General features: G+C 72.3%; 40 protein-coding genes (1 of these 40 only partly in view). 15 read left to right on the top strand and 25 right to left on the bottom strand.

From position 1 onward, the window contains the following. Window positions 1-207: 207 nt before the first annotated feature. A complete protein-coding gene (locus ACFP2V_RS10435; RefSeq protein ID WP_381208908.1) occupies window positions 208-582 on the bottom strand; it encodes a chorismate mutase in 375 nt (124 codons plus the stop codon). A gap of 87 nt (window positions 583-669) precedes the next feature. On the opposite strand from ACFP2V_RS10435, the gene ACFP2V_RS10430 reads away from it, so the two are divergent. Continuing rightward, window positions 670-1,584, top strand: coding sequence for a hypothetical protein (locus tag ACFP2V_RS10430; RefSeq protein WP_381208905.1), 915 nt, complete (start codon window positions 670-672; stop codon window positions 1,582-1,584). A 227-nt stretch (window positions 1,585-1,811) separates the two neighbouring features. Here ACFP2V_RS10430 and ACFP2V_RS10425 read toward each other — a convergent pair whose 3' ends face one another. Then, the gene (locus ACFP2V_RS10425; RefSeq protein ID WP_381208903.1) at window positions 1,812-2,534 is read right to left on the bottom strand and encodes a VWA domain-containing protein; all 723 of its coding nucleotides are present in this window, start codon (window positions 2,532-2,534) and stop codon (window positions 1,812-1,814) included. 257 nt (window positions 2,535-2,791) lie between these two features. Between ACFP2V_RS10425 and ACFP2V_RS10420 the strand changes: the two genes are divergently transcribed. Then, the gene (locus tag ACFP2V_RS10420) at window positions 2,792-3,721 is read left to right on the top strand and encodes a rhomboid family intramembrane serine protease (RefSeq protein WP_381208900.1); all 930 of its coding nucleotides are present in this window, start codon (window positions 2,792-2,794) and stop codon (window positions 3,719-3,721) included. Then, window positions 3,718-4,623: a chitosanase gene (locus ACFP2V_RS10415; RefSeq protein ID WP_381208897.1), complete on the top strand. Its 906-nt coding sequence runs from the start codon at window positions 3,718-3,720 to the stop codon at window positions 4,621-4,623. Before ACFP2V_RS10420 ends, ACFP2V_RS10415 begins: the two co-directional genes overlap by 4 nt. 176 nt (window positions 4,624-4,799) lie before the next feature. Here ACFP2V_RS10415 and ACFP2V_RS10410 read toward each other — a convergent pair whose 3' ends face one another. The 3 genes from ACFP2V_RS10410 to ACFP2V_RS10400 all read right to left on the bottom strand — a co-directional run bounded on the left by ACFP2V_RS10410 (window position 4,800) and on the right by ACFP2V_RS10400 (window position 12,169). Then, the gene (locus tag ACFP2V_RS10410; RefSeq protein ID WP_381208894.1) at window positions 4,800-6,263 is read right to left on the bottom strand and encodes a glutamate synthase subunit beta; all 1,464 of its coding nucleotides are present in this window, start codon (window positions 6,261-6,263) and stop codon (window positions 4,800-4,802) included. Next, the gene (gene gltB, locus ACFP2V_RS10405; protein ID WP_381208891.1) at window positions 6,256-10,929 is read right to left on the bottom strand and encodes a glutamate synthase large subunit; all 4,674 of its coding nucleotides are present in this window, start codon (window positions 10,927-10,929) and stop codon (window positions 6,256-6,258) included. The genes ACFP2V_RS10410 and gltB overlap by 8 nt, the downstream gene beginning before the upstream one ends. Before the next feature lie 508 nt (window positions 10,930-11,437). Further along, window positions 11,438-12,169 carry a VIT1/CCC1 transporter family protein gene (locus tag ACFP2V_RS10400; protein WP_381208888.1) on the bottom strand — a complete coding sequence of 244 codons (732 nt, stop codon included), beginning with the start codon at window positions 12,167-12,169 and terminating at the stop codon, window positions 11,438-11,440. Between the two features lie 309 nt (window positions 12,170-12,478). On the opposite strand from ACFP2V_RS10400, the gene ACFP2V_RS10395 reads away from it, so the two are divergent. Genes ACFP2V_RS10395 through ACFP2V_RS10370 form a run of 6 tightly spaced genes read left to right on the top strand, consistent with a single transcriptional unit; the run spans window position 12,479 to window position 19,609 of the window. Beyond that, window positions 12,479-13,504, top strand: a complete 1,026-nt coding sequence (locus ACFP2V_RS10395) for an ADP-ribosylglycohydrolase family protein (RefSeq protein WP_381208885.1) — start codon at window positions 12,479-12,481, stop codon at window positions 13,502-13,504. Beyond that, on the top strand, window positions 13,501-14,910 hold the full coding sequence (locus tag ACFP2V_RS10390) for an ADP-ribosylglycohydrolase family protein (protein WP_381208882.1): 1,410 nt from the start codon (window positions 13,501-13,503) through the stop codon (window positions 14,908-14,910). The genes ACFP2V_RS10395 and ACFP2V_RS10390 overlap by 4 nt, the downstream gene beginning before the upstream one ends. 7 nt (window positions 14,911-14,917) lie before the next feature. Continuing rightward, window positions 14,918-16,099 (top strand): ADP-ribosylglycohydrolase family protein, encoded by a 1,182-nt coding sequence (locus ACFP2V_RS10385; RefSeq protein ID WP_381208879.1) that lies wholly within the window; start codon window positions 14,918-14,920, stop codon window positions 16,097-16,099. After that, a complete protein-coding gene (locus tag ACFP2V_RS10380) occupies window positions 16,087-17,532 on the top strand; it encodes an ADP-ribosylglycohydrolase family protein (protein WP_381208876.1) in 1,446 nt (481 codons plus the stop codon). Before ACFP2V_RS10385 ends, ACFP2V_RS10380 begins: the two co-directional genes overlap by 13 nt. Beyond that, window positions 17,529-18,770 carry a CaiB/BaiF CoA transferase family protein gene (locus ACFP2V_RS10375; protein WP_381208873.1) on the top strand — a complete coding sequence of 414 codons (1,242 nt, stop codon included), beginning with the start codon at window positions 17,529-17,531 and terminating at the stop codon, window positions 18,768-18,770. Before ACFP2V_RS10380 ends, ACFP2V_RS10375 begins: the two co-directional genes overlap by 4 nt. Next, window positions 18,767-19,609, top strand: a complete 843-nt coding sequence (locus ACFP2V_RS10370) for an HpcH/HpaI aldolase/citrate lyase family protein (RefSeq protein WP_381208870.1) — start codon at window positions 18,767-18,769, stop codon at window positions 19,607-19,609. The genes ACFP2V_RS10375 and ACFP2V_RS10370 overlap by 4 nt, the downstream gene beginning before the upstream one ends. 350 nt (window positions 19,610-19,959) lie before the next feature. Here the strand turns inward: ACFP2V_RS10370 and lgt are convergent, their stop codons facing one another. The 11 genes from lgt to hisI form a co-directional block, all read right to left on the bottom strand. After that, a complete protein-coding gene (gene lgt / locus ACFP2V_RS10365) occupies window positions 19,960-21,135 on the bottom strand; it encodes a prolipoprotein diacylglyceryl transferase (RefSeq protein ID WP_381208867.1) in 1,176 nt (391 codons plus the stop codon). 81 nt (window positions 21,136-21,216) lie between these two features. Further along, complete coding sequence (locus ACFP2V_RS10360; RefSeq protein ID WP_381208864.1) at window positions 21,217-21,993, bottom strand: thioredoxin domain-containing protein; 777 nt, start codon at window positions 21,991-21,993, stop codon at window positions 21,217-21,219. A gap of 177 nt (window positions 21,994-22,170) precedes the next feature. Next, window positions 22,171-22,989, bottom strand: a complete 819-nt coding sequence (trpA, locus tag ACFP2V_RS10355; protein WP_381208861.1) for a tryptophan synthase subunit alpha — start codon at window positions 22,987-22,989, stop codon at window positions 22,171-22,173. Next, window positions 22,986-24,281, bottom strand: a complete 1,296-nt coding sequence (gene trpB / locus ACFP2V_RS10350; protein WP_381208858.1) for a tryptophan synthase subunit beta — start codon at window positions 24,279-24,281, stop codon at window positions 22,986-22,988. Before trpB ends, trpA begins: the two co-directional genes overlap by 4 nt. Window positions 24,282-24,385: 104 nt before the next feature. Further along, entirely contained in the window at window positions 24,386-24,556 is a 171-nt protein-coding gene (trpM, locus tag ACFP2V_RS10345; RefSeq protein WP_381208855.1) for a tryptophan biosynthesis modulator TrpM, read from the bottom strand. 21 nt (window positions 24,557-24,577) lie between these two features. Next, window positions 24,578-25,387 (bottom strand): indole-3-glycerol phosphate synthase TrpC, encoded by an 810-nt coding sequence (gene trpC / locus ACFP2V_RS10340; RefSeq protein WP_381208852.1) that lies wholly within the window; start codon window positions 25,385-25,387, stop codon window positions 24,578-24,580. Between the two features lie 182 nt (window positions 25,388-25,569). Next, a complete protein-coding gene (locus ACFP2V_RS10335; RefSeq protein ID WP_381208849.1) occupies window positions 25,570-25,995 on the bottom strand; it encodes a DUF2752 domain-containing protein in 426 nt (141 codons plus the stop codon). 85 nt (window positions 25,996-26,080) lie between these two features. Beyond that, window positions 26,081-26,332, bottom strand: a complete 252-nt coding sequence (locus ACFP2V_RS10330; protein ID WP_381208846.1) for an HGxxPAAW family protein — start codon at window positions 26,330-26,332, stop codon at window positions 26,081-26,083. 165 nt (window positions 26,333-26,497) lie between these two features. Then, a complete protein-coding gene (locus ACFP2V_RS10325; protein ID WP_381208843.1) occupies window positions 26,498-27,139 on the bottom strand; it encodes a TIGR02234 family membrane protein in 642 nt (213 codons plus the stop codon). Between the two features lie 94 nt (window positions 27,140-27,233). Then, window positions 27,234-28,757, bottom strand: coding sequence for an anthranilate synthase component I (locus tag ACFP2V_RS10320; RefSeq protein WP_381208840.1), 1,524 nt, complete (start codon window positions 28,755-28,757; stop codon window positions 27,234-27,236). 11 nt (window positions 28,758-28,768) lie between these two features. Continuing rightward, entirely contained in the window at window positions 28,769-29,176 is a 408-nt protein-coding gene (gene hisI / locus ACFP2V_RS10315; protein ID WP_381208837.1) for a phosphoribosyl-AMP cyclohydrolase, read from the bottom strand. Between the two features lie 211 nt (window positions 29,177-29,387). Here hisI and ACFP2V_RS10310 point away from each other — a divergent pair, with 211 nt between their 5' ends. Both ACFP2V_RS10310 and ACFP2V_RS10305 read left to right on the top strand, forming a co-directional pair. Further along, a complete protein-coding gene (locus ACFP2V_RS10310; RefSeq protein WP_381208834.1) occupies window positions 29,388-30,023 on the top strand; it encodes a TIGR03085 family metal-binding protein in 636 nt (211 codons plus the stop codon). Between the two features lie 108 nt (window positions 30,024-30,131). Beyond that, entirely contained in the window at window positions 30,132-30,530 is a 399-nt protein-coding gene (locus ACFP2V_RS10305) for a VOC family protein (RefSeq protein WP_381208831.1), read from the top strand. Window positions 30,531-30,579: 49 nt separating this feature from the next. On the opposite strand, the gene hisF is transcribed toward ACFP2V_RS10305, so the two are convergent. The 8 genes from hisF to hisD are packed head-to-tail and all read right to left on the bottom strand — an operon-like array spanning window position 30,580 to window position 36,511. Then, window positions 30,580-31,338, bottom strand: a complete 759-nt coding sequence (gene hisF, locus ACFP2V_RS10300; protein WP_381208828.1) for an imidazole glycerol phosphate synthase subunit HisF — start codon at window positions 31,336-31,338, stop codon at window positions 30,580-30,582. 24 nt (window positions 31,339-31,362) lie between these two features. Next, window positions 31,363-31,812, bottom strand: a complete 450-nt coding sequence (locus ACFP2V_RS10295) for a Rid family hydrolase (protein ID WP_381208825.1) — start codon at window positions 31,810-31,812, stop codon at window positions 31,363-31,365. A 16-nt stretch (window positions 31,813-31,828) separates the two neighbouring features. After that, entirely contained in the window at window positions 31,829-32,551 is a 723-nt protein-coding gene (gene priA, locus ACFP2V_RS10290; RefSeq protein WP_381208822.1) for a bifunctional 1-(5-phosphoribosyl)-5-((5-phosphoribosylamino)methylideneamino)imidazole-4-carboxamide isomerase/phosphoribosylanthranilate isomerase PriA, read from the bottom strand. A 4-nt stretch (window positions 32,552-32,555) separates the two neighbouring features. Further along, window positions 32,556-33,197 (bottom strand): imidazole glycerol phosphate synthase subunit HisH, encoded by a 642-nt coding sequence (hisH, locus tag ACFP2V_RS10285; protein ID WP_381208819.1) that lies wholly within the window; start codon window positions 33,195-33,197, stop codon window positions 32,556-32,558. A 2-nt stretch (window positions 33,198-33,199) separates the two neighbouring features. Next, window positions 33,200-33,358: a hypothetical protein gene (locus tag ACFP2V_RS10280; protein WP_381208816.1), complete on the bottom strand. Its 159-nt coding sequence runs from the start codon at window positions 33,356-33,358 to the stop codon at window positions 33,200-33,202. Window positions 33,359-33,360: 2 nt separating this feature from the next. Beyond that, window positions 33,361-33,954 carry an imidazoleglycerol-phosphate dehydratase HisB gene (gene hisB / locus ACFP2V_RS10275; protein ID WP_055571490.1) on the bottom strand — a complete coding sequence of 198 codons (594 nt, stop codon included), beginning with the start codon at window positions 33,952-33,954 and terminating at the stop codon, window positions 33,361-33,363. Continuing rightward, on the bottom strand, window positions 33,951-35,090 hold the full coding sequence (locus tag ACFP2V_RS10270) for a histidinol-phosphate transaminase (protein ID WP_381208932.1): 1,140 nt from the start codon (window positions 35,088-35,090) through the stop codon (window positions 33,951-33,953). The genes hisB and ACFP2V_RS10270 overlap by 4 nt, the downstream gene beginning before the upstream one ends. Before the next feature lie 23 nt (window positions 35,091-35,113). Beyond that, the gene (gene hisD / locus ACFP2V_RS10265; RefSeq protein ID WP_381208813.1) at window positions 35,114-36,511 is read right to left on the bottom strand and encodes a histidinol dehydrogenase; all 1,398 of its coding nucleotides are present in this window, start codon (window positions 36,509-36,511) and stop codon (window positions 35,114-35,116) included. A gap of 227 nt (window positions 36,512-36,738) precedes the next feature. On the opposite strand from hisD, the gene ACFP2V_RS10260 reads away from it, so the two are divergent. The 4 genes from ACFP2V_RS10260 (at window position 36,739) to ybaK (ending at window position 40,885) form a co-directional block, all read left to right on the top strand. Beyond that, a complete protein-coding gene (locus ACFP2V_RS10260) occupies window positions 36,739-38,316 on the top strand; it encodes an oxidoreductase (protein WP_381208810.1) in 1,578 nt (525 codons plus the stop codon). Window positions 38,317-38,476: 160 nt separating this feature from the next. Continuing rightward, the gene (locus tag ACFP2V_RS10255) at window positions 38,477-39,538 is read left to right on the top strand and encodes a hypothetical protein (RefSeq protein ID WP_381208808.1); all 1,062 of its coding nucleotides are present in this window, start codon (window positions 38,477-38,479) and stop codon (window positions 39,536-39,538) included. Between the two features lie 11 nt (window positions 39,539-39,549). Beyond that, window positions 39,550-40,290 carry an LON peptidase substrate-binding domain-containing protein gene (locus ACFP2V_RS10250; RefSeq protein WP_381208805.1) on the top strand — a complete coding sequence of 247 codons (741 nt, stop codon included), beginning with the start codon at window positions 39,550-39,552 and terminating at the stop codon, window positions 40,288-40,290. 88 nt (window positions 40,291-40,378) lie between these two features. Next, window positions 40,379-40,885 carry a Cys-tRNA(Pro) deacylase gene (gene ybaK / locus ACFP2V_RS10245; RefSeq protein ID WP_381208802.1) on the top strand — a complete coding sequence of 169 codons (507 nt, stop codon included), beginning with the start codon at window positions 40,379-40,381 and terminating at the stop codon, window positions 40,883-40,885. Between the two features lie 150 nt (window positions 40,886-41,035). Here ybaK and ACFP2V_RS10240 read toward each other — a convergent pair whose 3' ends face one another. Next, window positions 41,036-41,340, bottom strand: partial view of an AAA family ATPase gene (locus ACFP2V_RS10240; RefSeq protein ID WP_381208799.1) — the end only. The gene runs 448 nt beyond the window's last position; only the last 305 of its 753 coding nucleotides appear in the window; its start codon lies beyond the right edge, outside the window; its stop codon occupies window positions 41,036-41,038.

The following is a 41,340-nucleotide window of genomic DNA, read 5'->3' as shown; positions in this document are numbered from 1 at the left end:
GGGGTACGCGCGTGTGGGGGTACGCGCGTGTGGGGGTACGCGCGTGTGGGGGTACGCGCGTGTGGGGGTACGCGCGTGTGGGGGTACGCGCGTGTGGGGGTGGGTGGTGCGGCGGCGCAGGCGGGGCCCGGCTCGGCCCGGCAGGTCGTGGTCGTGGTCGGTCGTGGGTGTTCGTGTCCCCCCTCTGCCTGGAGTGGGGGCGGGGGGTCAGTCCGTGGTGGGTGCGGGGGTGCCGGTGGGGTTGCTGACGGAGCTCTTGGTGGTGTCGTCGGCGATGCGTTCGTGGTGGCGGATCACTTCGGCGATGATGAAGTTCAGGAATTTTTCGGCGAAGGCCGGGTCGAGTTTGGCGTTCTCGGCGAGGGTGCGCAGTCGGGTGATCTGGCGGGCTTCGCGGGCCGGGTCGGCGGGTGGCAGTCGGTGTTCGGCTTTGAGGCGGCCGACCTGCTGGGTGCATTTGAAGCGTTCGGCGAGCATGTGGACGACGGCCGCGTCGATGTTGTCGATGCTGTCGCGCAGCCTGTCGAGTTCCTCGCGGACTGCGGGGTCGACGTCTTTGGTACCGGTGCTGCTGGTGGTCATGGGAAGTCAGCCTACGGGGCGGAGGGGGCGGTGGCCGGGGCGTGCCCGTACAGTGGAATCGGGTTCAGGGCGTCCGGGGGGTGTGACGTGGCGAACGGCGGACCGGTCGAGCACGGGTACCCGCATCTGGAGACGGTGCGGGTGGCCGTCACGGCGGTGTACAGGCGTTTGTCGTACGACACGATCCGTATGTTCTCGACCAGCGTGGCGCCGGTCGACGTGGCGTTCTGTGACGCGGACGATCTTCATCTGGGGGCGCAGCGGGTGGCCCGCGAGCTGGTGCGGCACTACCGGCTGCCGGATGCGCGGCTGGTCGTCGGGTTCCGGGAGATGGAGCACGCGGCGAACGTCGAGCTGGAGGCCGGGCCGGAGTATTTCGTCGAGCTGAACGACCGGTTCCGTACCCATCGGCGGGACGTCGGGGCGGCGCTGGCGCATGAGGTGGCGCATGTGTACCTGCATCGTCTGGGGCTGTCGTTCCCCGGTACGCGGGACAACGAGATCCTGACGGACACGGCGGCGACGTATCTGGGGGCGGGATGGCTGCTGCTGGACGCGTTCCGCCAGGACGGGGTGTCGTCGCAGAAGCTGGGGTATCTCACGCCGGAGGAGTTCGGGTACGTGCTGGCGAAGCGGTCGTTGGTGTTCGGGGAGGATCCGTCGGTGTGGTTCACCAGCGAGCAGGCTTACAGCGCGTATGTGAGCGGGATGGAGTTGGCCCGGCTCGACGGGCGGCAGCCGCCGCTGGCGGCTGCCGGCTGGTCGGGGCGTCGGCGGTATGCGCGGGAGCGTCGGCGTGCTCAGGGGGAGCGCGGGGTTCTCTCTTTCCCGTCGGCCCGCCCGGATGTGCCGTACAGCTTCTCGCAGGGGGGTGGTCGGGGGGAGCCGCTGCGGGTGTCGTTCCCGTGTCCTACGTGCCATCAGCGGATCAGGGTGCCGGTGCGGGGGCGGGTCCGAGCGCGGTGCGCGTTGTGCCGGACGGTGCTGGAGTGCGATACGTAGGGGGTTGGGGCCGGGGGGTGGGTGGTGGGTGATCCCCTCGGGATCATGGTGCGCGTCCTGTGCACCGCCCGGGCGGTTCGTACGAGTGCCGGCCGGGCCGCGGTTCTGGGGTTCCTCCGACGTTCCCGGAGCCGGGGATCCACCGCGGCGGCGTCCGGGGGCCGGACCAGGGACCGCCGAGGCTGCACGGTGCCTCCGCGTCCTTGGCGTGATCCGCCGGGCAGGCCCTAAGGCTGCACGATCCCCTGTGCCCGGGCGTCCACCAGCCATTTGGGGAACTCGTCCAGCAGTCGGTCGTACAGCTCGGTGTCCGGCATCGTGCGGGGATCGGTACCCGCGTGGAAGAACCCTGCGTTGTCGACGGTCCGCTGGTCCGGAACGGCCAGGTCGTCCAGCTTGCGCAGGTAGTCGAACTGCCGGCTGCCCGGGTCGCCGAAGCCGATGAACTGCCAGAACAGCGGCAGCTTCGCCGCCTTGCACAAGTAGCGTTCCGCGGCGAGCCGGTTGACGGGGCCGCCGTCGGTCTGGAAGACGACGAGGGCCGGCTCGGTCGATCCGCTGTCGAGGTGGTGGTCGATGACGGCGTCCATGGCCAGGTGGTAGCTGGTCCTGCCCATGTGTCCGAGTCCGGCCGCGATCCGCTCGACGCTTCCTTCGTGGTCGGCGAGGGCGATGTCGGTGACGGCGTCGATGTCCGTGGAGGAGAAGACCACCGGCACGATGCCGTCGTCGTCGAGGTGGGCGGACAGGCCCAGCACCCGGTCGGCGAGCGCCTGCACGCTGCCGTCCTTGTAGTACGGCTTCATCGAGCCCGAGTGGTCGACCACGAGGTGGACCGCGGCGCGCAGGCCGTCCAGCCCGTGCCCGGACACCGCGTGCCCTGCGGTCTTGTACAGGTTGACCAGCTTGGGCGCGGTCTCCTCGATCTTGGTCAGGCTGATCGCGGCCATGCGTACTCCCCCCTTCGGTCACCGGGACCGGCCGCTCGGTCGCCGGCACCGGTTGCCGGCCGCTCGGTCGCCGGGACCGGCCGCTCCGTCATCGGGACCGGTTGCCCTTCAGCAGGACCGGTTGTTCGGTCATCGGATCCGGCCCCGAGGGTACGGCACCCCCACCCCGCCTCCGCGGCTCTCCCCCACTGTTCGATATTTTGTTCGCTGCCGTCCTCACCGGCTCGTCCGTCCCGTCCCTCACAAGGAGCCGGCTCGTGGATTCCGAGTCCACCGTCACCACCTGCTACCGCCATACCAAGGTGGAGTGCCATGTCCGCTGCGTGCGCTGCGACCGGTACATCTGCCCGGACTGCATGCGGGAGGCGGCCGTGGGTCACCAGTGCCCCGACTGCGTGAAGGAGGGCATGCGGTCGGTGCGGCAGGCCCGCACCATGGTCGGCGGCCGCGTCTCGGCGGTGCCGGTGGTGACGTACGTACTGATCGCCGTCAGCGTTCTGGCGTATCTGGCGGAGCTGGCGCTGCCGGAGATCGTGGACCGGTTCGCGATGGTGGGCGCGGGGCTGGTCGGGCCGGACGGTGGTCACTATCTGTGGGTCGAGGGCCCGTACTTCGGGGACTTCCGTCCGGAAGGTGTGGTGAACGGGGAGTGGTACCGGCTGCTGACCGGTGCCTTCCTGCATCTGCCGCCCACCGAGGGCACGTTCGGGATTCTGCACATCGTGATGAACATGGTGGCGCTGTGGAACCTGGGCCGGGCCGTCGAGCCGATGCTGGGCCGTGTCCACTATCTCGCCCTGTACCTGCTGTCGGCGCTGGGCGGCTCGGTGCTGGTGCTGCTGCTGGCGCCGCAGGACGCCGTGGTCGGCGCGTCCGGGGCGATCTTCGGGCTGGGTGCCGCGTACTACGTGCTGGCCCGTCGGATCGGTGCCGACATGCGGGCGGTCAACCGGTTCATGGCCGGGCTGCTGCTGTGGCTGGTGATCTCCGCTGTGGTGACGTCCTGGGAGGGGCATCTGGGCGGGCTGCTGGCGGGCGGTGCGGTGGCGGTGGCGTTCGCGTACGTGCCCAGGGGCAAGCGCCGGGCGTTGCTGCAGGCGGGGGCTTGCCTGGCGCTGCTCGCGCTGCTCGTCGTCCTGGCGGCGGCCAAGGTGTCGGAACTGACCGGTGGAGGAGTCTCCCAGTGAAACGTCCAGCCCTGCTGCTCGCGGCCGTGCCCGTGGTGGCGACGGCCGTGTACATGCTGGTGCCCACAGGGCCCGACGGCGCGGTCGCCGGCAACGGGCCGTCCGTGTCCGCCCCACCGAACGCGCGCGAGCAGACCAAGGAGCGCGCCGAGTCGGAGTCGGCCGAGGACGACGCGCTGGTGGCGAGCCGGCCGCCGGGCCTGGCCGACCCGGCGAAGAAGGAGCTCGCCCAGCAGATCCTGGCGAGCGCCGAGAACGTGACGCTGCGCTGGCGCGAGACCTACGGCTCCATCGAGGACGCCGGGGACGGCGACGGCTACACGGCCGGCATCGTCGGCTTCACCACTGGCACCCACGACCTGCTCACCCTCGTCGAACGCTATACGCGCAAGTACCCGGACAACGGCCTGGCGGGGTATCTGCCGGCGCTGCGCGAGGTCGACGGCACGGACTCGCACGAGGGCCTGGACCCGGACTTCACGGCCGCCTGGCAGGCCGAGGCGAGGACACCGGAGTTCCGTGCGGCACAGGAGGCCGAACGCGACCGGGTCTACTTCGACCCGGCGGTGCGCGTGGCCAAGCTCGACGGCCTCGGCACGCTCGGCCAGTTCGTGTACTACGACGCGATGGTCCGGCGTGGTCCCGACACCGGCCCCGACGGCTTCTACGGTATGCGGGAGCAGGCCATGCGCGAGGCGAGGACGCCGGGGCAGGGCGGCAGCGAGAAGGCGTTCCTGGAGGCGTTCCTCGATGTGCGTCGCGCGGGCATGCTGGCGAAGGAGCCGGGTGCCGACACGTCCCGGGTCGACACCACCCAGCGCCGGTTCCTGCGGGAGGGGAACCTGGAGCTGGCCACGCCGCTGGCGTGGCAGGTGCACGGGGAGACCTTCCGCATTCCCTGAGCGGGTGAGCACGGGCGGCAGCGCCTGCCCGGGTCCGGTCGGGGACTGGAGGGCAGGCGCCACCCGTTGTTCCGTACGCCGTTGTACGGGACCTCTGAGGGGGACCGGTCAGGTCCCGTCGTGCGCGGTTCGGACGGGCGGGGTCCGGACCGCGTGGTGCTTTTCGGGGCGGCCGGTCACACCGTCAGTGAGCGGTCGGTCGGGCGGATCGGTGCGGGCAGGTCGCTCGTCCCGGTGAGGTGGCGGTCGCAGCCGCGCGCCGCGGAGCGGCCTTCGGCGATCGCCCACACGATGAGCGACTGGCCGCGTCCGGCGTCGCCGGCGACGAAGACGCCCGGCACGCTGGTGTGGAAGTCGGCGTCGCGGGCGATGTTGCCGCGTGCGTCGAGTTCGAGGCCGAACTGCTCGACCAGGCCGTTGTCCCGGTCGGTGCTGGTGAAGCCCATGGCGAGAGTGACGAGCTGGGCCGGGATCCTGCGCCCGGTGCCGGGCTTCTGGGTGAGCCTGCCGTCGACGAACTCGATCTCGGCCAGGTGCAGCCACCGTACGTTGCCGTCCTCGTCGCCCTCGAAGTGGGTGGTGGAGACGGAGTAGACCCGCTCGCCGCCCTCCTCGTGCGCGGAGGTGACCTTGTAGAGCATGGGGAAGGTCGGCCACGGCTGGGTGGCCGCGTCCCGCTCCTCGCCCGGCCGGGGCATGATCTCGAGCTGGGTGACGGAGGCGGCGCCCTGGCGGTGGGCGGTGCCGACGCAGTCGGCGCCGGTGTCGCCGCCGCCGATCACGACGACGTGCTTGCCCTCGGCCGAGATCGGCGGGGCGACGTAGTCGCCCTCCTGCACCTTGTTGGCCAGCGGCAGGTACTCCATGGCCTGGTGGATGCCGCCCAGTTCGCGGCCCGGTACCGGCAGGTCGCGTGCGGTCGTCGCGCCGACGGCGAGGACGACGGCGTCGTACCGCTTGCGCAGCGCGGTGGCCGGCAGGTCCTGGCCGATCTCGATGCCGGTGCGGAACTTGGTGCCTTCCGCGCGCATCTGCTCGATACGGCGGTTGATGTGCCGCTTCTCCATCTTGAACTCGGGGATGCCGTACCGCAGGAGGCCGCCGATGCGGTCCGCCCGCTCGTAGACGGCGACGGTGTGGCCGGCGCGGGTGAGCTGCTGTGCGGCGGCGAGGCCGGCCGGTCCTGAGCCGACGACCGCGACGGTCTTGCCGGACAGGCGCTCGGGGATCTGCGGGGCGACGTCGCCGGTCGCCCACGCCTTGTCGATGATGGAGACCTCGACGTTCTTGATGGTGACCGGCGGCTGGTTGATGCCGAGGACGCACGCCGACTCGCAGGGAGCGGGGCACAGGCGGCCCGTGAACTCCGGGAAGTTGTTGGTGGCGTGCAGGCGCTCGCTCGCCGCCGGCCAGTTCTCGCGGTAGGCGTAGTCGTTCCACTCGGGGATGAGGTTTCCCAGCGGGCAGCCGTTGTGGCAGAACGGGATGCCGCAGTCCATGCACCGGCCGGCCTGCTTGCTGATGATCGGCAGCAGCGAGCCGGGGACGTGGACCTCGTTCCAGTCCTTGACGCGTTCGGTGACCGGGCGGGAGGTGGCGACCTCGCGGCCGTGGTTCAGAAAGCCCTTCGGATCAGCCATGGGTCGCCGCCTCCATCATCTTCCGGTGGGTGTCGGACTCGGAGAGTCCGGCTCGCTCGGCGGCGTCCTTGGCGGCGAGCACTGCCTGGTACGTGCTGGGGATGATCTTGCTGAAGCGGGCGGCGCCTCCGTCGGGGCTGTCCCACTCGGCCAGCAGCTTGGCGGCGACGGTCGATCCCGTCTCCTCCTGGTGCCGGCGCACCGCGTCGTGCAGCCAGGCGCGGTCGGCGTCGTCGAGTTCGTGGACGGCGTCCAGGTGGCCGGGGTTGACGTTGTCCCGGTCGAGGTCGATGACGTAGGCGGTGCCGCCGGACATGCCGGCCGCGAAGTTGCGGCCGGTTTCGCCGAGGACGACCGCGTGGCCGCCGGTCATGTACTCGCAGCCGTGGTCGCCGACGCCCTCGGAGACGACCAGCGCGCCGGAGTTGCGGACGCAGAACCGTTCGCCGACCTTGCCGCGCAGGAACATCTCGCCGCCGGTGGCGCCGTAGGCGAGGGTGTTGCCGGCGATGACGCTGTACTCGGCGAGGTGGTCGGCGCCCCGGTCGGGGCGGACGACGATCCGGCCGCCGGAGAGGCCCTTGCCGACGTAGTCGTTGGCGTCGCCCTCCAGGCGCAGCGTGACGCCGCGCGGGACGAAGGCGCCGAAGGACTGTCCGGCGGAGCCGGTGAAGGTGATGTCGATGGTGTCGTCGGGCAGGCCCGCGCCGCCGAACTTCTTCGTCACCTCGTGGCCGAGCATGGTGCCGACCGTGCGGTTGATGTTGCGGATGGCGACCTGGGCGCGTACGGGCTGGGCCTCGGTCGCGCCGTCGGCGGCGAGTGCGTCGGCGGCGAGCTTGATCAGCTCGTTGTCGAGGGCCTTCGTCAGGCCGTGGTCCTGGGTGACGGTCTGGTGGCGGGCGGCGCCCTCGGGCAGTTCGGGCACGTGGAAGAGGGGGGCCAGTTCGAGGCCCTGTGCCTTCCAGTGGTCCACCGCGCGGGTGACGTCGAGGACCTCGGCGTGGCCGACGGCCTCCTCGATGGAGCGGAAGCCGAGTTCGGCGAGGAGTTCGCGGACCTCTTCGGCGATGAACCGGAAGAAGTTCACGACGTGCTCGGCCTTGCCCGTGAACCGGTCGCGCAGGACCGGGTTCTGCGTGGCGATGCCGACGGGGCAGGTGTCGAGGTGGCAGACGCGCATCATGACGCAGCCGGAGACGACCAGCGGGGCGGTGGCGAAGCCGAACTCCTCGGCGCCGAGGAGGGCGGCGATGACGACGTCGCGGCCGGTCTTGAGCTGGCCGTCGGTCTGGACGACGATCCGGTCGCGCAGGCCGTTGAGGAGCAGGGTCTGCTGGGTCTCGGCGAGGCCGAGTTCCCAGGGGCCGCCGGCGTGCTTGAGCGAGGTCAGCGGGGAGGCGCCGGTGCCGCCGTCGTGGCCGGAGATGAGCACGACGTCGGCGTGGGCCTTGGAGACGCCCGCGGCGACGGTCCCGACGCCGACCTCGGAGACCAGCTTGACGTGGATGCGCGCCTGGGGGTTGGCGTTCTTCAGGTCGTGGATGAGCTGGGCGAGGTCCTCGATGGAGTAGATGTCGTGGTGCGGCGGCGGGGAGATGAGGCCCACGCCGGGCGTCGAGTGCCGCGTCTTGGCGATCCACGGGTAGACCTTGGGGCCGGGCAGCTGGCCGCCTTCGCCGGGCTTGGCGCCCTGGGCCATCTTGATCTGGATGTCGTCCGCGTTGACCAGGTATTCGGAGGTCACGCCGAAGCGGCCGGAGGCGACCTGCTTGATGGAGGAGCGGCGGGCCGGGTCGTACAGGCGTTCCGGGTCCTCGCCGCCCTCGCCGGTGTTCGACTTGCCGCCGAGTTGGTTCATGGCGATGGCGAGGGTCTCGTGCGCCTCCTGGGAGATGGAGCCGTACGACATGGCACCGGTGGAGAAGCGCTTGACGATCGCGGAGACCGGCTCGACCTCGTCGACCGGGACGGGCCCCCGGTCGGAGGTGAAGCCGAAGAGCCCGCGCAGCGTCATCAGGCGCTCGGACTGCTCGTTGACGCGGTCGGTGTACTGCTTGAAGACGTCGTAGCGGCCGGAGCGCGTGGAGTGCTGGAGGCGGAAGACCGTCTCGGGGTCGAACAGGTGCGGTTCGCCCTCGCGGCGCCACTGGTACTCGCCGCCGATGTCGAGTGCGCGGTGCGCGGGGGCGATGCCGGTGGCGGGGTACGCCTTGGCGTGGCGGGCGGCGACCTCCTGCGCGATGACGTCGAGGCCGACGCCGCCGATCTTGGTGGCGGTGCCGTGGAAGTACTTCTCGACGAAGGCCGCGTCGAGGCCGACGGCTTCGAAGACCTGGGCGCCGCGGTAGGAGGCGACGGTGGAGATGCCCATCTTGGACATGACCTTCAGGACGCCCTTGCCGAGGGCGTGGATCAGGTTGCGGATGGCCTTCTCGGACTCGATGCCGGGCAGGAAGGTGCCCGCGCGGACGAGGTCCTCGACGGACTCCATCGCCAGGTAGGGGTTGACTGCGGCGGCACCGAATCCGATGAGGAGGGCCACGTGGTGGACCTCGCGGACGTCTCCGGCCTCGACGAGGAGGCCCACCCGGGTGCGCTGCTTGGTGCGGATGAGGTGGTGGTGGACGGCCGCGGTGAGCAGCAGCGACGGGATCGGCGCGTGCTCGGCGTCGGAGTGCCGGTCGGAGAGGACGATCAGGCGGGCGCCGTTACCGATGGCGGCGTCGGCCTCGGCGCAGATCTCCTCGATGCGGGCGGCGAGGCTGTCGCCGCCGCCGGAGACGCGGTAGAGGCCGGAGAGGGTGGCGGCCTTGAAGCCGGGCAGGTCGCCGTCGGCGTTGACGTGGATGAGCTTGGCCAGCTCGTCGTTGTCGATGACGGGGAAGGGCAGGACGACGGTGCGACAGGACGCGGCGCTCGGTTCGAGCAGGTTGCCCTGGGGGCCGAGCGTGCTGCGCAGGGAGGTGACGAGTTCTTCGCGGATCGCGTCCAGGGGCGGGTTGGTGACCTGTGCGAACAGCTGGGTGAAGTAGTCGAAGAGGAGCCGGGGGCGTTCCGACAGGGCGGCGATCGGCGAGTCGGTGCCCATGGAGCCGAGCGGCTCGGCGCCGGACCCCGCCATCGGGGCGAGCAGGACGCGCAGTTCCTCCTCGGTGTAGCCGAAGGTCTGCTGGCGGCGGGTGACCGAGGCGTGGGTGTGCACGATGTGCTCGCGCTCGGGGAGGTCGGACAGCTCGATCTCGCCGGCTTCCAGCCACTGGGCGTAGGCCTGCTCGGCGGCGAGCTGGGCCTTGATCTCGTCGTCCTCGATGATGCGGTGCTCTGCGGTGTCGACGAGGAACATGCGGCCGGGCTGCAGCCGGCCCTTGCGGACGATCTTCGCGGGGTCGATGTCGAGGACGCCGACCTCGGAGCCGAGGACGACGAGGCCGTCGTCGGTGACCCAGTAGCGGCCGGGGCGCAGGCCGTTGCGGTCGAGTACGGCGCCGACCTGGGTGCCGTCGGTGAAGGTGACGCAGGCGGGGCCGTCCCAGGGCTCCATCATCGTGGAGTGGTACTGGTAGAAGGCGCGGCGGTCGGGGTCCATCGAGCCGTGGTTCTCCCACGCCTCGGGGATCATCATGAGCACCGAGTGCGGCAGGGAGCGCCCGCCGAGGTGCAGCAGTTCGAGGACCTCGTCGAAGGACGCCGAGTCGGAGGCGTCGGGGGTGCAGACGGGGAAGATCCGCTCGAGGCCGGAGGTACCGCTGTGTCCACGGTCGGCGGAGCCACTGTGCCCACGGTCGGCGGAGCCACTGTGCCCACGGTCGGCGGAGCCGAACAGATCGGAGGCCAGCTGGGACTCGCGGGCGCGCATCCAGTTGCGGTTGCCCTTGACGGTGTTGATCTCGCCGTTGTGGGCGACGAAGCGGTAGGGGTGCGCGAGGGGCCACGACGGGAAGGTGTTCGTGGAGAACCGGGAGTGCACCAGCGCGATCGCGGAGCCGAAGCGGCGGTCGGACAGGTCCGGGAAGAAGGGCTCGAGCTGACCGGTGGTGAGCATGCCCTTGTAGACGAGGGTCCGCGCGGACAGCGAGGGGAAGTAGACGCCCGCCTCGCGCTCGGCGCGCTTGCGCAGCACGAAGGCCGTGCGGTCGAGGTCGATGCCCTGGGAGGCGTGGTCCGTGACGAAGATCTGGCGGAAGGCCGGCATCGTGGAGCGGGCGGCGGCGCCGAGCAGTTCGGGCGCGACGGGCACCTCGCGCCAGCCGAGGACGGTCAGGCCCTCGTCGGCGGCGATCTCCTCGATGCGGGCGACGGCCTCGTCGGCGGCGTCCACGGGGAGGAAGGCGATGCCGACGGCGTAGGCGCCGGCCTCGGGCAGTTCGAGTCCGGACACCTCGCGGAAGAAGGCGTCCGGGACCTGGGAGAGGATGCCCGCGCCGTCACCGGAGTCCGGCTCGGAGCCGGTGGCACCGCGGTGTTCCAGGTTGCGCAGGACGGTGAGTGCCTGCTCGACCAGAGTGTGGGACGCCTCGCCGGTGAGGGTGGCGACAAAGCCGACGCCGCAGGCGTCGTGCTCGTCGTGGGGGTCGTACATGCCCTGCGGGTCAGGGCGAGCATCCATGAAGGACCAGTTCTGGCCATGCGCGGAATGCTGGGACGGCTGGCGCGGCGTACGCATCGGCTCTCCCGTCGTCGTCATGTGGCATGTGCGAAGTGCCGAGGGACGACGTCGGCCCTCTGCGTGACTGCAAAATTTCGTGCAGATTACACGATGGAACGGATCCCGGTAAGCGGGAAATTTTGTTCCGCCATGTGGACACCATGCAGGTCACGGCAGGGGTTCCGCGCCTGGCAGGGGAAGCTGCGGGGACCGTGGCGGGCAGATCGGTGTCCGCCGGTCCGAGGGCGGGGGCGGGCGTCTTGGCCCACTCCCGCGACTGCGTCGCGGGCATCGTCGCCCACAGCGCTTTCGGCTCATGCCCCGTCGTCACGCGGTCGAAACCAACGAGTAACGGCTACTTGCGCGGTCCCTCACACGGGAGCCGGCCGGGGCATCGGTGCCGCTCGTCCGGGCGGGGCACCGATCCGGTCGCCCCGGTCCGGCAGCCGTACGGGGTCGCACAGGCGGTCCGTACGGGGTCATGCGGGGTCATGCGGGGTCATGCGGGCGATCCGTCCGAGCCGGGTCATCCCACGGCCGTTCCGAACAACATGCCCAGCGCGTACGTCACACCGGCCGCCGCGCCGCCGAGGGCGAGCTGCCGCAGACCGCTGTACCACCAGGTCCGCGCGGTCACCTTGGCCACCAGGGCGCCGCACAGGAAGAGTCCCAGGAGCGCCAGCAGCACGGCGGGCCACAGACTGCTCGCGCCGAGCAGGTACGGCAGGACGGGCAGCAGCGCGCCCAGGGCGAAGGCGCCGAAGCTGGAGACCGCGGCCACGGTGGGTGAGGGCAGGTCGCCGGGGTCGATGCCCAGTTCCTCGCGGGCGTGGATCTCCAGTGCCTGCTCGGGGTCCTTCGACAGCTGCCGGGCCACCTCGGCGGCGAGCTCCGGCTCGACGCCGCGGGCCTCGTAGAGGGCGGCGAGTTCGGCCTCCTCGTCCTTGGGGTGCTGGCGCAGTTCGCGTCGCTCGACGTCCAGCTCGGCCTCGACGAGCTCGCGCTGGGAGGCGACGGAGGTGTACTCGCCGGCGGCCATGGAGAAGGCGCCGGCCGCCAGGCCCGCGAGGCCGGTGATGACGATGGTCTGCTGTCCGACCGAGCCGCCGGCGACGCCGGTCATCAGCGCGAGGTTGGAAACCAGGCCGTCCATCGCGCCGAAGACGGCGGGGCGCAGCCAGCCGCCGTTGACATCGCGGTGTGTGTGGTTGTCGCGGTGCGCCTCGTGCAGCGTCGCCTCGGTCTCGATGATCGCCATGCCGTCCCCCAGGGAGTTCGCGGAAGCGCCTGCGAAGCCGACGCCGCCGACGGCTGACGCAGACCTCGTTTTAGACGCATTCTATTTTTGAACGGCACCCAATGTACGCCTCCCCCTTCCCTCCTGCCAGCAAGGAAAGGCTGGGCTAACCTGCGGTTTTGTCGATTCCGCCGCTCACCTTCGGGAGGGTCCGCACCGATGTCGACCGGGTGACACCGTGGCCTGTGAGGCTGTGCCGGACCTCACATCGGGGACAGTTCCGCAAAGGGCTTCGCGCCTCTCGGGGCGCCCCTGAGAGGAGAGCCGCGTATGGCATCGATCGCCTGCATCCCCTCGGCCCCGGCGCCCGGGGACTCCCTCGGGCTCCGCGAACGGGCACGCGGCGCGCTGCTCGGCCTGGCCGTCGGCGACGCGCTGGGCGCCCCGGCCGAGAACTTGAAACCCTCCGAGATCCGCGCCCGGTGGGGCCGCATCACGGGATACGTGGCGGATCACCCCGCCGGCACGGACGACACCGAGTACGCGATCCTGTCCGGTCTGCTGCTGGCCCGGCACGGGTCGGCGCTCACCCCGGCGCAGGTCGGGGCGGCCTGGCACGAATGGATCGCGGACCGTGCCGAGGGGCGGTTCCGCGGTGCCGGCTTCAGCGAGCGCGGCACCCTGGAGAACCTCCGCCGGGGACTGGCCGCCCCCGTCTCCGCCCAGCACCGCCACGCCTGGAGCGACGGGCTGGCGATGCGGGCGGCACCGCACGGCGTCTTCGCGGCCGGCCGTCCCGCCGAGGCGGCCCGGCTGGCGGCGGTCGACGGCTCGGTCAGCCACGACGGCGAGGGCATCTACGGAGGCCAAGCGGTCGCGGCGGGCGTGGCGGCGGCGATGGCCGGGGCACCGGTGGTCACCGTCGTGGCCACCGCGCTGGCCCTGGTGCCGGAGGACTCCTGGACCGCCCGTTCCCTGCGCCGCGCCGTCACCGCGGCCCACCGGGGCGAACGCGCGGTCCGCTCCGCGGTCGTGATCGGCGGCTACCCCTGGACCGACCTGGCCCCCGAGGCCGTCGCCCTCGCCTTCGGCGCGTACGCGGCGGCGGACGGGGACTTCGAACAGACGGTGCTGACGGCCGTCAACATGGGCCGCGACGCGGACACCACGGCGGCGGTGGCGGGCGCCCTCGCGGGCGCGACGCGGGGCGCCGCCGCGATCCCGGAGGCCTGGGCGGCCGCCATCGGCCCGGCACGCGGCAGCTGCCTCCCGGCGATGGCGGGCCACCACGTCCTGGACATCGCGGACCTGCTCACCCCGACACCGTCCGCCAACACAACGGAGACCCCGTCATGACCCTCCCCCCGCCGGCAACGACACCCACATCCACACCACCGGAACCACCATCCGCACCCCCCACCGAAAACCCCCCGCCGAGGCCACCCCCGCCCGATCACGAAACCCGCACCTCCGATACCCGCCACCCCGAGGACGGCCCCGAGGCCGCCGATGGCACGACCGTCCCACCGGGGCCACCCGCATCCGCGTCCCGCACGAGTGGTGCGAACGGGAAACACCAGGCCGAAGGCGAAGCCGAGGCCTCCAAAGACCACCGGACCAGGACAGCACCCCCCGCCCCGCCGCCGCAGGCCCCCCGTATCGAGGGCCTCCTCCTCGGCCTCGCCGCCGGAGACGCCGCCGGCTGGCCCGCGGCCCGGCACCGCGCCGCCCGGATGCCCGAGTGGACCCGGCGCCTCACCCGGGAGCTGGACACCTTCGCCGAACAGAACGCGACCACCACCCTTCCCGTCCCCATCGCCCTCAACCAGCCCTCGGAACCCCTGCGCCTCGGCCCCTCCGACGACGCCGAGTGGGCGGTGTTCGCCGCCGAGGCAGTCCTGCGGGCCGGCGACGACGGCGCGCTCGGCGACCTGAGCCGCGAACGCCGCACCCGGGCCGCCATCGACCTCACCTGGAACGCCGTGGCCGGCGAGGTCGCCGCGGCAGCGGAACGCGCGCCCGAGATCGAGTCGGCCGTCCTGCCCCTGCGCGCCCGCATCTCCGTACGGGCCGGGCTCGGCAACCTCGCCACCGGTCTGCGCCCGCCCGCCACCGGCCACGACAACCCGCACTACTTCGACGACGCGGCCTGCGTACGGGCCTGCGTCCTGGCCGTGGCCCACCCCGGCGACCCCGAAGGCGCCGCCGCGCTCGCCGAGTTCGACGCCCGCTACACCCAGGACGGCGACGGGGTGCACGGCGCCCGCGCGATGGCCGCCGCCGTCGCCCTCGCGCTGGCCGGCGCGGACGTCGAGGCATGCGTGGCGGCCGCGGTGGCCGAGTTGCCCGAGGAGACGGAGATCGGCCGCAACGCCCGGCACGCGCTGCGGCTCGCCGCGGACGCCGACGGCGCCTTCGCCCTCGTACCGCCCCTGGAGCACCAGATCGTCGACCACGTCTACAGCTACGGCATCGCCGCTGCCGAGACCGTCCCCGTGGCCCTCGCGCTGGCCACCGCCTCGCACGGCCGGATCGCGGAGGCGGTACCCGCGGCGGCCTGTCTGTCCCGGGTCGCGGACTCGGCCCCCGCCCTCGTCGGCGCGCTGACCGGCGCGCTCGGCGGGGGCACGGCGATCCCGGAGTCCTGGCGGGAGAGCTGCCGCACCCTCTCCGGCTGCACGCTCCCCCGGCTCACCGGCACCGACCTGGTGGAACTCGCCGGACTCCTGGAAGCCGCACAACCACCTCCCCCGGGGGGATGATTCGGGCATGACGCTCAAAGAGCATGAAAAGCGGGTTCAGGGTGCCTCCCTCGACGAGCGGATCACCGGCGCGCTGGTGGGAGCCGCCGTCGGCGACGCGCTCGGCGGCCCCGTCGAGGGGTACTCCCCCGAGCAGATCGTCGAGCGCCACGGCGGCCGTGTCCACGGCGTCGTCGGCCCCTGGAACGGCGAGGCCTGGCGCACCGCCCGTCCGATCGCCCCGTACCACAAGGGCGACGGCCACGTCACCGACGACACCCTCATGACGCACGCCCTGGTCCGGGTGTACGCGCGGGTCCGGGACCATCTGGACGCCTACGCCGTCGCCGACCACCTGGTCCCGGACCTGATGACGCATCCGCGTTGGATCCCGGAACTGGAGGCAAAGGCGCTCCCGTTGCAGCGGGTCTTCCTCGCGGAGAAGTGGCTGGTGGCCCGCATCCACTACGGCCACGTCGACCCGCGCGAGGCGGGCGTCGGCAACATCGTCAACTGCGGTGCCGCGATGTACATGGCCCCGGTCGGCCTGGTCAACGCGGCCCACCCGGCGGGCGCCTATGCCGAGGCGCTGGACGTCGCGGGGGCCCACCAGTCGTCGTACGGCCGGGAGGCGGCCGGCATTCTCGCCGCGGCCGTGGCGGCGGCGTGCACACCGGGGGCGACACCGGACTCGGTCGTCACCGCCTGCCTGTCCCTGGCGAAGGACGGCACGCGGACGGCGATCGAGCGGGTCTGCGAAGTGGCGTCCCGCCATACGGACTTCGAGTCCGCGCTGCGCCCGCTGCGGGAGGCGGTGACCCCGTACGACACCGTGGGCCCCGACTACCGCGCTCCTTCGCTGGGTGCCCGCCGTCCGTCGCGGCTGCACGCGATCGAGGAACTCCCGGTCGCGCTGGGCATGGTGGTGGTGGCCGGCGGCGACTTCCGGCACGCGGTGCTGGGCGCGGTGAACTACGGCCGGGACTGCGACTCCATCGCCACGATGGCCGGCGCCGTGACGGGTGCCCTCGGTTCGCCGGTCCCCCGGAACTGGGCGAAGACCGTGGCGGAGGCCAGCCGCATCGACCTCCTGGAACCCGCGGCCGCGCTGACGGAGGTGGCCCGCGAGGTCTTCGCGCGCGACGTGTCCCGGCGCCGCGCGCACGAAAGGGCGTTCGCCGAACTGGGAGGCCCGGAATGCTCCGACTGACCTGGGTCCAGCCGGAGGACCTGATCGGGCACGAGCTGCGCCAGGCCGCCCAGGACGGCCGGGCGGCCACGGCCGTCGCCGCCGTCGCGGCCCGGTGGCACGCGGCGGGCGGCCCCGAGGCCCCGCCCCGCGCGGGCGCCTCCCCACGACCGGTGTCCCGCTACCTCCGGCTGCTGGCCGGGGACCTCCTGGACGAACTCGCCGACCTGCCCAGCGGCCTGGCGGACGAGGAACCGACAGACCTCGACGCCATCAAGTCCCTCTGTCCCAACTGGCCTTCACCCGTCGACGCCGCTCCCCCGGCCCCTGACCACCTCGCATCCGACCACCTCGAAGCCGACCGGCGCCGAACCGACCGCATCGAAGCCGCCTGGCTCGGCCGTGCCGTCGGCTGTCTGCTCGGCAAGCCGGTGGAGAAGCTCCCCCTCGACGGCATCCGCCAACTCGCCCGGGCCACCGGAAACTGGCCTCTGAACGGCTACTTCACCGCCCTCGGAGTCCCCGGGGAGCTGGCCGCGCGGTACCCCTGGAACCGTCGCTCGGCGGCCACCTCGCTCGCCGAGAACATCGACGGGATGCCCGAGGACGACGACCTCGACTACCCGCTTCTCAACCTGCTGCTGCTCCAGCGGTACGGCAGGGCCTTCACCACCACGGACGTGGCCCGGCTCTGGCTGGACGAACTCCCGGCGGGCCGTGCCTTCACCGCCGAACGCGTCGCCTACCGCAACCTCCTCGACGGCCTGGAGCCCCCGCGCACCGCCCGCCACCGCAACCCGTTCCGCGAGTGGATCGGTGCCCTGATCCGCGCCGACGTGCACGGCTGGACCAACCCCGGAGATCCGGCGGGCGCCGCCGAACAGGCCCACCGCGACGCCACCCTCACGCACACCGCGGGCGGGGTGCACGCCGCGATGTTCAGCGCGGCCGTCATCGCCACCGCCGCAGGCGCAGGCGTAGGCGCAGGCGTAGGCGCAGGCGGCGACCGCCCGGACGTCCACGCCTGCCTGCGCGCCGGCCTCACCGTCGTACCGCCCCGCTCCCGGCTCGCCCGCGCCGTGCGCGAGGCCGTCCAACTGGCGCACGAACACCACGACTTCACCACCGTCGTCGACCGGCTCCATACCCTGCACGCGGGAACCCACTGGGTGCACGCCGTCCCCAACACCGCCCTGATGGCCGCCGCCCTCACGCACGCGGACGGCGACTTCACCGGCGCCGTCTGCCGTGCCGTGTCCGGCGGCTGGGACACGGATTCGAACGGCGCGACGGTCGGCGGTATCACCGCTTTGCTCGCCGGTTCCCCCGCCGCGCTTCCCGAGCGCTGGACGGCCCCGCTGAAGAACCGGCTGGCCACCTCCGTCGGCGACTTCGACGGCGTCGGCTTCGACACCCTGGCCCGTCTGACCCGTCTGGAGGCCTCCCGCCCATGACCCGGCCCACCACGCCCACCTCCCCCTCCGCGCCCCCGCCCCCGCCCCCGCCCCCGCCCCCGCCCTCCGGCCTGCGTGTCCTGGACCTCGCCACCCTCTTCGCCGGCCCCCTCGCCGCGACCCTGCTCGGCGACTTCGGCGCGGAGGTCGTCAAGATCGAGCATCCGAAAAAGCCCGATCCCTCCCGCGGCCACGGCCCGTCGAAGAACGGCGTGGGGCTGTGGTGGAAGATGCTCGGCCGCAACAAGCGGACCATCACCCTCGACCTGTCCACCCGCGGCGGCCGGGCGACCCTGCTGCGCCTCGCCGGGACCGCCGACGTGATCATCGAGAACTTCCGGCCCGGCACCCTGGAGAAGTGGGACCTGGGCTGGTCCGAACTGTCCGCCGCCAACCCCCGTCTCGTCCTGGTCCGGGTCACCGGCTTCGGCCAGTTCGGCCCGTACGCGCACCGGCCCGGCTTCGGCACGCTCGCCGAGGCGATGAGCGGTTTCGCCGCCATCACCGGTGAGCCGGACTCGCCCCCGACGCTGCCGCCGTTCGGCCTGGCCGACTCCATCGCGGGCCTGACCACGGCGTACGCGGTGCTGACCGCCCTCGCCGGGCGGGACCGCACCGGCGAGGGCCAGGTCGTCGACATGGCCCTCATCGAACCGATCCTCACCGCGCTCGGACCCCAGCCGACCTGGTACGACCAGCTCGGCCACGTCCAGCCGCGCACCGGCAACCGCTCCCAGAACAACGCCCCGCGCGGCACCTACCTCACCGCCGACGGCACCTGGGTCGCCGTCTCCACCTCGGCCCAGTCGGTCGCCGAGCGGGTGATGCGGCTGGTGGGGCGGCCCGAGCTGATCGACGAACCGTGGTTCGCCACCGGCGCCGGCCGCGCCCGGCACGCGGACGTCCTGGACGAGGCGGTGGGCGGCTGGATCGCCTGCCGCACCCGTACCGACGTGCTCGCCGCCTTCGAGAAGGCCGAGGCCGCGGTGGCGCCCGTCCAGGACGTACGGGACGTGATGACCGACCCGCAGTACCAGGCCCTGAACACCATCACCACGGTCGACGATCCCGAGCTGGGCCCGCTGCGCATGCAGAACGTCCTCTTCCGGCTCTCCCACACTCCCGGCGCGATCCGCTGGGCGGGCCGCCCGCACGGCGCCGACACCGACGAGGTCCTGACCGAACTGGGCCTCACCCCCGCCGAGCTGACGGCCCTGCGCGCGGAAGGCGCGCTGTGACGGCGGCACCCCCGCTGACCTGGCTGTACGCGCCGGGCGACCGGCCGCGTGTGGTGGCGAAGGCACTCGTCTCCGGGGCCGACGTGGTGGTGATCGACCTGGAGGACGCCGTCGCTCCCGACCACAAGGCGTACGCCCGTGCCGCCTCCGTCGAGCTGCTGTGCGACCCGCAGCCGGTCCCGGTCCACGTCCGTGTCAATGCCCTGACCGGTCCCTGGGGTGAGGCCGACCTCGCCGCCGTCGCCCCGGCCGGGGGCCTGGCGGGCCTGGCCGGTCTGCGACTGCCCAAGGTGTCCTCGCCCGCCGACGTCGTCCGGGTCGCGCGGCGGGTGGTGTCCGCCCACGGCGGCGCGCTCGGTCTGTACGCGCTGCTGGAGACGGCCGTCGGCATCGAGCGGGCGCACGACGTGGCCACCGCCCACCCGTTCCTGCGCGGTATCTCGATCGGTGAGGAGGACCTGCGGACCGATCTGGGCGTACGCGACGACGCGGGCCTCGACTGGTCCCGCTCCCGCGTGGTCGTCGCCGCGCGGGCGGCGGGTCTGGCCCCGCCCACCCAGTCCGTCCATCCGGACCTCCGCGACCTGGACGGTCTCCTCGTCTCCTGCGTCCGTGGCCGCGCCCTGGGTTTCCTGGGCCGCGCCGCCATCCACCCGCGTCAGCTGCCGGTCATCGAGCGCGCCTATCTGCCCACGGAGGAGGAGATCGAGCAGGCGGAGACGGTCATCAAGGCGGCGGCCGGCGAGCAGGGCGCCCAAGCGCTTCCCGACGGCCGCTTCATCGACGCGGCGGTGGTGACAGCCGCCCAGCGGGTCCTGTCCCTGGCCCGCCGCACCTAGCCCCTCGTGTGGATCGGGCCGGGCTCGCGGGGTCCGGTGCCGCGCCTCGCCGCGTTGCCGTCGGTCCCCGGGGCTCCTTTCCCGAGTTCTCGGCTTCTTCCCCCGCTCTCGGCTCCGCTCGAGCGGGGGGACTCCGACCGGCTCCCTCCTCCGCCCTGCGAGGCTCCCCCCACTGCCCGAAGGGCGTGAGCGGTGCCCCCGGCACCGGACCCCGCTCCCTGATCCGGCCCGACCCGAACGAAGGACCCCGGGCCCCGCGCGCACGCCCGTGGGGCGCCCGGAGATCCCGGGCGCCCCACGGCGTCGTTCACGTACAACGGGCCGCCGGTCAGCGGCGGACCGGCGGACCGTCAGCTCTTCTTCGCCGACCCGGCCGCTTCCTCGGGGGCCGCAGTCCCGGAACCCGCGTCCTCGGAATCCGCCCGGGCCGTCTCCGCCTTGACGTCCTCGGCCCGTGCGTCACCCGGCTCGGCGACGTCCTTGTCCGCCACGCCGCCGTTCGCCTTCGGGCTCGCGTCAGCCTTCGACCCGGCGTCCGGCTTCTTCGGCTCGGTTTCTTCCTTCGCCTCCGGCGAGTCCGCCTTGCCGTCCTTGCCGGCAGTCTCCGGCTCGGCCGCCTCGGACCCGGAACCGCTCCCGGCCTCGCCCGGGGCCTCGTCGCCCCCGGCGGAACCGTCTGTCGCACCACCGGCCGCACCACCGGCGGCAGCCGCACCCGGTTCCACCACGATCTCGCGTCCCGGACGCAGCTTCGCCGACACCACGAAGTACACGACCGCGAGCACGAACACGAACATCGCGGTCCAGTTGTTCAGCCGCAGGCCCAGGATCTCGCGGGCCTCGTCGACGCGCATGTACTCGATCCAGAACCGGCCCGCGCAGTACGCGGCGACGTACAGCGCGAACGCCCGCCCGTGCCCGAGCTTGAAGCGGCGGTCCGCCCAGATGACCAGCAGGGCGACGCCCACGCACCACAGCGACTCGTACAGGAACGTCGGGTGGTAGTACCCCGGTACCCGGCCGCCCGCCGTGGACGTGATGTGCAGGGCCCACGGAAGGTCCGTCTCCCGCCCGTACAGTTCCTGGTTGAACCAGTTGCCCCAGCGTCCGATCGCCTGCGCCAGCGCCAGACCGGGGGCCAGGGCATCGGCATACGGCGGAAGGGCGATGCCCCGGCGCCGGCAGCCGATCCAGGCACCCACCGCGCCCAGTGCGACGGCGCCCCAGATACCGAGGCCGCCCTCCCAGATCTTGAAGGCGTCGACCCAGTTCCGGCCCTCGCCGAAGTAGAGCTGGTAATCGGTGATCACGTGGTAGAGGCGGCCACCGATCAGGCCGAACGGAACGGCCCAGAACGCGATGTCCCAGGCGGTTCCCTTCTGGCCGCCGCGCGCCACCCACCGGCGGTCGACGATCCAGAGGGCGACGAAGAGGCCGGCGAGGATGCTGAAGGCATAGCCGCGGAGCGGAATGGGGCCGAGGTACAGCACCCCGCTCGACGGGCTGGGAATGTAGGCAAGTTCCATAGCAGGGTCGACGCTACCGCGCCGGACCGGTCCCACGGTGGGCGGCCCGGCTACGGGTCCATAACGGGAGGGCTCGCACCCCTACTGCTGATTGGCCTCCTCCACCATCTTCCTGAGCTTCGCCGGGGTCATCGTCCGGTCCTGGTAGATGTTCTTGTCGCCGAGCAGGACGGTCGGCGTGCCGGAGAAGCGGCCCTTCTGGAAGGCCTCGTTGGACTTCGCGACCCAGTTGTTGTGCGTGCCGTCCTTCACGCAGCCGCGGAAGGCGGGGGTGTCGAGGCCCTCGACCTTGCCGGCCAGCTCGATGAGCTTGGCGTTGTCGGCGAAGGCGTCGTCCCTCTCCGGGGGCTGGTTGCCGAACAGCACGTCGTGGTACTCGGCGAACTTGCCGACGTCCTGGGCGCAGGCCGCCGCGTTGGCGGAGTTGCGGGAGCCGGTGCCGCCCATGTTCCCGTCGATCAGCGTGACGAGGTGGTACTCGGTCTTCAACTGGCCGGACTTGGTCAGCTCATGGAGGGTGGGCCGGTACGCCAGCTCGAAGGACTTGCAGGCGGGGCAGCGGAAGTCCTCCCACACGGTGAGGGTGGACTTGGCACTCTCCTTGCCGACCGGGATGGCGAGGCCGTCCTTGCCGAGCGCCCCCGAGGGCGCCACCACCGGGCCCGCCTTTTTGCTCCCGTCGTCCTTGCCCGCATTGGCGGCGACGATGCCGATCACCGCCGCGAGCGCCAGGACACAGACCACGCTCGCACCCACGATCAGGGTGCGGCGCCTTCTGTCCGCCGCTTTCTGCTTCTCACGCTCGTCCGCCAGCCGCTCACGGGCGGCGCGCTTTCCCTCATGGTTCTTCTCGCTCACAACCCGCAGAACGAACCGGGGAGGCGCAACGCGCCTCCCCGGCCCCAGGTCCACCCGTACGAGGGACCCGTATGACTAACTGCGGAGCGCCTGCCGAGGGAGGGGCACCAGCGCTGCCGTCCTGGATCCGGCGCGGCCGGGCTCGGCCGCACACGCCGTCACCGGCCCCGCACGCCGTCAGGACCGGCCGCGTACGCCCTTGGCCAGCTCGCCCGCGAGCGCCCGCACGGCCTGGAGGCCCGCGGCCGGGTCGGGGGCCTCCAGCAGCCGCTTGACGAAGGCCGATCCGACGATCACGCCGTCGGCGAAGCGGGCGACCTCGGCGGCCTGGGCGGCGTCGGAGACGCCGATCCCGACGCACACCGGCAGATCGGCACGGCTCGCCCGGGCGCGTGTCACGAGGTTCTCGGCCTGCGCGCCGACCGACTCGCGGGTACCGGTGACGCCCATGAGGGAGGCGGCGTAGACGAAGCCGCTGCCCGCCGCGGTGATCTCGGCGAGCCGCTCGTCCTTACTGCTGGGCGCGACGACGAAGACGGTGGCGAGACCGTGTTTGCCGGCGTGCTCCCGCCACAGCGCCGACTCCTGGACGGGCAGGTCGGGCAGGATGCAGCCGGCGCCGCCCGCCTCGGCGAGTTCGGCGGTGAACCGCTCGACGCCGTAGCGGTCGATGGGGTTCCAGTACGTCATGACGAGGATCGGCTTCCCCGTGGCCCGGTGGGCCTCCCGGACCGTGCGCAGCACGTCGGCGATCCGCACGCCGCCGCGCAGGGCGATGTCGTCGGCGGTCTGGATGACGGGCCCGTCGAGGACGGGGTCGCTGTGCGGCAGACCCACCTCCACGACGTCGGCGCCGCCGTCGATGACGGCCTTCACGGCGTCGATGCCTCCGTCGACGGTCGGGAACCCGGCCGGGAGGTAGGCGATCAGCGCGGCGCGACCCTCGGACTTCGCCGTGGCGAGGGTGTCGCTCAGCAGCTTCACGTTCCCGCTCACTTGGCGTCCCCCTCGATCTCGGCGGTGTCGGTGTCCGCGTCGGCGGCGACGGTCCTGTCGGTGATATCGGTGTCGTACAGATCGAAGTAGCGGGCGGCGGTGTCCATGTCCTTGTCGCCCCGGCCGGACAGGTTGACGACGATCAGCCCGTCCTTGCCCAGTTCCCGGCCGACCTCCAGGGCGCCGGCCAGCGCGTGGGCGCTCTCGATGGCCGGGATGATGCCCTCGGTGCGTGACAGCAGCCGCAGGGCCTGCATGGCGGCGTCGTCGGTGACCGCGCGGTACTCGCCGCGGCCGGAGTCCTTGAGGTAGGCGTGCTCGGGTCCGATGCCCGGGTAGTCGAGCCCCGCCGAGATGGAGTACGGCTCGGTGATCTGGCCCTCGTCGTCCTGGAGGACGTAGGAACGCGAGCCGTGCAGGATGCCGGGCTCGCCCGCGGTGAGGGTGGCCGCGTGCTCGCCGCTCTCGATGCCGTGTCCGGCGGGTTCGCAGCCGATGAGCCGGACCGAGGTGTCCGGGATGAAGGCGTGGAAGAGGCCGATGGCGTTGGAGCCGCCGCCGACGCAGGCGATCGCGGCGTCGGGCAGCCGTCCGGCCCGCTCCAGCAGCTGGCGGCGGGTCTCGACGCCGATGACGCGGTGGAAGTCGCGGACCATGCCGGGGAAGGGGTGGGGTCCGGCGACGGTGCCGAAGAGGTAGTGCGTGCGGTCGACGTTGGCGACCCAGTCGCGGAACGCCTCGTTGATGGCGTCCTTGAGGGTGCGGCTGCCGGACTTCACGGCGATGACCTCGGCGCCGAGCATGCGCATCCTGGCCACGTTGAGGGCCTGGCGCTCGGTGTCGATCTCGCCCATGTAGATGGTGCAGTCGAGGCCGAACAGGGCGCAGGCGGTGGCGGTGGCGACGCCGTGTTGGCCGGCGCCGGTCTCGGCGATGACACGGGTCTTGCCCATGCGCCGGGTGAGCAGGGCCTGGCCGAGCACGTTGTTGATCTTGTGGGAGCCGGTGTGGTTGAGGTCCTCGCGCTTGAGGAAGACCCGGGCGCCGCCGGCGTGTTCGGCGAACCGGGGCACCTCGGTGAGGGCGCTCGGGCGGCCGGTGTAGTTGACCATCAGATCGTCGAGTTCGCGGGCGAACTCGGGGTCGGTCTTGGCCTTGTCGTACTCGACGGCGACCTCGTCCACGGCGGCGACGAGCGCCTCCGGGATGAACTTGCCGCCGAACGCGCCGAAGTAACCCTCGGCGCTGGGCGCCTGGCCCTCGGGATCGGGAATGAAGAACTGGCTGGGCATGCGGAAACCTCACGGTGAGTGTGTGGACACGTTTCGCCGTGGGAGGCAGGGCTGGTCGAGCCGACACGGCCGGGCGGCGTGTCGGTACAGCCCCGCGCCCCTTGTCAGGGGCGGTGCCATCGCAGTCCGTTGACCTGACCCGGCTCGTCACCGATGTGGTAGCGCACCCGGCGGCCGAGCACACGGCGAGCGGGGGCCCGGCAGCCTCGCGGGCGGCAGCCGCGGGCGAGGCGCGCGTACGGGTCCCTGGTCGTCAGGGTGATCGGGAGGGTCATCGGTGCCAGCCTAGCGGGCGGTCAGCCGCGCCCGTGGCGCAGGGCGGGGTGCTCGCCGGCCGCCACCAGGTCGGCGACCGCGGTCTTCGGGTCGCGGCCGGTGACCAGGGACTCGCCGACCAGGACGGCGTCGGCGCCGGCGTTGGCGTAGGCGATGAGGTCGTGCGGGCCGCGGACGCCGGACTCGGCGACCTTGACGAGGTGGTTCGGGATCTCGGGGGCGACCCGCTCGAAGGTGCCGCGGTCGACCTCGAGGGACTTGAGGTTGCGCGCGTTGACCCCGATGACCTTGGCGCCGGCGTCGACCGCGCGCTCGACCTCGTCCTCGTCGTGCACCTCGACGAGCGGAGTGAGCCCGATGGACTCGGCGCGCTCGATCAGCGATTCCAGGGCCGGCTGGTCGAGGGCGGCGACGATGAGCAGCGCGAGGTCGGCGCCGTGCGCCCGGGCCTCCCAGAGCTGGTACGAGGTGACGATGAAGTCCTTGCGCAGGACGGGGATGTCCACCCGCGCGCGGACCGCCTCCAGGTCGGCGAGCGAGCCGCCGAAGCGGCGTTGCTCGGTGAGGACGGAGATGACGGCCGCGCCGCCCGCCTCGTAGTCGGCGGCGAGTCCGGCCGGGTCGGCGATCGCGGCGAGCGCGCCCTTGGACGGGCTGGAGCGCTTGACCTCGCAGATCACCTTGACGCCTTCGCCGCGCAGGGCGGCCGCGCCGTCCTTGGCCGCGGGAGCCTTCGCCACGCGCTCCTTGAGCTCGTCGAGGCTGACCCGTGCCTGGCGCTCCGTGAGGTCGGCACGGACTCCGTCGATGATCTCGTCGAGCACACTCACGCGAGGGGCCCCCTTCCAGACGGTCCGTCTTCAGTGCGTTCGATTCCGTCCCTGGGGCGTCCCCCGTCCTCATGGGCGGGTCGCCGGGCGAAACCGGTGGTCACTGCGATGGTATCCGCAGCAGGGGGTACGTCTCACATCCGGTTGACGCCGGTCCCACTACCTGGGCTTTCGCTCTTTGATCAAGGATGTAGCCAGCCACCGAACGGCAGGTTCCGGACAACCGTGAAAACCAGTACGAGCGCCCCCAGGGACCACAGGAGCACCGGTCCGGGGTCGATGCGCAGGGGTTTTCCGCGCGCCGCGCGGGTCACCCATACGGTCCAGAGGACGGCGAAGGCCGCGTAACCGAGGACGGCGGGCGCGTTGGCCTGGAGGGCGGCCGGGAGGTCGCCGTGGGCGACGGCGTGCGCGCTGCGCAGTCCGCCGCAGCCGGGGCAGTACAGGCCGGTGAGGCGCAGCAGCGGGCAGGCGGGGTAGTGGCCGGGCTCGTTGGGGTCCACCGCCCCGACGTAGGCGAAGGCTCCGGCGACGGCGGCGAGCGCTCCGGCGGGGAGTGCCAGTCGGGCGGCGAGGCCGCGGGGCACGCTGCGGCTGACGGCGTTCACAGGGTGATTGTGCCCCGCGCTCGCGCGTCAGGGGCGGTTCCGGCACCCGTGTGCCGGCCGCCCCCGTCCGGAGCGCTCCCGGTGATCAGCTCTCGGCGCGGGCCGGCGTACGGTCCGCGGCCGGCGGGTTGAGGGGGTGGAAGTGCGGCTTCTGGCCCATGCCCATCTTGCTCATGATTCCGCCGACGACACCGCCGAGCAGCACGACGCCCATGCCGGCCCAGAAGCCCACCGGTGAGTTCGCCACCATGAACATGCTCGCGACGCAGAAACCGATGAACGAGATGATGACACCGGTCCAGGCGGCCGGAGTGTGACCGTGGCTGCTGCCCGCCATTGCTTGCTCCTCAGTGCTGTGTACGTGTCTGAGCAGGACGCTCGGATCAATTGTCCCGCACGCGCACGCGTGCCGTGATCGGGGGTGCTCCTCCGCGCGCCGAACGCCCGTCGCCGACTGCTCGACGGAGGGGAGCGCGGTCCGGCGGTCCGGCGGTCCGGCGGTTCAGGCTCCGGTCGGGTCCTCGCCGCGGTCGAGGGCCTTCCACAGCTCTTCCGGCCGGTCGGGATCGCCGGCGGCGGCCGAACGGCGTGGCCGCGGGGCGCCGCCGCGCTCGTAGCGGCCGGACATCGCGGGCCACAGCCTGCCGTAGCACAGGGCGAGCACACCGGCCAGCAGGAGCAGCAGGCCGCCCACGGCCGCGACGTAGGGCCAGGCCGTGTGGCTGAGTGCTTCCACGGTGGCCGACGTGTCGCCGGAGACCTCGGCGGCCTTGTCGTCGAGCGCGGAGCTGTCAAGGGCACCGAGCAGGGCGGCTGCGACGGTGCCCGCCCCGGACAGGGCGAGCAGCGCGGCGACGGCGAACCGGCCGGCCCGGCGGACGGCGAAGACGGCGACGAGCGCGGCCAGGCCCACCACGGCGAGGGCGGCGGGGACGCCGGTGACGTCGCTGCCGTTCGCGGTCAGGGGGAAGGAGCCGCCGGCCACGGTCGCGGTGCCCTGGGACCACTGCTGCCGGGTGGCGAGCAGGGCCACGGCCGCGCCCAGGGCACCGCACAGCAGGGCGACGGCGAGGCTGAGGCGGCCGGTCCGGGCGGAGCCGGCGGCCTCGGAAGGGGGGTGAGGTACGGCAGTCACGTACTCCACTATCGCGTGAACCGCGCGCGAACGGTCACCCGGGGCATGTGCCGGTCGTATCTCACACGGCTCCGGGCGCGACCCGCCCGGCCCCGGGCGGGCGTCACACCGCGCCCAGCCGGTTCGCCGTGTGGACGGCGCGCAGCACGGCGGCCGCCTTGTTGCGGCACTCGGTGTCCTCTGCGACCGGGTCGGAGTCGGCCACGATCCCGGCGCCCGCCTGGACGTACGCGGTGCCGTCGCGCAGCAGCGCGGTGCGGATGGCGATGGCGGTGTCGGAGTCACCGGCGAAGTCCAGGTAGCCGACGCAGCCGCCGTACAGTCCGCGCCGGGACGGCTCGAGTTCGTCGATGATCTGCATGGCACGGGGCTTGGGCGCGCCGGAGAGGGTGCCGGCCGGGAAGCAGGCGGTGAGCACGTCGAAGGCGGAGCGGCCGGGCGAGACCCGGCCGGTGACCGTCGAGACGATGTGCATGACGTGCGAGTACCGCTCGACGGACATGAAGTCGACGACCTCGACGGAGCCGGGCTCGCAGACCCGCCCGAGGTCGTTGCGGCCCAGGTCGACGAGCATGAGGTGCTCGGCGCGCTCCTTGGGGTCGGCGAGCAGTTCCTCGGCGAGGGCCTGGTCCTGCTGCGGGGTGGCGCCGCGCGGCCGGGTGCCGGCGATGGGATGGACCATCGCCTGCCCGTCGTCGATCTTCACGAGTGCTTCGGGGGACGATCCGACAACGTCGAAGCCGTCGAAGCGGAGCAGGTACATGTAGGGCGACGGGTTGGTGGCCCGCAGCACCCGGTAGACGTCCAGGGCACTCGCCGTGACCGGGGTCTCGAACCGCTGGGAGGGGACGACCTGGAAGGCCTCTCCCGCGCGGATGCGTTCCTTGATGTCCTCGACGGCGGCCCGGAAGTCGGGGCCGCCCCACAGGACCGTGTGGTCGGGGAGTTCGGAGGGCGGGAGGACGGCCGGGGGCTGGGCCACCACGCGGGAGAGGTCGGCCTCCATGGCGTCCAGGCGGGCCACGGCGTCGGCGTGGGCCTCGTCGACGCCGGTCTCCAGGTCGTTGTGGTTGATCGCGTTGGCGATCAGCCAGACGGAGCCCTCCCAGTGGTCCATCACGGCGAGGTCGCTGGTGAGCAGCATGGTCAGCTCGGGCAGGCGCAGATCGTCCCGCTCGCCGGGGCCGATCTTCTCGAGCCGGCGCACGATGTCGTAGCCGAGGTAGCCGACCATGCCGCCGGTGAAGGGCGGCAGGCCGAGGTCGTGGGCCAGGTCGCGTGGGGTGTGCAGTGCTTCGAGGGTGGCGCGCAGCGCGGCGAGCGGGTCGCCGTGGGCCGGTACGCCGGCGGGCGGGGCGCCCTGCCAGTGCGCCTGTCCGCCCTGCTCGGTGAGGGTGGCGGCGCTGCGGACGCCGACGAAGGAGTAGCGGGACCAGGAACGCCCTCCCCCACTGCTGAACGCGTGGGAGGTGCCCCCATCGGCGGACTCGAGGAGGAAGGTGCCGGGGCGGTCCGCGGCGAGCTTGCGGTAGAGCGCGACCGGGGTGTCGCCGTCGGCGAGCAGTTTGCGGGTGACCGGGATGACCCGGCGGTCGGTGGCGAGCTTGCGGAACGTCTCGAGGTCCATGGCGGCAGACCTTACTGACCGGGGGCGTGCGCGCCGCAGTCGGCGCGGTCCGCGGGGGCGTCCATGAGCAGCACGTCGGCGTCGAAGCAGGTGCGGGCGCCCGTGTGGCAGGCGGCGCCGATCTGGTCGACCTTGACGAGGAGGGTGTCGGCGTCGCAGTCCAGGGCGACGGACTTCACGTGCTGGACGTGCCCGGAGGTGTCCCCCTTGACCCAGTACTCCTGGCGGCTGCGCGACCAGTAGGTGCAGCGGCCGGTGGTCAGGGTGCGATGCAGCGCCTCGTCGTCCATCCAGCCCAGCATCAGCACCTCATGGGTGTCGTACTGCTGGGCGATGGCGGGCAGGAGGCCGTCGGGGCTGCGCTTGAGCCGCGCGGCGATCTCCGGGTCAAGGCGGCTGGGCCGGGACGTGCTGGTCATGGAAACCATTGTGCCGTGCGGGTGGGCGGCTCCTTGGTCGCGTCCACGGGTTGGAAGGGAGGAATAATGACCGGAACGAGCCAGGGGCGGCGCGAACACACCCCGTCGAGGGATGACAGCCGGGTGGCGGAACGAACCAGGAGCGGCGCGAACACGCCTCGTTGAGGGGCTGCGGGTGGGCGGACCGGGCGGGTCACCGTAGGCTGGCTGCATGTCGACCCATGCCAAGCGTGAACGACTTCTCCTGGCCGACCTGCTGGAGACCGCGGGCCCTGAGGCTCCCACTCTGTGCGAGGGCTGGCGCACCCGCGACCTCGCCGCCCATGTGGTGGTGCGCGAGCGCCGCCCGGACGCCGCCGGTGGGATCGTGGTCAAGCAGCTCGCACAGCGTCTGGAGCGGGTGATGGCGGAGTTCACCGCCAAGCCGTACGAGGAGCTGATCCAGCTGATCCGTACCGGCCCGCCGCGCTTCTCGCCCTTCAACCTCAAGCAGATCGACGAGTTGTCGAACATCGTCGAGTTCTACGTCCACGCGGAGGACGTGCGCCGCGCGCAGCCCGACTGGACGCCGCGTGAGCTCGACCCGGTGTTCCAGGACACCTTGTGGTCGCGGCTCGAGCACACCGCCCGGATGGTGGGCCGCGGTGCCGCCACGGGCCTGGTGCTGCGCCGCCCGGACGGCCAGACGGCAGTGGCCCACCGCGGCACGCCGGTGGTCACGGTGACCGGCGAGGCGTCGGAGCTGGTGCTGTTCGTCTACGGGCGGCGCGAGGTGGCCAAGGTCGAGCTGGAGGGCGACGCGGACGCGATCGAGAAGCTGAACGCGTCCAAGCAGCTCGGTATCTGAAATCCGCACGATCTCGGGGACCCTCAAGTGCGGTACGGGTACCGGGGCCGGTGGCCGGTGCCCGTGACCGGCCACCGGAAAGACTGCAAGATCGGAAGAAGAATTCCCATGATCAAGGTCGCCATGACCAGCGTGTACGTCGACGACGTGGCGAAGGCGCACGCTTTCTACACCGGCGTCCTCGGCTTCGAGACCCGCACCCGGGTGGACCTGGGCGACGGCACCCTGTTCGTCACGGTCGGGGCGGGCGGGGGTGCGCAGCGGGATCTGGAGCTGCTGCTGGAACCGGGGCAGGGTCCCATCGCGGAGCCGTACCGCAGGGCGGTGCGCGAGGCGGGGCTGCCCGCCATCGTGTTCTCGGTGACGGACCTCCGCGCGGAGTACGAGCGGCTGCGCGGCGAGGGCGTGAACTTCGTCCAGGAGCCGCAGGAGCAGGGCCCGGTGCTCACCGCCGTCCTGGACGACACGGTCGGCAATCTGGTCCAGCTCGCCCAGCCGAAGGACTGAGCGAGCCGGCTGGGCGCCGGCACGACGGCCGGGCGGCGCGCGGCGGGCCTCACCGCACCGGGTGGCCCGCTTCCCGCAGGGTCTGCTTGACCTGGCCGATGCGCAGGTCGCCGAAGTGGAAGACCGAGGCGGCGAGGACCGCGTCGGCGCCCGCGGCGACCGCGGGCGGGAAGTCGGCGAGCCGGCCCGCACCGCCCGAGGCGATCACCGGGACGGTGACGTGCTTGCGGACGGCGGTGATCATGTCGAGGTCGTAGCCGTCCTTGGTGCCGTCGGCGTCCATGGAGTTGAGCAGGATCTCGCCCGCGCCCAGCTCTGCGGCCCGGTGGGCCCACTCGACGGCGTCGATGCCGGTGCCCCGGCGGCCGCCGTGTGTGGTGACCTCGAAGGAGTCGCCGGACTCGGTGCGGCGGGCGTCGACCGACAGGACGAGGACCTGGCGGCCGAAGCGCTCGGCGATCTCCCGGATGAGGTCCGGGCGGGCGATCGCGGCGGTGTTGACGCCGACCTTGTCGGCGCCCGCCCGCAGCAGCTTGTCCACGTCCCCGGTGGTGCGGACGCCGCCTCCCACGGTCAGCGGGATGAACACCTGTTCGGCGGTGCGGCGCACCACGTCGTAGGTCGTCTCGCGGTTGCCCGACGAGGCGGTGATGTCCAGGAACGTCAGCTCGTCGGCGCCCTCGGTGTCGTACACCTTGGCCATCTCGACGGGGTCGCCCGCGTCACGCAGGTTCTGGAAGTTGACGCCCTTGACGACCCGGCCGTTGTCCACGTCCAGGCAGGGGATGACTCGGACCGCCAGGGTCATGAATCGTGCTCCTCTAGTGTCTGCTCAGTGTCCGCTGATTGGTCTCGGTGTCCGCTGACCGGCCTCAGGGCCGGCCGGTCCGGTGGCGCCGAATGCTTCGACTTCCACCGCCACCAGTACGCGCGAGTCCATGAAGCCCTCCACCACCAGGAGAGTCGTGACCGGGCGCACCCGCTCGAACAGCTCTTTGTGGGCGCGACCCGCCGCGTCGATGTCCCGCGAGTGCGCGAGGTACACGCGCGTGCGGATCACGGAGTCGACGCCGAGCCCGAACGCGGCGATCGCCTCCAGGGCGCTGCCGAAGGCGGCCTTGGCCTGTTCGTACGGGTCGCCCTCTCCATGCAGGACGTCGCCCTTGAACGCGGTCGTGCCGGCCACCAGGACGCGGTCGCCCGCCGCCACCGCGCGTGCGGACCCGAAGGACTCTTCCCAGGGGCTGTCGCCCCGCACGCGCCGTACGGCTTCGGCTGTCATCGCACTGTGTCCTTTTTCAAGAGGTAGCCTCCAGGGCCTCTTCCAGGGTGAACGCCTTCGCGTACAGGGCCTTCCCGACGATGGAGCCCTCGACGCCGAGCGGGACGAGCTCGGCGATGGCCCGCAGGTCGTCGAGCGACGACACGCCGCCGGAGGCGACCACGGGGCGGTCGGTGGCGGCGCAGACGTTCTTCAGCAGTTCCAGGTTGGGGCCCTGGAGGGTGCCGTCCTTGGCGATGTCGGTGACGACGTACCGCGCGCAGCCCTCCTGGTCGAGGCGCGCGAGCGTCTCGTAGAGGTCACCGCCGTCGCGGGTCCAGCCGCGGCCGCGGAGGGTGGTACCGCGTACGTCGAGTCCGACGGCGATCTTGTCGCCGTGCTCGGCGATGATCCTGGCGACCCATTCGGGGGTCTCCAGGGCGGCCGTGCCGAGGTTCACGCGCGTGCAGCCGGTGGCCAGGGCGGCGGCCAGGGAGGCGTCGTCGCGGATGCCGCCGGACAGCTCCACCTTGATGTCCATCGCCCCTGCGACCTCGGCGATCAGCGCGCGGTTGTCGCCGGTGCCGAACGCGGCGTCCAGGTCGACCAGGTGCAGCCACTCGGCGCCCGAGCGCTGCCAGGCGAGCGCGGCCTCCAGGGGGGAGCCGTAGGAGGTCTCGGTGCCGGACTCGCCGTGCACGAGGCGGACGGCCTGGCCGTCGCGGACGTCGACGGCGGGGAGGAGTTCGAGCTTGGCCATGTCGCTACAGGGTTCCGATCCAGTTGGTGAGGAGCTGGGCTCCGGCGTCGCCGGACTTCTCGGGGTGGAACTGCGTCGCCCACAGGGCGCCGTTCTCCACGGCGGCGACGAACGGTTTGCCGTGGGCGGACCAGGTGACCTTGGGGGCCCGCATCACCGGGTTGTCCACCTGGAGGGACCAGTCGTGGACGGCGTAGGAGTGCACGAAGTAGAAGCGGGCGTCCGCGTCCAGGCCGGCGAAGAGTTCGGAGCCGGCCGCCGCGTCCACGGTGTTCCAGCCCATGTGGGGCACGATGTCGGCCTGGAGCGGTTCGACCGAGCCGGGCCATTCGTCCATGCCCTCGGTCTCGACGCCGTGTTCGATGCCGCGGGCGAACAGGATCTGCATGCCGACGCAGATGCCCATGACGGGCCGGCCGCCGGACAGCCTGCGATCGATGATCCAGTCGCCGCGCGCCTCCTTGAGGCCCTTCATGCAGGCCGCGAAGGCGCCGACGCCGGGGACCAGCAGCCCGTCGGCGTTCATGGCGGTGTCGAAGTCGCGAGTTATCTCCACCTCGGCGCCCGCGCGCGCGAGGGCGCGCTCGGCGGAGCGGACGTTGCCGAAGCCGTAGTCGAAGACCACGACGCGCTTGGTGGCGCTCACGGTCACACCTCCAGCCGGAGAATGCCCGCGGTGAGACACATCACGGCACCGATGGCGAGGACCACGACGACACCCTTGGGAAGCTTCTGCTTCGTGAACGAGACGACCCCGCCGACGAAGAACAGCCCGACGACGATCAGTACGGTGGACAGCCCGTTCATGCTTACAGGGCACCCTTCGTGGAGGGCAGGATGCCCGCCGCGCGGGGGTCGCGCTCGGACGCGTACCGCAGGGCCCGGGCCAGCGCCTTGAACTGGCACTCCACGATGTGGTGCGCGTTGCGCCCGTACGGCACGTGCACGTGCAGCGCGACCTGGGCCTGGGCGACGAAGGACTCCAGGATGTGCCGGGTCATCGTGGTGTCGTACTCGCCGATCATCGGCGCCATCTTCTCGGGCTCGGTGTGCACGAGGTAGGGGCGGCCGGACAGGTCGACGGTGACCTGGGCGAGGGACTCGTCCAGCGGGACCGTGCAGTTGCCGAAGCGGTAGATGCCCACCTTGTCGCCGAGGGCCTGCTTGAAGGCGGCGCCAAGGGCGAGGGCGGTGTCCTCGATGGTGTGGTGGGAGTCGATGTGCAGGTCGCCCTCGGTCTTCACCGTCAGGTCGAACAGACCGTGCCGGCCGATCTGGTCGAGCATGTGGTCGTAGAAGCCGACCCCGGTGGAGATCTCCGTCTTTCCGGTGCCGTCGAGGTCGATCTCGACGAGGACCGACGTCTCCTTCGTCGTCCGCTGGACGCGGCCTACGCGGCTCATGCGCTCTGCTCCTTCGGGGGTGTGGGGGTGGCCCCCACATAGCTGACAAGTTCACGGACCGCGTCGAGGAACGCGTCGTTCTCGGCCGGGGTGCCCGCGGTGACCCGCAGCCATCCCGGTACGCCGTTGTCCCGCACCAGGACGCCCCGGTCGAGGATCTTCTGCCAGACCACGTGGGAGTCCGCGAACGTGCCGAACTGGACGAAGTTCGCGTCGGACTCGGTCACGTCGTAGCCGAGGGCGCGCAGTTCGGCGACCAGCCGGTCCCGCTCCCGCTTCAGCTGCTCGACGTACTTCAGCAGCGTGTCCGTGTGTTCCAGGGCGGCCAGCGCGGTCGCCTGGGTGACGGCGGACAGGTGGTAGGGCAGGCGGACGAGCTGCACGGCGTCCACGACGGCCGGGTGTGCGGCGAGGTAGCCGAGGCGCAGTCCTGCCGCGCCGAACGCCTTCGACATGGTGCGGGAGACGACGAGGTTCGGGCGGCCCTCGATCAGCGGCAGCAGGGATTCGCCGTGGCTGAACTCTATGTACGCCTCGTCCACGACCACCATCGACGGCCTGGCCGCCTGCGCGGCCTCGTACAGGGCGAGAACGGTCTCGGCGGGGACCGCGGTGCCGGTGGGGTTGTTGGGGGTGGTGACGAAGACGACGTCCGGGCGGTGCTCGGCGATCGCCTTCTCGGCGGCGGGCAGGTCGATGGTGAAGTCGCCCCCGCGGGGGCCGGAGATCCAGCCGGTGCCGGTGCCGCGCGCGATGAGTCCGTGCATCGAGTACGAGGGCTCGAAGCCGATCGCGGTGCGGCCGGGGCCGCCGAAGGTCTGCAGCAGTTGCTGGATGACCTCGTTGGAGCCGTTGGCGGCCCAGACGTTCTCGACTCCGACGGGGTGTCCGCCGGTCTTCGTCAGGTATGCGGCCAGCCCGGTGCGCAGCTCGACAGCGTCCCGGTCGGGGTAGCGGTTGAGGTGGCGGGCGGTCTCCCGGACCCGCTCGGCGATCCGCTCGACCAGCGGTTCGGGCAGCGGGTAGGGGTTCTCGTTGGTGTTCAGCCGTACGGGGACGTCGAGTTGGGGCGCGCCGTAGGGGGACTTGCCGCGCAGCTCGTCGCGTACGGGGAGGTCGTCGATGGTGACGTTCATGGGGTCGGTGGCGTCGATGGCGTTCACTTGCTCTCGGGTACCTTCCAGCCACTGTGCTCGTCCTGTTCGCCTCCGGCGCGGTACTCGCCTCCGGCGCTGTATTCGCCTCGTTCGCCTCCGGCGAAACGGACCTTGATCGCCGCGCCGTGCGCGGGCAGGTCCTCCGCCTCGGCGAGCGTGACCACGTGGTGCGCGACGTCGGCCAGCGCGTCCTTGGTGTACTCGACGATGTGGATGCCGCGCAGGAAGGACTGGACGGACAGGCCCGAGGAGTGGCAGGCGCAGCCCCCGGTGGGCAGGACATGGTTGGAGCCGGCCGCGTAGTCGCCCAGGGAGACCGGGGACCAGGGGCCGACGAAGATCGCGCCGGCGTTGCGTACCCGGTCGGCGAGCGCTGCGGCGTCGGCGGTCTGGATCTCCAGGTGCTCGGCACCATAGGCGTTGACCACGCGCAGGCCCTCTTCGAGGCCGTCGACCAGGACGATCGCGGACTGCCGGCCGGCGAGCGCGGGGGCGATCCGGTCCTCGACGTGCCGGGAGGCGGCGACCTGGGGGGCCAGCTCCTTCTCCACGGCGTCCGCGAGGGTGGCGGAGTCGGTGACGAGGACGGCGGCGGCCAGCGGGTCGTGCTCGGCCTGGCTGATCAGGTCGGAGGCGACGTGCACCGGGTCGGCCGTGTCGTCGGCGAGGATCGCGATCTCGGTCGGCCCCGCCTCGGCGTCGATGCCGATGCGGCCGGTGAAGTAGCGCTTGGCGGCGGCGACCCAGATGTTGCCGGGGCCGGTGACCATGGTGGCGGGCGGGCAGGACTCGGTGCCGTACGCGAACATGGCGACGGCGGTGGCGCCGCCCGCGGCGTACACCTCGTCGACGCCGAGCAGGGCGCACGCGGCGAGGATCGTCGGGTGCGGCAGTCCGCCGAACTCCTTCTGCGGCGGGGAGGCGAGGGCGATCGACTCGACGCCGGCCTCCTGGGCCGGGACCGCGTTCATGATCACGGAGGACGGGTACACGGACCGGCCACCGGGCGCGTACAGGCCCACGCGGTCGACGGGCACCCACTTCTCGGTGACGGTGCCACCGGGGACGACCTGGGTGACGTGGGTCTCGCGGCGCTGCGCGCGGTGCACGAGCCGGGCGCGGCGGACGGACTCCTCTAGGGCCGCGCGCACGGCCGGGTCCAACCGCTCCAGCGCGTCGGTGAGCGCTCGCGCCGGGACGCGGACGGATTCCAGACGCACGCCGTCGAACCGCTCGGCGAAGTCGATCAGCGCCGCGTCACCCCGATGGTGCACGTCCTCGCAGATGGGCCGCACCTTCTCCAGGGCGGCCGCGACGTCGAAGTCGGCTCGGGGCAGCAGGTCGCGCAGGGCGGGGCCCTCGGGGAGGGCGTCGCCGCGCAGATCGATTCGGGAGATCACGTGCCCAATTCTCTCAGACCCGCGCAGGGAGCCGTGCGGGCGTTCCAATGGCTGATACGCGACCCTTTCGGTAACCCATTGTGCACACCGGAAAGACCTTTCTTACTTTCTGTGTTCGACAGGTTACTCGGTGGGCATGAACCGTTGTACGCGTACGAGTTGTGCGAAGCGACGAACCCACGAGTACCTGGGGAAGGCACGAAGACCTGGTGAAGGAGGGGAAGGCCGTGGCCGAGGGGGAGGGACGACACGCCGGGGAACCACCGGGCGATCTGACGGCGGCGGAGGCCGGCATGTGGCAGGCCTTCCGCAATGGCAGCGTGTACGACCTGAGCAGCGGGGACGCCGTCGTCGACGATCCGCACGGAGGGCATCCGTGGGGACCCGGGCGGACGGTCCGGGCCCGCATCGTGTGCTGGCTCCTGCTGGACGGCCCGCCGGCCCTGGCCGGCCGGGTCTCCTCGCTGAAGCTGGTCGGGGTGCTGATCAGCGGTGTGCTGGACCTCGCGGGCGGCACAGTGGTGCCGTACGTGGAAATGCGCGGCTGCCGCTTCGGAGGGGACATGCTGCTGCCGGAGGCCCGCTTCACGACGGTGCGGCTGGTGGACTGCTCGGTGCCGCGGCTGGAGGCGGCCCGGGTGCAGACCGAGGGCGATCTGCATCTGCCGCGCTGCCGGTTCCTGGGGGGCATACGGCTGACCGACGCCCGGATCGGTACGGATCTGCTGCTCAACCAGGCGGTCGTGCACCGCGACCGCGGGGGCCGGTCGATAGCCGCGGACGGCATGACGGTCGGCCAGGACCTCCAGGCCGAGCTGCTGGAGTCGCACGGCGAGCTGAGCCTGCGCAGCGCGACGATAGGCGTCTCGGTGAATCTGCGCGGGGCCCGGCTGGTCAACCCGTCCGCCCGGCTTGCGTTGAACGCGCCGCAGCTGACCGTCGAGCGGTCGCTGTATCTGACGCCCGCGGGGGTCGGTGCCCAGGCGCGGAGCGGGATGACACCGGCGCGTGGGACGAGGATCCAGCGGTTCGAGTGCCAGGGCGGGGTGCGGCTGGACGACGGGCGGTTCGGGGACGCGGTCGACTTCGAGCGGGCCCGGTTCACCCTGACCGACGACCAGGAGCTGTCGCTGCGCCGGGTGCATACGCCGGAGCTGCGGTTCCTCGGGGAGCGGCCTGCCCGCGGCAGGGTGGCGCTGTCGGGAGCACGGGTGGTCAACCTGGTGGACCGGGCGGACAGCTGGCCGGGGCCGGGCCGGCTGCAGATGGGCGGCTTCGCCTACGAGAACCTCGTGCCGCGCGGGCCGTTCCCACTGACGGAGCGGCTGGAGTGGGTGGCCGCGGCGAGCGCCGAGTACGCCCCGGAGCCGTACGAGCGGCTGGCCGCCGTGCTGCGGGCGGGCGGCGAGGAGGAGGACGCCCGCGAGGTGCTGCTCGCCAAGCAGCGCCGGCGTCGCGAGGGCCTGCCCCTGGCGGCCAAGCTGTGGGGCTACGCGCAGGACTGGACGGTCGCCTACGGCTACCGGCCGGGGCGGGCCGCGGTGTGGATGGCGGTGCTGTGGGCGGGCGGTTCGCTGGCGTTCGCGCACGCGCACCATCCGCCGCTCGAGGGTGGCGAGCATCCGGCGTGGAACCCGCCCCTCTTCGCCCTGGACCTGCTGCTGCCGGTGATCGACCTGGGCCAGGTGGGGTTCTGGCAGCTGCGCGGCGGCTGGCAGTGGCTCGCGGCCGCTTTCATCCTGCTCGGCTGGATCCTCGCCACGACGGTGGCGGCGGGGGCGACCCGGACCCTGCGCCGCAGCTGACCTCACCGCCCCGCCCCGCCCCGCCCCCTGACCAGCGGTAACCGGTACCTTCCCGACCCCGGAGGGCTCGCCTCCTTTTTGCCCGGCCTTGACCGAATGGCATACAACCTTCCACCACTTCCGTGAAGGGTCTGGCGCCGCTGTGACCTGCGGTCTTTCAATGGTCGACACCATGGCTCTGCTGCACGCGTTCACCCGTGCGTCCCGGGTGCGAGAAAAGTCGGGCGCCGCCCGGCCCGTCGTCCTCGTGCTGCCCGCGGACGCCGAGGTGCTGCTCGACGCCCCCGACGAGGTGCTGGGTCCGGTCCTGGTCGGGGCCGCGGCCGGCGACCCCGCCCCCGCCGTCGGCCTGCTCGCCGCCACCCGGCACCGCGGGGCATGGGAGCACCGCGACCGGTACGTGCGGCAGTTGGCCGTCTTCGCCCGCTCGCGCCCCGAGTGGCTGGACGCCTGGCGCGCCCATGATCCGCACAACCCCGACGGGCTGCTCGTGGACGCCCAGCGGGCGGTGCACCGCGCCTGGGCCTCACCGGCCCGTGCCGAACTGCTGCGTGAGGTGAGTCCGTTGATCACGGCCGCCGCGCGGGCCGACCACCTCGACCCGGTGCCGTGGCGACTCGCCCTGGACCATGCCCGCGGCGCCCGAGCCGGGCACCGGTACTTCCAGGAGCTGTGGGAGGCCGCGGTCCGCCGCGCCCCGCACCACTACGGCTGTCATGTGGCGGCCCTGCGCTACCTGTCGTCCTCCTGGCACGGCGCGCACCTCGCGTGCTTCGACTTCGCCGACCAGGCCGCGCAGGACGCGCCGGACGACTCGCTCACGCAGGCCCTGCCGCTGCGGGCGGCCTTCGGGTATCTCACCGACGGCGGCGGCCCCGAGGTGCCGCGCGAGCGGCTCGACGCGGCGGCCGACCGCGCTCTGGCCCTGTCCGCCCGGCTTCCGGCGGCCCACCCCCGGCCGGCGGGCCTGCGCAACCTTCTGGCGTACGTCCTGCTGCGCCTGGAGCGCCGGCCGGACGCCCTGGAGCAGCTGCGGCTCACCGGCCCGTACGCCACCTCCACGCCCTGGGACCGGGAAGCGGAGGACCCCCTCGGCCGGTTCCTGGAGGTGCGCCGGGGCCTGTACGAGACGGTGACCGCCGGCCCCGCCGCGGGCTCCCCCGCGGGCTCCCGGCATCCACGGAGTGAACGGGGCCGCCTGGTCCGGTTCGGCGACCATTAGGCTTTTACGTCGTGACCACCGCCCGGCTCCCGCTCTTTCCCCTGAACTCGGTGCTGTTCCCCGGGCTCGTACTTCCGCTGAACGTCTTCGAGGAGCGTTATCGCGCCATGATGCGCGAGCTTCTGAAGACGCCGGAGGACGAGCCGCGCCGGTTCGCCGTCGTGACGATCCGCGACGGCCACGAGGTCGCCCCGAGCGCCCCCGGCATACCGGACCCGACGGCCGTGCCCGAGCCGGGTCCCGCGGCGGGCTTCGGCACCGACCCGCTGCGGTCCTTCCACAAGGTGGGCTGTGTGGCCGACGCGGCGACGATCCGGGAGCGGGCCGACGGCACCTTCGAGGTGCTGGCGACGGGGACGACGCGGGCACGGCTGCTGTCGGTCGACGCCTCGGGCCCGTTCCTGACGGCCGAGCTGGAGCCGGTGCTCGAGGCGCCCGGCGAGGAGGCGGGGGCGCTCGCCGAGGGGGTGCTGCGGGCGTTCCGCCAGTACCAGAAGCGGCTGGCGGGGGCGCGGGAGCGGTCGCTGGCGACCGGCGCGGAACTGCCGGACGAGCCGGGGGTCGTGTCCTACCTGGTCGCCGCCGCGATGATGCTCGACACGCCGACGAAGCAGCGTCTGCTCCAGGCGCCGGACACCGCCTCCCGGCTCCGCGACGAGCTGAAACTCCTTCGCACGGAGACGGCCATCATCCGTAACCTGCCCTCGCTGCCGGCGTCGGAACTGACCCGCGGGCCGACACACCTCAACTGACGTACGCCCGTACGACTTCCCGGAGCGGCACAGGAACGGGACCGAGCACAGGGACAGGGACAGGGACAGGGACAGGGACAGGGCCGGGATGGCGAAAAAGTCGAAGAAGCAGCAGCAGCAGTCGGGCGGTACGCCCGCGACGGTGGCGCTCACCGCGGCCGGGGTGCCGTTCACGGTCCACTCCTACGACCACGACCCCTCCCACCCGTCCTACGGCGAGGAGGCGGCCGAGGCGATGGGTGTCTCCCCGGACCGGGTCTTCAAGACGCTGGTGGCGGACGTCGACGGCGGGCTGACGGTGGCGGTGGTCCCGGTGGCGGGACAGCTGGATCTGAAGGGCCTGGCGGCGGCGGTCGGCGGCAAACGGGCCGCGATGGCCGACCCCGCCCTGGCGGAACGCACCACGGGCTACGTCCGGGGCGGCATCTCCCCCCTCGGTCAGCGCAAGCGGCTGCGTACGGTGCTGGACGACTCGGCCGGCCTGCACGAGACGATCTGCGTCTCGGCCGGCCGCCGCGGTCTGGAGGTCGAGCTCTCCCCCGCCGACCTGGCCGAGCTGACCTCGGCGGTGCTCGCCCCGATCGGACGTTCCTGACCCCGCCTCTTCGGTTGGTCGGAAGAGGCATGTCGGAGAGAACACGCAAACGCAAGTGGCGCACCAGGAAGGGCCGCGCGAACCAGGGCAGGCGCCCGGCCTGACACCGCAACCGGGCCGGGGCCGTAGGGCCTGCCCGCCGGGCAGGCCCTACGGCCCCGGGAATCCGCCGTGCGGCGGCTGCAAGACGTACGGGTCGGCCGGCGGGCAGGGGTCGGGGTCGCGGGGGCCGAACAGCGCGGTCAGGCCCAGGTGGACGACCAGCCCGGCGAACGGCCAGGCCAGCAGCGCCCCCTTGGCACTCAGCTTCAGCGGCGCGTCGAACGTCACGCCCTTGCCGACGTCCCTCGCCTGGGCGATGACGTCCTGTGCGGGCCCGAGCCACACCCCGAGCCGCCACGCCAGCAGTGAGCCGAGCAGCCCGCCGACCCCGAGCGCCACCACCAGCGGCACGC

This window comes from Streptomyces incanus (assembly GCF_042656345.1).
In the GTDB taxonomy this organism is placed as follows: Bacteria; Actinomycetota; Actinomycetes; order Streptomycetales; family Streptomycetaceae; genus Streptomyces; species Streptomyces incanus.
The sequence above is the reverse complement of the archived record's forward strand: the minus strand, read 5'-3'. Positions and strand labels throughout refer to the sequence as shown.

What these genes read in the sequence shown, in the direction of transcription:
- ACFP2V_RS10410 (WP_381208894.1), bottom strand. Translation starts at nt 6,263, where the DNA reads ATGGCTGATCCGAAGGGCTTTCTGAACCACGGCCGCGAGGTCGCCACC.
- ACFP2V_RS10435 (WP_381208908.1), bottom strand. Translation starts at nt 582, where the DNA reads ATGACCACCAGCAGCACCGGTACCAAAGACGTCGACCCCGCAGTCCGC.
- trpB (WP_381208858.1), bottom strand. Translation starts at nt 24,281, where the DNA reads ATGCCCAGCCAGTTCTTCATTCCCGATCCCGAGGGCCAGGCGCCCAGC.
- ybaK (WP_381208802.1), top strand. Translation starts at nt 40,379, where the DNA reads ATGGCGAAAAAGTCGAAGAAGCAGCAGCAGCAGTCGGGCGGTACGCCC.
- ACFP2V_RS10385 (WP_381208879.1), top strand. Translation starts at nt 14,918, where the DNA reads ATGACGCTCAAAGAGCATGAAAAGCGGGTTCAGGGTGCCTCCCTCGAC.
- ACFP2V_RS10280 (WP_381208816.1), bottom strand. Translation starts at nt 33,358, where the DNA reads ATGAACGGGCTGTCCACCGTACTGATCGTCGTCGGGCTGTTCTTCGTC.
- ACFP2V_RS10270 (WP_381208932.1), bottom strand. Translation starts at nt 35,090, where the DNA reads ATGAACGTCACCATCGACGACCTCCCCGTACGCGACGAGCTGCGCGGC.
- ACFP2V_RS10330 (WP_381208846.1), bottom strand. Translation starts at nt 26,332, where the DNA reads ATGGCGGGCAGCAGCCACGGTCACACTCCGGCCGCCTGGACCGGTGTC.
- trpM (WP_381208855.1), bottom strand. Translation starts at nt 24,556, where the DNA reads ATGACCCTCCCGATCACCCTGACGACCAGGGACCCGTACGCGCGCCTC.
- ACFP2V_RS10255 (WP_381208808.1), top strand. Translation starts at nt 38,477, where the DNA reads ATGGTCGACACCATGGCTCTGCTGCACGCGTTCACCCGTGCGTCCCGG.
- ACFP2V_RS10390 (WP_381208882.1), top strand. Translation starts at nt 13,501, where the DNA reads ATGACCCTCCCCCCGCCGGCAACGACACCCACATCCACACCACCGGAA.
- gltB (WP_381208891.1), bottom strand. Translation starts at nt 10,929, where the DNA reads ATGCGTACGCCGCGCCAGCCGTCCCAGCATTCCGCGCATGGCCAGAAC.
- ACFP2V_RS10320 (WP_381208840.1), bottom strand. Translation starts at nt 28,757, where the DNA reads ATGGACCTCGAGACGTTCCGCAAGCTCGCCACCGACCGCCGGGTCATC.
- lgt (WP_381208867.1), bottom strand. Translation starts at nt 21,135, where the DNA reads ATGGAACTTGCCTACATTCCCAGCCCGTCGAGCGGGGTGCTGTACCTC.
- hisI (WP_381208837.1), bottom strand. Translation starts at nt 29,176, where the DNA reads ATGACCAGCACGTCCCGGCCCAGCCGCCTTGACCCGGAGATCGCCGCG.
- ACFP2V_RS10395 (WP_381208885.1), top strand. Translation starts at nt 12,479, where the DNA reads ATGGCATCGATCGCCTGCATCCCCTCGGCCCCGGCGCCCGGGGACTCC.
- ACFP2V_RS10425 (WP_381208903.1), bottom strand. Translation starts at nt 2,534, where the DNA reads ATGGCCGCGATCAGCCTGACCAAGATCGAGGAGACCGCGCCCAAGCTG.
- ACFP2V_RS10310 (WP_381208834.1), top strand. Translation starts at nt 29,388, where the DNA reads ATGTCGACCCATGCCAAGCGTGAACGACTTCTCCTGGCCGACCTGCTG.
- priA (WP_381208822.1), bottom strand. Translation starts at nt 32,551, where the DNA reads ATGGCCAAGCTCGAACTCCTCCCCGCCGTCGACGTCCGCGACGGCCAG.
- ACFP2V_RS10295 (WP_381208825.1), bottom strand. Translation starts at nt 31,812, where the DNA reads ATGACAGCCGAAGCCGTACGGCGCGTGCGGGGCGACAGCCCCTGGGAA.
- hisB (WP_055571490.1), bottom strand. Translation starts at nt 33,954, where the DNA reads ATGAGCCGCGTAGGCCGCGTCCAGCGGACGACGAAGGAGACGTCGGTC.
- ACFP2V_RS10305 (WP_381208831.1), top strand. Translation starts at nt 30,132, where the DNA reads ATGATCAAGGTCGCCATGACCAGCGTGTACGTCGACGACGTGGCGAAG.
- ACFP2V_RS10375 (WP_381208873.1), top strand. Translation starts at nt 17,529, where the DNA reads ATGACCCGGCCCACCACGCCCACCTCCCCCTCCGCGCCCCCGCCCCCG.
- ACFP2V_RS10400 (WP_381208888.1), bottom strand. Translation starts at nt 12,169, where the DNA reads ATGGCGATCATCGAGACCGAGGCGACGCTGCACGAGGCGCACCGCGAC.
- hisF (WP_381208828.1), bottom strand. Translation starts at nt 31,338, where the DNA reads ATGACCCTGGCGGTCCGAGTCATCCCCTGCCTGGACGTGGACAACGGC.
- ACFP2V_RS10380 (WP_381208876.1), top strand. Translation starts at nt 16,087, where the DNA reads ATGCTCCGACTGACCTGGGTCCAGCCGGAGGACCTGATCGGGCACGAG.